The organism is Microbacterium sp. C-MGS6 (genome assembly GCF_058140415.1).
Window position 1 is genome coordinate 3,243,532 of record NZ_CM176934.1, and the last position, 56,347, is coordinate 3,299,878.

The window sequence follows — 56,347 nt, forward strand, 5'->3', positions numbered from 1 at the left end:
CAGCTGTGGATCCCCGTGACGGACTCGCTCGGGTGGAAGGGGCGCCGGCATCGCAAGGCCGCGATCCGGATGCTGCTCGGTCAGGTGAACGCCGCGGTCGGCGCGACGGAACGGCCCGGCTCGCGGTTCGGAGCCTGGGCGATGAGCCAGGCCGCCCCGATGCTCATGAAGAAAGCCGACGGGCGAGTGCTCGCGTGGACCTGGAAGGCGGAGCCGGACCTCGTCGTGGCGATGGCGACGGTGCAGGCGCTCACGCCCGACATCCGGATCGCCCGCGCGTCGATGCCGATGGAGTACGACGACACGACCTCCTTCCCGACCCGGCTCGGCGTGGGCGAGAAGCTCGTGGTCCCGACGCCGCCCTCCCCCTCGGCCCCGCCCTTCGCGACCTACACCTGGGACACCGGCACGCACCTGGTGACGTTGACGGCCGTCTGCAGCGACCGCGAACGCTTCGGCACGCTCATCGGTGCGCTCGACGACCTCGCCGGCAGCCTCCGCATCGCCGACGACCTCACCGGCGGCGAGTCGCCCGAGGTCCTCCGCCTCCCGCCCGCCTGACAGCGGATACCGATCGGCCACCGGATTATCTGACGTCCGAATATGATCGGAGCGAATCCGCGACCCAGGCGGGACCAAGATGTGGATGAGTGGACAGAGGGAACCGGTCGCAGGCACGATCGTCCCGCCAGTGCTGTACCTGCCGGTGACCGATCTTCCCGATGGCCAGGGGCAGAGATTCGCTGTGCACCCACTTACGGACGGCCGGATGGGACTACTGGCATACACGGCGCTCGATCGGCTGGCAGAGTGCTGCGGAGAACGGCAACAGTGGGTGATGCTCGCGACGCCGGATCTCGGCCGCGTGAAGCGTGTGCAACCGTTCGACGTGGTGGCGTTCGATGCCCCCGTCCCCGCCTCGCTGCGACCGGACGGTCGAATCGGATGACCGACATCTACATGGACCGCGACGGCATGGAACTCCGACTGAAGGAAGTCGTCGCCCGCGTCGATGAGTCCGACAGCGCACTCGGCGAGTTTCCGCCTGCTCCGGACGCTGGTATTGCGACGTCGATCATCGCCTTGATCGCGTCTGCCGGGGCGGAAGCGGCTGGAGTCGCCAATGATGCGACGCGCGCACTGTCAGCCATCACACACGACGTCCTCAATGACATGACCCTTTCCAACGAGGAGATGGCGGACGAGATCCGGGATATCGAAGAGGAGCTGGACCCGTCATGAGCATTGATCTGCACATCCCCGGCGACCCGCCATCCATTCGCACGCTGGGCGACTGGATGTCTCGCATGAAGTCGTCACTCGTCGAAGTCGATCTGGAACTCGCCTACGTCGCGAGCCAAAGCGAGAACTACCTCCGCGGGGAGGCAGGCAGCGCGTTTCAGCGCACCGCCACTTCGGTGAGGAACCGATCCAGTCCAGCGATGACGTACCTCGGCGACGCCGCTCCTGTCGTAAATGCATACGCGAACCGACTTGATCGCGGGCGCGAGGACTTTGACTCCTATCTGGAACAGGCGGCTCAACGCGGCCTCACGGTACACGGCAAAGTCGTATTGGAACCGACAACACATCTAAAGGTGTGTCCCGCCCCCGACGCCGACCCCGCGGCAACGGCGGAGTGGGATGCCTTTCTTTCGCGCGTCGCGACGTACAACGACCTGGCGGCCCGCGTGGGCACGTGGTGGGGCGAGCTCGAGACATGGCGAGCTGAGAACTTCGCTCCACTCATTGCCCGTCTGGAAGATCTTTCACCACTTGATGGACTTGTCGATGAGTTGACGTCCACCGACGCGAATAAGACGGTGGTCGATGCGGCGCTCGAGACGGCCGATGTACGCACCGAGCGCGACTTGGCGGACTGGCGCTCGCTCGCTCAACAGATGCAGGATGACGCCGACACTTTCACTGATCAGCTCCGTTCCGGTAACCCTGCAACGCAAGCGGCGGCAGAGGCGGCCAATCCTCGCGCGCTTCGCGAGGGTGCGGTAGAGCTACTGGAACATGTCGAGCAGGTGAGCCGCGTCGGCAAGATCATCCCGCTCGTCGGACCGGCGATCGACATCGTGACCATCGGCGCGGCGATCGCGGACGGGGACTCCGGATCCTCGCAAATCGCCGGGGCAGTCGGTGGAGCAGCTGGCGGCGCGGTGACCGGCGGAGCCATCGCGGCGGCCGGGGGGCCGGTTGGATGGGTGATCGGCGGCGCGGTCGTTGCATCCGTGGCGGTCGGGTCTGCAGCGACCTGGGCGTGGGAGGCATGGGTGCCGATCGACGCGCGCGAGTCGATCGACGCATGGCTTGAGGACGGCACCCGTTTCTGGCAGCCACCCCAGTTGGCAGGCTGATCGGATGCCGATGAACACTGTCGCGCGGTCCCCGCGCATCGTCGACGGCTCACGATCGGTCCACCCGAACGGCCGCTTCCCGTCTGCGGCGCTCGGGCTCGTCGGCATCCTTCCTCTGCTGCCCCTGCTGCTGGCGATCATGGATACCCGTCCAGGCTTCCGCCTCATCCTGATCGCACTCGCTCTCTACGCCGGGATGCTCGCGGTGGCACTCTGGTTCTGGGTGCGGTCCTTGCGCGAACGCCTGATCCGAATCGAGGCAAGCGGCCCGCTGCGATTCACGCCGTCCACGGGCGTCCGCATCTCCTCATGGCTCGTTCCCCTGACGGGTTTGCTTCCCGCAGCGGCGGCCTTCCTCGTTCAGGCCCTGGACCTTCCGACGATGGGCGGTCGGCTTCTCGAATGGGGCCCGTACGTGCTCGCCGTCGTCTCGCTCGTCGGCCTCGGCCGGGAAGTCCTCGCGCAGGGCCAGCCGCTGGGTCTCGTACTCGACGAGAGGGGCCTGCACGGAGTCCGCAGATCTGCCCGGGTCGATGCCTCCTGGGAGGAGATCGGCACCACCACGCCTGTCGGCCCACACGGGCCGAAGCTGGCGATCTCGATCGCCGGACGCGCCCCCGTGATCCTCGATGCGCATCACCTAGGGTCTGACCCGGCAGCCGTGGCCTCCGTCGTCTCCTTCTTCCGCGACGCCCCCGATCAGCGGCCTGCGCTGGTCGACGGCGTCGCGGCGATGCGCACCGTCGAGGACGCGCACCGATCCCGCCCGGCGGGATGAGAAACGCGCCTCCCGAAGGGCGGGGAGGCGCGTTTCTGATCCGGCACGGAGCGCCGGGCGCGAGGAGGCCGGGGCTCAGCGGGCGATGCGGAGGGTGCGGACCTCGAAGGGGCGGAGGTGGAGCCCGCCCCCGAGACGGGGCGTCTCGATCTCGTCCTCGATCAGGCTCACCTCGCGCACCTCGCGGTGGTCGAAGCCGACCGAGAGCTCGCCGACCGCACGACGCCCGAGCGCCTCGTACACCCGCACGATGACGTCGCCGGAGCCGTCGTCGGCGAGCTTCACGGCCGAGACGACGATCCCCTCACCCGACACCTCCACCAGCGGCTCGACCTCGCGCGTGCCGCGGATCACCGTGGGCACGCTGTTGAGGCGGATGCCCTCGACCGTGGCGATCGCGGCGTCGGCGCCGATCACGAAGCCGACCTCGATCTCGTGGAGCCCGTGATCCGTGTCCGGGTCGGGGAACCGCGGCGCCCGCAGCAGGGAGAGTCGCACGGTCGTGGTGACCCCGTCCTCGCCCACCTCGCGCGTCGTGTCGTACCCGTAGATCGAGTCGTTCACGAGGGCCGCGCCGAAGTCCTGCTCGCGCACCAGCACGAAGCGGTGCATCGACGTCTCGAACTTCGCCGCCTCCCAGCTCGTGTTCGTGTGGGTGACGCGCGCCTGGTAGCCGAACTGCGTCTCGGCTTCGGTGTGCGACGCCTGGATGTCGAGCGGGAAGGCGAGCTTGAGCAGCTTCTCGGTCTCGTGCCAGTCGACCTCGTTGCGGAGGTGCACGGTCCTCGAGCCCGGGGCGAGTGTGATCGTCTGCGTGATCGTCGACTCCGAGAACGGACGCACGACGACGATCTGCGCGACACCGTTCACGAGCGATGCCTCGATCGACGAGACCGCGGTGAGGTCGTCGACGCTGTTGCGGTAGTACCGGTCGATGTCCCACGCGTCCCACATGTTCGGGAAGTCCTGGTGCAGCTGGAACAGGTTCGCGGCCTTGCCCGGGGCGACGGCGTCGCGGCCGGTGGCCTTGTCGACGGCGGAGACGATCAGGCCCTCGCCCGAGACGAGCACGGACACGAGCTCGTTCTCCAGGCGCCAGCCCGGGTGGACCGCTGAGCCTGCCGAAGCGTCCTCGACGAGCGAGACCGCCCCTTCGACGGGCTCAGGGACCCACGAGGCGCCGAGCGCGCGTCCCCGACCGACCGAGGTCGGCTCGAACAGCAGCTCGCGGTCGCCCTCGCCGGCGAGCGACCGGCGCGCGGCATCGGCGATGTCGCGCGCATCCGACAGCACGTCCGACAGCACGGCGACGGCCTCGCGGTGCACCCACGCGATCGATGTTCCGGGCAGGATGTCGTGGAACTCGTGCAGCAGCACGGCCTGCCAGAGCCGGTCGAGCTCGGCCTGCGGGTACGCGGCGCCGGTGCGCACGGCGTCGGTCGCCGCCCACAGCTCGGCCTCCACCAGCGCGTGCTCTGCCCAGCGGTGCAGGGCCTTCGTGGCGTGCTGGCTGGTAAGCGTGCCGCGGTGCAGTTCGAGGTAGAGCTCGCCGACCCACACGGCGGGGTTCGGCAGCTCGGCCTTGGCGACGTCGAAGAACACGTCGGGGTGCTCCCACACGACCTGCGCGCTGCCCTCGAGGTCGCGCAGCCTCTCGGCCTTGCCCGTCATCTCGCGCGTCGTGCCGCCGCCGCCATCACCCCAGCCGACCGGGGCGATCGACCGCGAGCTGAGGCGGTTCTCCTTGAACTGACGAGAGGCCTTCGCGACCTCCATGCCGCTGAGCTGCGAGTTGTAGGTGTCCATCGACGGGAAGTGCGTGAACACCTGCGAGCCGTCGATGCCCTCCCAGAGGAAGGAGTGGTGCGGGAACACGTTCTGCTGATTCCAGGAGATCTTCTGCGTGAAGAACCACTCGAAACCGGCACGGCGCATGAGCTGCGGGAGGGCCGGCGAATAGCCGAAGCTGTCCGGCAGCCACACCCCCTTCGACCGGATGCCGAACTCGCGCTCGAAGAACCGCTGCCCGTGCGAGAACTGCCGCACGAGCGACTCGCCCGTCGGCATGACGGTGTCGGACTCGACCCACATGCCGCCGAGGGGCAGGAAACGTCCGGCGGCGACGGCGGCCTTGACCCGCTCCCACACCTCGGGGCGGTGCTCCTTGATCCAGGCGTACTGCTGCGCACTGGACATGCCGTACTGGAAGTCGGGCTGCTCCTCGATGAGCGTGGTCATGGACGAGGTCGTGCGGGCGACCTTGCGGATCGTCTCGCGCACCGGCCACAGCCAGGCCGAGTCGATATGCGCGTGGCCGACGGCCGAGATCCGGTGCGCACTCGCTTCGGCCGGAGCGGCGAGGACGTCGGCGAGCCGGGCCCGCGCGTCACCGGCGGTCTCCACGATGTGCTGCAGGTCGAGCACGTCGAGTGCGTCGTCCAGGGCCTGCAGGATGCGCATGCGGCGCGGCGACGTGGCGGGGAGCTCCGCCTGCAGCTCGAACAGCACCTCGAGGTCGAGGGACAGATCGAACACCTCGGGCTCGAACACCGCGAGGTCGAGGCGCCGCAGCCGGTACAGCGGTTCCTTCGAGGAGGTGAGGATGTCGCCCTCCTGCGTCGGCAGGAAGGGGTGGTAGTCGAGGAGGACGGGGTTGGACGCGCCCTCCAGGTAGATCTCGACGGCCTCGTCACCCGCGGCGCTCTCGGCGATCGGGACCCACTGGTTGCGCGGGTTGACGCTCTTGATCGGCGTGCCGTCGGGGCGGTAGGCGAGGGCCTCGCACTGGAACCCCGTCATGTTCACGTCGAAGCCCAGGTCGAGGAGCGCCTCGACGCGGCGGCCGGCCCATTCCGCGGGCACCCGACCGGTGAGCTTGAACCAGGTGGTGCCCCAGGCCGGACCCCACAGCTCGCCGACCGCGGCCGGGGCGAACGGGAGCGCCAGGCCCTCCGTCGGGGCGATGGGCTCTCCGGGGAGCTGGTGCGCCTCGACCGTGAGGGGAACCGCGGCCGAGTGGATGGCGGGGCGGATGCGCTCTTCGAGGACCCGCTTGACGCGGCCGACGGTGAGCGAGGTGTCGTCATGCATGTGGGGGTTCTCCGGGCTCGACGGTGAGGGAAGGGGTTCGATGCTCGCCGTTTACTAAAACGATCTAGCACGGGAGTCTACGGTACCGTTCCCGTGCTTACGAGAGGCTAAACCGATCAAGTAGGGTGATGCCTATGGCCCCGGGGAAACGCGTGACGATCGCGGACATCGCGCGCATGGCCGGCGTCTCCCCCGGCGCCGTCTCGTTCGCCCTCAACGGTCGTCCCGGTGTGAGCGAGGAGACGCGGCAGCGCATCCTCTCCATCATCGAAGAGCACCACTGGCAGCCGAGCTCCGCTGCCCGCGCCCTCGTCGGCGCCCGGGCCAACGCGGTCGGGTTCGCCCTCGCCCGCCCGGCACGCTCCCTCGGCTCCGAGGCCTTCTTCACCGACCTCATCGCCGGCATCGAGTCCCGGCTCTCCGAGAGCAAGGTCGGGCTGCAGCTCCGCCTCGTCGCCGACATCGACGAGGAGATGGAGGTGCATCGGCAGTGGCGGTCGTCGAATCAGGTCGACGGCATCATCCTCATCGACCCGCGCGACGACGACCCCCGCGGCGAGCGCATCATGGCCCTGGACGCCCGCGCCGTGATGATCGGCTCGAAGCCGTCCCCGGACGGCGCGGTGCCCAGCGTCTGGATCGGCGACGACGCCGTCGCGGAGACGCTCTTCTCCTACCTCGCCGCCCTCGGCCACACCCGTATCGCCTACGTCGCGGGCCCGGCGGAGCTGGAGCACACCCGTCTGCGCGCCGAGGTGCTGGAGCGGATGGCGGCGGACGGCGTCTCCGGCGAGGTCATCACGACCGACTTCTCCCCCGCCCGCGCCTCCGCGGTCACCCGCGCGCAGCTCTCCGGCCGGCAGCGCCCGACCGCGATCGTCTACGACAACGATGTGATGGCCGTCGCCGGCCTCCGGGTGGCGCAGGAGATGGGCCGGGCGGTTCCGCGCGACGTCTCACTCGCGTCGTTCGACGACTCCGTCATCGCGGGCCTCATCAACCCGTCGATCACCGCCATGACCCGCGACACGTTCGAGCTCGGCGAGCAGGCGGCCACGCTCCTGCTGCAGCAGATCGAGGCCGGCACCACGCTGCCGAGCGTCCAGGGCCCGACCCCCGTGCTCACCGCCCGCGAGAGCACCGCGCCACCGCCCCGCTGAGGCCCCGCCTCCCCGCCCATACCCCGGGCTATCGCCGCGCGCACCCCGGGGTCTCGACGACAACCCGGGGTCTCGGCGTCAGACGACGGTGTTGACGGAGGCGTAGCGGGTGACGTCGGACGCGGACGGGGCGGGGTGGATGAGACGGCGGATGCCGCGCGACTCCAGCGCCGCGGGGTCCTGCGCGGTGCGGGAGGTCACCAGGGCGGGGTCCTCGCCCGCGGCGCAGGCGTCGACCCAGGCCTGGAAGACCGCACCGCCGGGGCTCAGGGCCGCCCGGCTCACCGGCACCTCCTGCTCGTCGACGTCCACCACGATCGCCGTCGGGCGGGCCGGAGCCGCGGTGCGGGTGCGCAGCTCGGGGATGAGCTCCGCGAACCGGCGGCCGAGGGGCTTCGCCGCGCCCTCCTGATCGATGAGCCCCAGGGAGTACTCGAGCTCCGGGAAGTCGGCGAGCTCCCGACTCACGTCGTGCGAGCACCACCACGTCACGCCCCAGAGGTTCTCGGTGCGGAGGGCCGAACGCACGGTGGCCTCGAGGAAGCCGGGCATCTCGCTCTCGTCGAGGCAGTTCGAGGGGGCGCCGACCTCCTGTAGCCAGATCGGACGGTCGGGATCGGTCGCGAACGCGCGGGAGAGCTCGATGAGGTACTCCGCGTGGCGGTCGGCGGCGATCGAGCGACCTCCGTAGCGCTGCGCCGTGCCGTTGAAGATCCAGGAGTGGATGGTCGTCATCGCGCCGAGCCGGGAGGCATGCGCCGGCGTGAACCCGTGGTCGTCCATGTACCAGACCGCGTCGTACTCGCTGTGCACGTGCGGCAGCCCCGGGGCGCCCCGTTCCGCCGCGGCGAGCAGCGCCTCGATCCAGCCGCCCGCCTCGTCGGTCGTGACCGGCCACGGCGAGGGGTGGGTGTGCGCGGAGAACTGATTCGTCTCGTTGCCGAGCGTGAGCCCGAGGAAGTTCGGGGCGTCCCGCAGGGCACCGGCGAGCCGCTCCACGAGCTGCACCTGACCGTCGAGGGCCGTCGGATCGGTGAACATGTTCCGGTCGTGCCAGGTGTACAGCCACGAAGGGACGAAGTCGAAGCTCGACAGGTGCCCCTGGATGACGTCGACGCTCACGTCCATCCCGAACTCGGCGGCGATGTCGACCATGGTGCGCACGTCGTCGATCGCCTTCGAGCGGATGAGGGTGCGGTTGGGCTGCAGGACGGTCCAGAGCGGGAACACCCGCACATGGTCGAGGCCGAGCGCGGCGAGGGCCGCGAAGTCGCGACGCACGTCGTCCGGCGTGAAGTCGAGCCAGGAGTGCATCCAGTCCTTCGACGGCGTGTAGTTCGCCCCGAAACGGAGAGGAGCGTCGAGAGCGCCGCGCTGCGTCATGTGTGCACCTTTCGGACCGTGCCCTCCCACGAGGACATGTCGCACCACTATAACGCTTGAGCAACAGCGTCGATAGCGCCCACCTTGACACCGACCGGATCCGATGGTTTCATCTGCTAAAGCGCTGTAGTCCTTTCGTCGGACCACGCCGAATCGCCCGCCTCGAGGAAGAAGCACGATGAAAGTTCCCGCACGCATTGTCGCTCTGGCAACCTTCACGATCGGCGCCCTGGCGCTCGTGAGCTGCACCGGAGGCGGTGCCGCCTCGGACGGCGCCGGCCCCATCGACACCTCCGGCGAGCTCAGCGGAACCATCCAGTTCCAGACCTGGTCACTGAAGAACGAGAAGTTCACCCCCTACTTCGAAGACCTCATCGCGGCCTTCGAGGAGGAGCACCCGGACGTGACCGTGGAGTGGCTCGACCAGCCCGGCGACGGCTACCAGGAGAAGATCCTGAGCCAGGCGAACGCCGACACCCTCCCCGACGTGCTGAACCTGCCGCCGGACATCGCCTACCCGCTCGTCGCCGCCGGGAAGCTCGTCGACCTGGACACCGCGGATCCCGACCTGAAGTCGACCTACAACGCCGGCGCCTGGGACGCCTACAGCCAGTACCCCGGCGTCGAGGGCACATACGGCCTTCCCTGGTACCTCTCCAGCGACGCGTCCTGGTGGAACCTCGCCCAGCTCGCCCCGTACGGCGTCACCGAGGAGAACCTGCCGACGACGGTCGACGAGCTGCTCACGCTCGCGAAGGACGTCGCCACGGAGTCCGGCGGCAAGGTCCAGCTCCTCTCCTCGATCCCGGCGCTGGACACCTTCACCGCCGCCGGCATGGAGGTCATCAACGACGAGGGCGAGTTCGACTTCAACACCGACGAGGCGGCCGCGATCATCGAGCAGTACGCCGACGCCTACGCCGCGGGCGCGATGCCCGCCGAAGCACTCACCGGCGACTACGGCGGGAACGCGGAGGCCTACATCCAGGAGAAGGTCGCCTTCACCACCGGCGGCACCGGGTTCACGACCGATCTGCAGAAGGACGCCCCGGCGCTCCTGGAGAACACCGTCGCCACCCCGCGCCTCGGCGTCGCCCCGCTCTACGTCCAGGGCCTCAACGTCTCCGCCGACTCCGACAACAAGGAAGCGGCTCTCGCGTTCGCCGAGTTCGCCACGAACGAGGAGAACCAGGTCGCATTCTCCTCCCTCGCGGTCGGCACCGCCCCCGGCACGGCCGACGGCGGCGACCAGGTCGTCGAGAACATCGCCTCCTCGGTCACCGACGAGAAGCAGCTCGCGGCGATCGACACCGTGTTCGGCGCGATGAAGGACGCCAAGGCCCTGCCGTTCCAGTGGACCTCGGACATGGCCACCTACATGACCCAGCAGATCGCCCTGGCCGTGAACGGCGAGGCCGACGCCAAGGCGCAGCTCGACAAGATCGTCGAGTACGCCAACGCGAACCGCGTGGACCAGTGACCATGCGCGCGGACACCGGCACCCGGCAGCGGAGGTCGACGATGAGATCCCACAAGTGGTTCACCCCGTGGCTGCTCCTCGCCCCCGCCGTGATCTGGGTGCTGGTGTTCGCGCTCTGGCCGTTCCTCAACACCGTCGTCCTCAGCTTCACGGATGCTCGCCCCCTGCGGACCCCCGAGTTCGTCGGCGGCGCCAACTACGAGCGCATGTTCGGCGACGAGATGTTCTGGAACGCGCTGACCACCTGCCTCATCTACGTGGTCGTGTGCGTGCCGCTGCTCACGGTCCTCCCGCTGCTCCTCGCCCTCCTCGTGCAGAAGAAGCTCCCCGGCATCTCGTTCTTCCGCACCACGTTCTACTTCCCCGTGATCGCGTCGGTCGTCGTGGTCGCGCTCATCTGGACGTGGCTTTTCGACAGCCGGGGCATCATCAACCAGACCCTGGAGTTCCTCGGCCTCATCGACCAGCCGATGGCCTTCCTCGTCGACCGCTGGCTGCTGCTCGGCTGCGCGATCCTGCTGACCGTGTGGAAGGGCCTGGGCTACTACATGGTGGTGTACCTCGCCGCCCTGGGGAACGTGGGCAAGGAGCTGCACGAGGCCGCGATGCTCGACGGTGCGAGCTCGTTCCGCCGCTTCCTCTCCGTCACGATCCCGTCGGTGCGCGGGGCGATGCTCCTCATCGCCGTGCTCATCGCGGTGTCCGCCATGCGGGTGTTCGCCGAGCTGGACGTGCTGTCCAAGAGCACGGGCGGCCCCGGCGGCTACGACATGTCGCTCGTGATGCTCATCCGCCAGGTGGGCTCGGGCCTGAACGGCAACATCGGCTACGCGTCCGCGATCAGCGTGGCGCTGTTCCTCCTCACGCTCGTGCCGCTCGCGGCGATCGCGTTCATGAACCGCGAGAAGAAGGCGAAGGTCTCCGCATGACGACTCTGACGACGCCCCCGGTGGAGAGCACCCCGCCTGCGGAGGAGGCCCCGCGGCCTGGTCGCGAGCGCATCTTCCGCCGCCGCGGCTCCGGCGACTTCAGCAAGCCCACGCTCGGCGGACTCATCGGCAGGTACGCGCTGCTGCTGTTCGTCCTGTTCCTCGTCATCGGCCCCTTCGTCTGGCAGCTCTCCACGTCGTTCAAGGGCCCGCAGGAGAACATCTACTCGTTCCCGCCCGAGCTCATCCCCCGCGATCCGACGTTGCAGAACTACACGAGGGTCGCCGACATCGTCCCCGTCTACCTCTACGCCTGGCACTCGCTGCTCGTCTCGCTCGGCACCGTGCTCAGCAACGTGATCCTGGCCACGTTCGCCGGCTACTCCCTGGGCTGCATGCGCTTCCGCGGCAAGTGGGTCGTCATGGGCATCCTGCTGTCCACGCTGCTGTTCCCCGGCGAGGTCACCGTGACGAGCAACTTCCTCACCATCCGCGCTCTCGGGCTCGCCGACACCCTGTGGGGCGTGTTCCTGCCCGGAGCGATCAGCGCCATGAACGTGCTGCTCGTCGCCACCGCGTGCCGGATGATCCCGAAGGACGTGCTCGACGCGGCCACCGTCGACGGTGCGACCACGTGGCAGCGCATCCGGCACATCGTGTGGCCGAACATCCGCGGCATGGTCTCGGTCGTGGCGATCTTCGCCTTCATCGGCGCGTGGGACGACTACCTCTGGCCGCTCATCGTGCTCTCCGACCCGGCCAAGTACACCCTGACCGTCGGCATGGCCTACCTCAACAGCAGCTTCTCGGTCGATCCGCGACTCATCGCCGCCGGCACCATGATCGCGCTCGTGCCGATCGTCATCATGTTCTCGTTCACGCAGCGCTTCTTCTTCAAGGGCGTGCAGGAGGGTGCACTGAAGGGGTGAGCGCGCCGCTGCTCCGCCCGGCCTCCGGTCCCGCGGATCCCCCGTCGTCGCGCCCACACGCCGGGGTGCTCCCCGGCCCCGTCTACGCCTACACGTTCGACCCCTCCCGCGGGGCGCAGCGGATCGACGTCCCCGGCCTCGACGGCATCGCCCTCACCCCGGACACCGTGCTGCACTGGGCGTTCTACGCCGACGGCCCCGCCGCGACCCTCGCCCCCTGGGCCGCGCTCGCGGTCACCGTCGACGTGCGGACCGCCGACGGCAGCCGGCTGAGCGACATCGCCGCCGTCCGCGACCGCTACGACTTCCCCCTCACGGCCGAGGGGCAGTTCGCCGCGCGGTGGAGCATGCCTGAGCAGTGGAACGCCGACAGCGTCGCCCTCGCACCCCTCGGCACCGGGACGGGCATGGTCGAGCTCGTCTTCGGCACGGCCGAGCTGGCGACCACGCCGGATGTACCCACCGAGGTCACCGGTTTCGTGCAGGTCCTCGTCGAGGAGCGCCCGGCCCCCGGCGACCTCCCACCCGTCGAGCGGGTCGACACCCGGCGCGGCTCCCATTCCGGCCCCCGCTTCTCCCGCGGGAACACGGTCCCGGCGGTCGCCGTGCCGCACGGGTTCACCTTCGTCACGCCGGCGACCGACGCCGCGGACGCACGCTGGCCCTACCGTCCGTTCGTGCATGACGATCCGCAGGGACGGCGTCTCGAAGCCCTGCAGTTCTCGCACCAGCCCAGCCCGTGGATCGGCGATCGCGCGGTTCTTCAGCTCATGCCGTTCTTCGGCACAGCACGGTCGGCCAGGGAGGATCGACGCCGGTGGATCGTCGAGGGAAGCGAACGCGCCCGCCCGCACGAGTACACCGCCGACCTCGGCGACGGCGTGCATGTCGAGATGACCGCGACCTCGCACACCGCGGCCTTCCGCGTGCGGTGCGACGATCCGCGCGCCGCCGTGGGTTTCGTGATCGATCAGCTCACGAACGAGGGGCTGCTCACCTTCACCGACACCGGCTTCGAGGGGTGGATCCCCGAGGGTCCAGAGGACTGGGGGAACGCGCCACGCTGCTACTTCGCCGGGACCGTGCACAGCGCGTCGAACGCCGCGCACGGCGCCCTCGACGACGACGGGCGTGCCCGGGTCGCGGGCTTCGTCCGCGCCGTGGGCGCTGTCGAGGTGCGGGTCGGGGTCTCGTTCCTCTCCGTCGCGCAGGCTCGGCACAGCCTCGCCCTCGAGGCACCTCCCGCCGTCCCCTTCGACGAGCTCCGCGCCCGCGCGGCCGCCGCGTGGAACCGCCTGCTCGGGCGCGTGACGATCCCCCCGCTCCCCGAGGCCGAGCGCCCGTTCCGCGGCCTGGCCGACGAGGAGCAGCGCGCCCGGATCGCCGCCGCGCTCCACCGTATGCATCTGTATCCGAACACGGCGGCGGAGAACACGGGCACCGCGGAGGCACCGGCGTGGCGCTTCGCCGACGTGTTCGCCCCGCGGACCGCCTTCGGCGAGTCGGCCACGGGGGCGCCGGTCGCGGAAGGCGAACTCGTCGTCAACAACGGCTATTGGGACACGTACCGCACCGAGTGGCCCGCGCTCGCGCTCCTCGACCCCGCGCTGGCCGGACGCCTGCTGGACGGACAGCTCATGCAGTATCGCCGCGGCGGCTGGATGGCGCGGTGGAGCGCCCCCGGGTATGTGGACAGCATGGTCGGGACCTCCAGCGACCAGATCTTCGCCGACGCCGCGCGTTGGGAGGTGCCCTTCGACCGCGAGACGGCGTTCGAGAGCGGGTGGCGCGACGCGTGCGAGCCGGGCCCGGATCCGCGACGGGGTCGCAAGGGCATCGGCCGCGGTCGCTTCCTCGGCTTCATCCCGTCCGACGTGCCGGAGGGGATGAGCTGGAGCATCGAGAACGCCGTGAGCGATGCCGCCCTCGGCCGGTTCGCCGCCCAGCTCGCGGCGTCGACGGCGGCGGACGACGCCGCGCGCTGCCGGGCCTTCGCACGGTACTTCGCGAACCGCTCCCGCGCGGCGCGCGCCCTGTTCGATCCTGCCTCCGGATTCTTCCGCGGTCGCACGGCGGACGGGTCCTTCGCACCGGATTTCGATCCTCGCGTCTGGGGCGGCGACAACGTCGAGACGAACGCGTGGGGGATGTCCGTGGGCACGGTGCACGACGGGCCGGGCCTCGCCGCGCTTCACGGCGGCCCTGCGGGACTCGGTCGGCACCTCGACGCCCTCTTCGCCGAGCCCGAGACCGCCGACGAGCGCTTCGGCGGTGCGTACGGCACCGTCATCCACGAGCAGCGCGAAGCCCGCGCCCAGCGGTCGGGCATGTGCGCGCTGTCGAATCAGCCGGCGCACCACATCCCCTTCATGTACGCCTTCACGGACCGGCCGTGGCACAGCGCGGGCCTCGTGCACGGCCTCGCGCGCCGCCTCTTCGCCGGTGCCCACATCGGCCAGGGGTTCCCCGGCGACGAGGACAACGGAGAGATGAGCGCCTGGTGGCTCTGGGCCGCGCTCGGCCTCTATCCCCTGGAACTCGCGGCGGGGACTCTGCGGATCGGGTCCCCGCTGTCCGACGACATCCGGGTCGCACGCGGGGACGGCTCGTCGCTGCGCATCCGCTCGCGACGGAGCTCCCCCGCCGCGCACGTGCTGGAGGACGCCCGGCTGGACGGACGCCCTCTCCCCACCGCCGATCTGCCGATCGACGCGCTTCGGGGGGACGCGGTGCTCGACCTGGTGTTCGGCACGGACCCGGCGCGCGCGTTGGAGAGCGGGGAGGACGCGCTCGACGCGGAGCCGTGGCACCGCGATCTCACGGGCGGAGAGGGAGAGGCCGTCGCCTCCGCGGATGTCCTCGATGCGCCACGGCTGTTCGACGACGGCGATCCGCAGGGCGACGCGGGCGTCCGGCTGCCGGAAGGCTCGTGGGTGGGCTGGCGATTCCCCTCACCCCGCGGCCTCACCGACATCACCGTCACGAGCCTCGGGCCCACGGCGGCCAATGCGCTGCGCTGGGAGATGGAGGGTGCCGATGGAGCCTGGCATCCCCTCGCCACCAGACACCGCGAAGACCTGGCTCCCGACCGGACGACGCCGTTCACTCTGGAGATGCCGGTCGTGACCTCGGCCGTCCGCGTGCGGGCGACGGTCGAGGTCACGCTCCGTCAGATCGAGCTCTTCGACCTGAGCTGACTCACCGCGACGCTGCGCGGTACAGAGTCGCCTCCCCCTTCAGCGCCTGGGTGATGCCGGAGAGGTAGGCCGACTGATCCGTCGCGGTGAGGTTGTACGCGACGTAGACGCCGTACCCGTCCGCCACCGTGCGCTGGGCGAAGTCGGCGGCCGTCGTGGCGCTGGTGTTCGCGAGGTCGATCGCCGCGGCGCCGAGCCGGCCGCGGTCGTCCAGGCCCGGCACGGTGGGAGCGTCGTAGGTCGGGTAGTACGGGTTCCAGGCGTGATCGAGCACGCTGCCGGCGTCGAAGAGGCCGAAGTCCGTGGTCGTGTAGGACGGGCCGATCGCGTACAGCGTGATGAGCTTGTCCGGTCCCAGGCGATCGCGCAGCGCGGAGGCGAGCCAGCCGAAGGACTGCGGGTTCGGCTGCGGCGTGCCGTTCGCCCCGTAGTTGCTCCACTCGTCGTCGAAATCGATGCCGTCCAGGCCGTAGGTGGTGACGGTGTCGGCGAGCTGCGCGGCGAAGGCGTCGGCTTCCGCGTACGAGGTGAAGTTCGCGAAGCCGGCGCCCTGGTGGTTCCCGAGCACCGACAGGAGGACCTTGGTGCCCTGGGCCTGCAGCGGGCGGATCTGGTTCTGCGCGTCCTGCAGCGTCTCGGTGACCCGGTCGTTGAGATGGAGGACCGCCTGCGCCCCGTCGTAGTTGATGTTCGCGGCGAAGATCATGGCCAGATCGACGGCGGGGCGGCCCGACTCGGCGAGCGTGTAGTCCGCGACATTCGCTAAATCGTTCGAGTTGACCTCGACGTAGACGGCGAGCTGCGGGTCGGCGGCACCGGTATCGGCGATGGCCGCCGTCGAGGCGGCGAGGGCGGCGGCTCCGGCGGCAGCGATCGCCACTGCTGCCGCGACACCTCTTCTCAGGCGGGACGATCGTGCGGGTGAGGAACTCATGACGGTGTCTTCTCCTTCGGCGTCGTTGTCGAGATCGGGCCGCGACGTCGCGACTCGCGGCCGACTATATCGCTTAAGCACAGGTGTCGGAAGGGGATGCTGGCGGTGCGCACCGATTCCGACGATGCTGGACGCATGCGCGCCCTCCGACTCCTCTGGCGGTACCCCGTCATCACCCTGACGGTCATCGTCTTCGCCGTGGTCGGAGGGCTGCACGCCGCCGGGGAGGAGACCATCGGCCGGTGGATCGCGACGATCTTCGTGGCTGCGGTGGTGGTCTGGACGCTCGTCGGGATGGTGCGCGACGTGCTCCGCGGCCACGTCGGACTCGACATCCTCGCCGTCGTCGCCATGGTCGCGACGCTCGCGGTGGGCGAATACATCGCGGCGCTCATCATCGTCCTGATGCTCTCCGGCGGCGAGGCGCTGGAGGACTTCGCGGGCCGCCGGGCGAAGCGCGACCTCTCCGCACTGCTGGATCGCTCGCCCCGCAGCGCCCATGTGCTGACGCATCCCGAGGACGCGGACTCGGACGCGGCGAGGGAGGTGCCGGTCGACGATGTGGCCGTGGGCGACGTGCTTCTCGTGCGCCCGGCGGAGATCATCCCCGTGGACGGTGAACTGCTCACGGACAGCGCGTCGTTCGACGAATCGTCGCTCACGGGCGAAAGTCTGCCCGTGACGCGCGGTGCGGGCGACGAGGTGCTGTCGGGCGCGATCAACGGCAGCCGGGCCATCCGCCTCCGCGCCCTCCGCACCGGCGCCGACAGCCAGTACCAGCAGATCGTCGCCCTGGTCGCCCAGGCCGAGTCCTCCCACGCGCCCATCGTGCGCCTCGCCGACCGGTTCGCGATCCCGTTCACCGCCGTCGCGCTCGTGCTCGCGGGGACGGCGTGGGCACTCTCCGGCGACGCGACTCGGTTCGCCGAGGTGCTCGTGCTGGCGACGCCCTGCCCGCTGCTGATCGCCGCCCCGGTGGCCTTCCTCGGCGGGCTCTCCCGGGCGGCGAAGTCGGGCGTCATCATGAAGAGCGGCGCGGTCATCGAGCAGATCGCCCGGGTGCGCTCGGCCGCGTTCGACAAGACCGGGACGCTCACCCAGGGGAGGCCGGAGCTGGTCGACGTGCGACCGTCCCGCGGTTTCGATGCGGATGAGATCCTGCGACTCGCCGCCTCCGCCGAGCAGTACTCGTCGCACGTGCTCGCCGACGGCATCCGTCGCGCCGCCGCCGCACGGGGCCTGGCCCTGCACGCCGCGACGGAGGCGAGCGAGACCGCGACGAACGGGGTGTCCGCGACGATCGGCGGCCGTTCGGTCGTCGTCGGCAAGCCGGCCTACGTGGCCTCCCTCGCCCCCGACACCGTGCGGGTGGAGCTCGCACCGGGACAGGCCGCCGCGTACGTCGCCGTGGACGGTCGGTTCGCAGGGGCCCTCGTGCTCGCCGACGCCGCCCGCCCGGAGGCGCCCGCCGTGGTCTCCTGGATGCGGACGCACGAGGTCGACAGGCTCGCGATGTTGACTGGGGATGTGGCCACCACGGCGGAGTCGATCGGACGGCAGGTCGGGATCGACGAGATCCACGCCGAGCTGCTGCCTCCCGAGAAGGTGCGTCTGGCCGCCGAGATGCAGCCACGGCCCGTGCTGATGGTCGGCGACGGGGTCAACGACGCGCCGGTGCTGGCGGCGGCCGACATCGGCATCGCGATGGGCGCGAAGGGGGCGACGGCCGCCGGGGACGCCGCCGACGTCGTCATCCTCGTGGATTCGCTCGCCAAGGTCGTCGACGCCGTCGCGATCGGACGGCACACCCTCCGCGTGGCCCTCACCGCGATCTGGATCGGGATCGGTCTGAGCGTGGGGCTGATGGTCGTCGCGATGACCGGCGTCATCCCCGCGGTCGTCGGCGCACTGGTGCAGGAGCTCGTCGACCTCGCGACGATCCTCTACGCCCTGCGCGCGCTGAGCGGCCCGCCGAGCGACCTCCGCCCCTCCCCCTGAGGGCTGCTCCTGCACCGACCCCGGTACCGCTTCTCCCGTCCACAGGTCCCGTGTTCGCGGCCCTGCCCCTGCGGAATACCGTGACAGCCTGAGACCCCGGACTCAGACTGGAGGCATGACCGTGGACGACCCGCAGGTATGGACACTGATCGGCGTCTTCGCCGCCGTGATGCTCGGCGGCATGACACTCATGACGTCGCAGCTCAGCCGCGTGATCCGTGCGGAGGTGGACCGCATCGACGGCACGCTCTCCGCACGGATCGATCGCATCGACGGCACCCTCTCCGCACGGATCGACGGCCTCGACGCCCGGCTCGGACGCATCGAGACGAAGGTCGACGATCTCGACAGGGAGCTCACGAACCTCGCGACGCGGTTCTGGCGCTCGCAGTGACGAGCCGCGGCCTCAGATCGACACGTCGCCGACGAGGTTGACCTTGATGCCCATGCCGTCGAACATCGCGGCCTTCGCGATCAGCGCCTTGTCCGCGGTCTCGGCGTCGGGGGCGTAGACGAGCTGCGCGTGGTTCGCCTTGTGCCGTGCCATGAACTGATCGCGCGAGATGCCGTGCAGCACCACGTGGGCGATCGGCCACTCCGGGTTCGTGGCGTCCTTCCGGCGCTGCGTCTCCTCCGCCGGCAGCTCGACGACCGACGCCCGGAAGATGTCCGCCTGCAGGACCCCCTCGGCGATGAAAACCCGCGAGAGCACGACCTCGCCGGGCTTCGAGACGCCGTTGATCGTGGCGCCGCCCGCAGGGAAGAACACGTGCCCCTGGCGCCAGCCCTCCGCGTTCTGCCAGCCGCCGAGGTGGGAGGCCGGCACCGAGCCGGAGATCTCGTACACCCACACGAACTGCCCGTCGTGGTCCTCGCCCCAGCGGACGTCGTGGAGAGTGTTGTCGGGAACGAGCCCCATCGCGCGCCAGACGCGGTCGGTCACGAGCGCATCGACGGCGACGCCCTCGTCGGCCTCGTTGAAGTGCGGGAACGCGCGCCCCTCGTGCAGCACGCGGGAGCCGTCGCGCGAGGTCACCGGCGGGCGCTCGGTGGAGTTGAGGATGCCCTCCGCCAGGTCCGAGGCCGGAACGAGGTCCTTCAACCCCTGCTGGTACTGGATGCCGACCGCGTCGAGCCCGAAGTCGTCCGCGATGCGGAGCGCGGCGATGTACATCTTCAGCTGCCACTGCACCTGCTCACGGGTGAGCTCGGTCGCGGCGTCCTCGCCGTAGCGGAACGTCATCCCCCGCTCGATCAGCCAGTCGTACGCGGCGTCGGCCTCCTCGTCGGTCACGTTCAGCATCTCCGCGTAGAGCGCCGACTGCGACAGGCGCTCCTTGTAGATGCCGGTCTGGTTGAGGAGCTCGTCGTCGAAGATGGCGTTGTACATTCCCATGCAGCCCTCGTCGAAGACGCCGATGATGGCCTTCTCAGCGCGCAGTTCCGCGGCCAGGGCCTCGCCGAGCTGCTTCTCCGGGCTGTCGGGCAGCGCGGGGAGCGGACGCACGTGGGAGGCATCGTGGGTGATGGCGCCGGTCTCGGTCCACTCCCGGATGCCCTCGCGGAACCAGTCGTCGGTGAAGTCGACCGACCAGATCGTCGCGTACGGCTTGTCCATCTTCGTCAGGCCCGCGTTGAGGCCGAGGAGGCCGACGAGGCCGGGCCAGTCGCCCGCGAAGTTCGCCACCGTGAGGATCGGACCCTCGTGCGTGCGGAGGCCCGCGAGCACGTGGTGCGAGTACTGCCAGACGGCCTCGGCGACGATGAGCGGTGCGTCGACGGGGATGTTCTTGAAGACCTCGAGACCCATGCGCTGGCTGGAGATGAACCCGTGACCGGTCTCCGGGTCGACCTCGTTGGCGCGGATGACCGTCCAGCCGAGGTCATTCAGCACGCCGGTGACCCCGGCTTCGAGCTCGACCTGGGTGGGCCAGCCGGCCGTGTTGGCCGACTCACGGAGATCGCCGGACGCGATCAGGTAGGCGGTCTTCGGCGCCGTGGCAGGACGGGGCGCCGGGGTGGGTAGGGTGTAAGCGGTCATGAGTTCTCCGGGGTCGAGGTGGTCGGGGAGCCGTCGCGCTGGGCGGCGGCGAGTTCATGGACGACGTCCTTCGAGCCGTCGTACAGCCGCACGTAACGGTCGAAGAGGGCGTCGGCGAAGGGGCGCAGCGCCTCGTCCGGACGGACGGTGTCGGCGATGGGGTTCCAGTCGGCGATGGCGGGCGCGGCATCCTCGGCGGCCGTGGCCGTCGCCGCGAGGAAGGCGGCCCCGTAGCTCGCGCCGATCGTCGTCTGCGGCACCTCCTGCACGAGCCCGGTGATGTCGGAGACGATCTGCAGCCAGAGCCGCCCTTGCGTGCCCCCGCCGACCGCCACGATGCGGCGGATGTCGGCGCCGGCGGCGCGCATCGTCTCGACGTTGTGCCGCACGCCCAGCGCTGTGGCTTCGAGCGCGGCGCGGTAGAGGTCTCCTCGGGTGTGCCGGAGGGTGAGCCCGGCGATGACCCCGCGGGCATCCGGATCCTGGATCGGGGTGCGCTCGCCGGCGAAGTACGGCAGCATCAGCAGGCCGTTCGCGCCGGGCCCCGACTCCTCCGCCTCGGCCAGCAGCGCCGGGTAGTCGGTACCGGAGAGGTCCTTCAGCCACGCGGTGAGCGCTCCGGATGTGGACAGCCCGCCGGCGAGGTTGCGCGTGCCCGCGAAGGCGCCGGCCGTCGTCCACATCGAGGGCGTGCGGAGGGTCTGCTCCCCGGTCGCGACGAGGAACATCGTCGTACCGTACATCAGCATGAGGTCGCCGACCTCATGGGCGCCGACACTCACCGCCTCGGTCCAGGCGTCGATCGTGCCGGTGATGACCGGCGTTCCCTCGGGCAGGCCGGTCAGGGCCGCCGCAGCGACGGTCACGGTGCCCGCGATCTCCCCCGCCCAGCGCAGCGGCGGCTGCTCGACCGTCCCGGCGAACCGCTGCCACCAGGGCTCGTGCCACTGCCCGCCCTCGATGTCGTACAACGGCGAGACCTGGCTGGCGGACTGGTGGTCGAGGACGTAGGCACCGGTGAGCTTGCGAGCCAACCAGGAGGCGGGCATGTAGAGCCGCCGCGCGCGCTGCCAGGTCTCCGGTTCCTCCTCGGCGACCCAGGCGATCTTGGGCCCGCCGGCCTGCGACGTGAGGGTCGAGCCGCCCACGCGGGTGATCTCCTCGACGCCGAGCTCCGCCGTCATGCGCTCGATCTGCGCGGTGGAACGGGTGTCCACGCCGTAGAGGATCGCGGGGCGCACGGGCTCGTCGTCCTCGTCGGCGAGCAGGATGCACGGGCCCATGCCGCTCACTCCGACCCCCACGACGTCCGCGTCGGGGACCGCGGAGAGAAGGTCCGTGGCCAGCTCGACGAACTCGTCCCACCAGATCCGGCCGTCCATCTCGACCCATCCGGACTGCGGACGGGAGACGTCGTGCGCGCGGGTCGCAGTCGCGAGGATCGTGCCGGCGGGGTCCACGAGGACGCCCTTGCTGCTGGACGTGCCGATGTCCACCCCGAGGGTGCAGCGCATGGTCTCTCCTTCGATACCGACGGGCCGTGCTGACCTGGACCCAGGCTACGCGAAATCGATTTCAGGGCGCAAGGAGGTGACCGCTCCTGCACCGCGATGGCCAATCTCCGAAGATTCCACCATCCCCGCGCCTGACTGGGAAAACGCCGGTTCAGCACCGGAATACCGTGACATCCTGACCCCTCCGATCGAGACTGGAGGCATGCCCTTGGACGACCCGCAGGTATGGACGCTGATCGGCATCTTCGTGACGACGATGCTCGGCGGCATGACCCTCATGACGACGCAGTTCGGTCGCGTGCTCCGTGCGGAGATCGGCGGACTGCGGGGAGAGATGACCGGCGAGATCGGCAGGCTCCGCACCGACATGACCACCGAGATCGCCGGCCTCCGCACAGACATGACCACCGAGATCGCCGGCCTCCGCACCGACATGACCACCGAGATCGCCGGCCTCCGCACCGACATGACCACCGAGACCACACGACTACGCACCGAGATCGGCACCCTCCGCACCGACATGGCCACGGAGATCGCCGGCCTCCGCACCGAGATGACCACCGAGACCACACGACTACGCAGTGAGATCGGCACCCTCCGCACCGAAATGACCGGCGAGATCAACGGCCTCCGCACCGAAATGACCACCGAGATCGGCACCCTCCGCACCGAAATGACCGGCGAGATCAACGGCCTCCGCACCGAAATGACCACCGAGATCGGCACCCTCCGCACAGACATGACCACCGAGATCGGCACCCTCCGCACCGAAATGACCACCGAGATCGGCACCCTCCGCACAGACATGACCACCGAGATCGCCAGCCTCCGCATCGAGATGACGAACGAAACCGGTGGGCTGCACGCGGCGCTGGCAGCGCTGCACGGAGTGATGATGAGCGAGATCGGAGCGCTGCGCGCGGCGATGGGTGCGCTGCAGGAGGCGATGATCGGGCTGCGTGGCGAGATGATCGGGCTCCGCGGCGAGATGACCGCACGACTCGACGGCCTCGATCACCGCCTCGACCGATTGGAGGTGAAGGTCGACGATCTCGACAAGGAGATGACGAACCTCGCAGCGCGGTTCTGGCGCTCCCAGTAGCGACCTGCGGTCAGGCGCGTGCGGTCGCGCGCTGCACCTCGCCGGAGAGGACGACCGTCCGAGCCGGCTGCACGTCTCCCCTGATCCGTTCGAGCAGCATCCGCGCCGCCGTCACGCCCATGTGCCGCGCCGGCAACCGCACGACGGTCACAGCGGAGGGAGACAGCGTCGTGAAGGGCAGCGATCCGATCACCGCGACACCGAGTTCCGGAGGGGTGAGGCCGCGCTCCGTGAGGACCTGGATCGCGCCGACGCCGATGAGGTTGTTCCCGGCGACCACCGCGTCCGGCGGCTCCGGCAGCGCGAGGAGTTCCTCCATGGCCGCACGCCCGCCGTCGACGCGGAACGTCGCGAAGCGCTGCAGCGAGGACAGCTCGTGATGGGGATCCATCCCCGAGAGGGCTCCCCGCCAACCTTCCGCCCGCTCGGCCGCGGTGTCGATGTGCGCGGGCCCCCCGATGTACGCGATGCGGCGATACCCGGCGTCGAGCAGGCTCTGCGTCGCTGCGGCTCCCGCCTCCCGGTTGGCCATCACCACGCCGTCGATGTCGGCGGCCGTGCGACGGTCCACGGCGACCACGGGCCGCCCCGTCGCCCGCACCGGCGCGAGATCCGAGTGCTCATCCGCCGTCGCGATGATCACCCCCGACATGTTCTCGGCGATCGCGATCCGGAGGTACGTCGCCTCCTTCTCGACCTGGGCGTCGGAGTTGCAGAGTACGACGGAGTACCCCGCCTCGGACGCCGCGTCCTCCACCCCACGCGCCATCTCGGTGAAGTACGGGTTCTCGATGTCCGGGATCACCAGGGCTATGACCTCGGAGCTCTGGGTCCGCAGCGTGCGCGCCGTCCGGTTCGGCGTGAATCGGAGCTCCTCCGCCGCCGCCCGCACGGCCGCCGCCTTCTCCTCCGATACGCTCGTGCCGTTGAAGACGCGTGAGACCGTGGCCGGCGAGACGCCGGCCCGCCGCGCGACGTCGTAGATCGTGGCCATGGGCACCCACTGTAACCGGTTTCAGCCCTCAGACCTCCGCGAGGAATCGATCGAGAGTCACCCCGAGAGCATCCAGCCGGGCCCGACCCGCGTCCGAGAGCGGTCGGAACGGACGACGGCAGTCGCCCAGTGCTCCCGCGCCGCCCGCATTGCGTCCGGAGAGGTACTTCGCCGCGGGGAAGACGTCGATCGCCACGAGCTCGGTGATGACGTGGTTGATCCGGCTCTGCACCCGCTGCGCTCCGGCCAGGTCACCGGCATCGAGGAGGCGCCGCGCCGCCTGGAAGAGCTCGACCTGCAGCCCGACGGTCGTGCCGATGGTCCCGCGGGCGCCGGCGGCGAGCGCGGGCACGAACACCTCGTCGAAGCCGTTGATGTAGGCCTTGTCGGGGAAGGCCGTCTTCATGCGCTCCAGGGCGTACATGTTGTGCGCGGTCTGCTTGAGTCCGATCACCCGATCGTCGTCCAGGAGCTCGCCGGCTGTCTCGACCGTGAACTCCGTCCCGGTGAACTGCGGGATGTTGTAGACGATGAGGGGCAGATCCACGGCGTCCAGCACCGCACGGTAATGGTCGAGGACGGCCTCGATGCCGAACGAGTAGTAGATCGGCGGGATCATCGAGAGTGCGGATGCGCCGGCCTGCTGAGCCCGTCGCGCGAGCTCGATGGCCTCCCTCGTGGACAGCGCGCCGACGTGGGCGACGACGGGTATCCGCCCTTCCGCGGCGCTCACCGCGGTCTCCACCACCGCGGTCCGCTCGTCCGCCGACAGGAGGAGGCCCTCCCCCGACGACCCGCAGCAGTAGATCCCCTCGACCCCGCGCGCCACGTAGTCCCCGATGAGCGTCGAGAGCAGCCCGGTGTCGACCGCCCCCTCCGCGTCGTAGGGCGTGGCGATCGCCGCCATCAACACCCCGAGGTCCGCCGCGGTGGTCACCATGCCGTCCACCCCCCGTCCACGACGAGGTTCGCTCCGGTCATGTAGCGCGAGGCATCGGAGAGCAGGAAGACCGCGGCACCGTTGAAGTCGGTCGCCTCCGCCATCCGCCCGATCGGGATGCGCGCCGTGTAGTTCTGCCGGAACGTCGCGTCCTGCGTGTCTCGGCCGACGCCGGACGGAGTGAGGGTGTTGACCCGGATCCCCTGCCGCCCCCAGTACGTCGCGCAGTAGCGTGTGAGGTTGTAGAGCCCCGACTTCGCCGCCGAGTACGCCACCGGCTTCACGAACGGCACCCCGGTCTGTTCCTCCTTGTAGGCGTAGATGTCCTGCACCGGGGACACCATCCCGTAGATCGAGCCGACGTTGATGATCGAGCCCGGCTTCCCGACGGCGCGCATCCGGGCACCGGCCGCCTGCGTCACGAGGAAGGTGCCGACGAGGTTCACGTCGACCACCTCCCGGAACACGTCGAGGGGGAAGTCCTCGAACGGGCCGGAGACCTCGGGCGGCGCGCTCGGCTGGGTGTCCAGTCCCGCGTTGTTGATCACGCCGTCCGGCGCCGCACCCCACGCCTCGACGATCGCATCGAGGCCGGCCTCGACGCTGTCCTTCGAGACGATGTCCACGGAGACGCCGAGGAGGCGCGGGCCGTCGGCGATCTCGGGGAACGTCTCCTGCAGGCGCGCGGCGTCGACGGTGCGCGATGCCACGGCCACCCGGGCACCGCGCCCGTGCAGCTCGCGGACGAAGGCCGAGCCGATCTGGCCGAGGCCGCCGGTGACGAGGATGATGCGGTCGGTGAGGTCGAAGATGTCCGTCATGTCGTTCGTCTCCCTCAGCTCACTGCGTGCCGCGCGAGGTTCTCGCGGTCGTACTCCAGGCCGTTCCCCGGCGCTCCGGTCGGCACGAAGAACCCGTTCTGCGGCCGCTGCGGCACGATGACGCCGAGATCGCTGAGCGTGCCGCCGTCCGTCATCTCGCCGAACAGGGCGTTGGGCACCGCGCAGAGCACGTTGGCCGTGAGCTCCATCACGAAGTGCGGCGTCATGGGGGCGTTGTACGCCCGGCCCAGGGCGGCGATGTCCATGTAGGGCGTGATGCCGCCGACACGACCGACGTCGGCCTGGATGAAGTCGCACGCGTCGGCGAGGAGGTACTGGTTGAACTGCTGGAGCGTGTAGACGTTCTCGCCCAGGCCGATCGGGATCGGAGAGCGCGCCCGGAGGCGGGCGTGCGAGGCGACGTCGTCCACGCGCAGCGGCTCCTCGACCCAGTACAGGTTGAGGTCGCGGAACCGGGTGACCGCCCGGACCGCCTCTCCGTAGGTCCATCCCTGGTTGGCGTCGACCATGAGCGGGTACTCGCCGACGGCCTCGCGGATCTTGGTGAGCCGGTAGACGTCCTCCTCGAGGTCCGGCTTGCCGACCTTGACCTTCCCGGCGGCGTACCCGTCGGCCTTCCACTCCTTGACCTGCTCGACGACCTCCTCGGCGGACAGGTTGAGGTTGATGCCGCTGCCGTACAGCGCGACCCGGTCGCGCACCTGCCCGAGGAGCTTCGCGAGAGGCTGCTGGTAGTGCAGCCCCAGCAGATCCCACAGCGCCACGTCGATCGCGGCGAGCGCGAGCGTGGTGGTCCCGCCGGGGCCGTTGTCGCGGAGATGCTGCCAGGAGTGCTGCCAGACGGCTCGCGGATTGACCTCACGGCCGATGAGCGTGGGGATGAGCTCGCGCAGCGCCGCCATCATCATCTGGCCGCCGACGCCGGAGGTGTGGCTGAACCCGGTGCCGACCAGGCCGGTGTCGGTGGTGATGTCGGCGAGGATGATCTCGATGTGGGTCACCCGATGGATCTGGTCCCCCCACGGCCCCTTGGGGAGGGGGATGCGGGAGAGCTGGAGGTCGATCGATTCGATTTTCATGCGTGGTCCTTCCGGGACGACGAGGAGGGGTCGGAGGGGGCGTCAGCCCTTGACGGCGCCGGCGGCGAGTCCGGCGACGAGGCGCTTCTGCACGAGGAGGAAGCCGACGACGACGGGGAGCACCGAGAGCACGCCGCCCGCGGTGAGCAGATCCCACCGGATCTGGTACTCGCCGATGAACAGGTGCAGGCCGACCGGCAGGGTGCGGGTCGCCGTCTGCGAGGTGAACGTGAGGGCGTAGAGGAACTCGTTCCAGGTGAGGATGAACGCGTAGGTTCCCGCCGCCACCATCCCCGGCCGCAGCAGGGGCAGTAGCAGGATGCGGATGATCTGCCAGGACGAGGCCCCGTCGATCTGGCCGGCCTCCTCGATCTCGCGCGGGATCGAGTCCGCGAAGCCCTTGAGCAGCCAGGTGGCGAACGGCGTGGCGAACGCGGCGTGGACCAGTGCGAGGCCCAGCGTCGTGTCCATCAGCCCCATCCCGCGGAGCTGCCCCTGCAGCGAGATCACGAGCAGCACGGCGGGGAACATCTGTGCGAGCAGCAGCCCGATCATGACGGCCCCGCGGCCGCGGAAGTCGAACCGCGACATCGCGATCGCGGCGCCGGTGGAGACGACGAGGGTCACCGGGACCGCGATCGCGGCGACGGTGAGGCTGTTCCGCAGATAGGTCAGGAACGGCGTGGTCGACAGCAGCTCGGCGTAGGAGGCGGTCGTGAACTCCGAGGGGATGAGGTTCGCTCCGGCGCCGGCGAGTTGATCCCGGGGCGTGAGCGACGTCAGCAGCATGACGATGTACGGCCCGAGCACCATCGCGAGGACGCCGAGGAGGGCGATCGCGAAGCCGGTCCTTCCCGCGAAGCGGCCGAAGCGGACGGGGACGGTCGTCGTACTCATCGCGTGGTGTCCTTCCGGGTGAGGCGCACGTAGAGCGCGATGAAGACGGCGAGGAACAGGGCCTGGATGACGGCGTACGCCGCGCCGGCACCGAAGTCGCTGGCCTTGTAGGTCGTCAGATACGACTCGAGCGCCAGGGTCGTCGAGGACGTGCCCGGCCCGCCGCCGGTGAGGATGAAGATGAGGTCGACGTAGTTCGAGGTCCAGATCAGGCGCAGGAGCGTCGTGATGAGGATCGTCGGGAGGATGGCGGGCAGCACGACGTGACGGAACACGCCGACCGGCCCGCATCCGTCGATCTGCGCGGACTCCTTGAGCTCGCCGGACACGCTCTGCAGCGCCGCGAGGATCATGATCGCGAAGAGCGGGATGCCCTGCCAGACGTCGATCATCACGAGGGTCGGCAGCGCGGTGCTGTTCTGCGACAGGAACTCGATCGGGGCGTCAATGACCCCGGCGTTCAGCAGCCACTGATTGAGGACGCCGTTGTTCGGATCGAGGATCCACTTCCACATCAGCGCGACCAGGACGCTGGGCGTCGCCCACGGGATCATGATCAGCCCGCGGTACACGCCCCGCAGCGGGAAGCGGTTGTTCAGCATGAGCGCGAGCGACAGCCCGCCGATCAGCTGGAGGGAGACGGCGCCGAACGTCCAGATGGCCGTGCGGCCGAGCGTGGGCAGGAACTCCGCCGTGCCGATGACACTGGCGAAGTTCTGGAACCCGACGAACTCGAGCACGCCGGTGAAGACGCTCACGTCGTTGAACGAGAACCAGATCGAGCGGACGAGCGGATACCCGGCGAAGACCGCGACCAGCGCGATCGCCGGCGCGAGCAGGACGAGCGGGGCGACCGACCCGCGGCGAGCGCGCTGCCGGGGCCGGGTCACCGGCCGGCGCGGGGCCGGCCGGCCGGTGACGACCGCTTCCGTGAGAGTGGAGCTTGCCATGTCGGTCCTCAGCGCAGCACGTCGGACATCTTCGTCAGCACGTCCTGGCTGCTGATCTCACCCTGGAACGCCTGCTGGATGAGCGGGTTCCACTCCTTGGCGGCGAGCTCCGCCACCCCCTCCAGCGCCGGCCAGGTCTTGGCGGTGGGGATCGCGTCGACCGCGACCGCGAGCTGCGGGTCGGACGAGTACGCCTCGGTGTCGATCACCGACTCGAGCACGGGCAGCTGGCCCTGCGGCGAGGTGGAGATCTTCTCCATCTGCGCCTCCTCGCTCAGCCAGGAGATCCAGGTCCACGCGGCGTCCTTCTTGTCGGAGCCCTCGAGGATGACGTTGCCGCTCATGCTGCCGAGTGTCGCGCCCGGCTTCCCGTCCTCCGTGGGGATCGGGACGACGCCGAGCTTGTCGCCGAAGACGCCCTGCAGCTCCTTCAGGGAACCCGGGTGGTGGATCATCATGCCGGTGAGACCCTCGACGAAGTTCGTCTTGACGTCGGCGAAGGCGGCCGTGATCGATCCGGGGGGCGCGGCCTGCAGGTCGGTGACGATGCTGAGGTAGTCCTCGTTCACCGCGACGCCCTTCGCGTCGTCCAGGACGACCTCGCCGGAGTCGTCGACGACCGACGCGCCGCCGGCGTACATCCATGCGAGCCACTGGTCCTGTCCGCCCGCACCGCCGCGAACGTCGATGCCGTACCGGCCGTCGCCGGTGAGGGCCGCCGCCGCGTCGAGGAGGTCCTGCTGGGTGCGCGGCGCCTCGAGCCCGAGCTCCTCGAAGTAGTCCACGCGGTAGTAGAGGTAGAGCGTCGTGTACTGGTGCGGCAGCATGTAGACGGCGTCCTCGCCGGGCAGCTGCCCCGTCGCCCAGAGCGAGTCGACGACGTCGTCCGAGGCGTCCCAGCCATCGACGTACGGGGTGAGGTCGGCGATGGCGCCCTGCGGCGCGAACTGCCCGAGCCACCAGTCCTTGCTGCGGGCGGCATCCGGTCCGGTGCCGTTCATCGCAGAGGACACGAGCTGGTTCTGGTACTGGTCGAGGGGGATCGTCTCCAGCACGACCTCCACCTCGTCCTGCGCGTCGTTGAACTCGTCCGCGAGCTCCGTCCAGGTGGGGTCGGTCGCGTCGTCCTGCCAGAGCCAGTAGGTGATCTCGACGGGACCGTCGCCCTCGCCCGTCGGGGCGCCTCCGGCGCAGCCGGCGGTGAGGGCGACCACGCCGAGGACGGCCAATCCGGGGAGGAATCGGGTGGATCTCATGATGCGTACTCCTTCGTCGATCAGATGAGGGTTGTGCGAAATCGATTTCAAAACGGGTGCGGCAGAACGCGCCGGTGCGGGGAGGGGTCAGACCGGCAGCGCGGCCGTGGTGCCGAAGTCGATATCCGGGTAGCGGTTGCGGACGCCGTAGAAGTGGGCGTCGAGCTCGTGGACGGCTCGGCGAGTGTCGCCGGCCTCGATCGCGTCGATGATGCGACCGTGCATCGCGGCGATGGCCGGGTCCTCCTCCACGGGCTCCTCCCGTCGCGCGGCCGCGAAGACGACCCAGAAGGATTGCAGGAACTGGTCCACGAACGCATTGCGCATCGGCGCGAGCAGCCCGCGGTGGAACTGTTGGTCGAGCTCCGCGAAGCTCTCGTTGCGCAGGGCTCGCTCCACCATCTCCTCCGAGAGCAGACGCAGGCGGGTCAGGTCGCTCGGCTGCAGGCGCGGGATGACCAGGGGAAGCAGCGAAGTCTCCAGCGCGTGACGCACTTCCAGGAGCTCGCGGGTGGCGGCCTCCGGGTCGTCGACGAAGCCGATCCAGCGGGTGGCGAGATCGGCGGCACGGAACCCGCGCCACACGCGGCGCGCGCCCTGCCGAGAGGCCACGATGCCGAACGCTTCGAGCACGCTGAGGGCCTCGCGGATGCGCTGCCGTCCCACCTCCAGCACGGCGCCGAGTTCGGCCTCGGTGGGCAGCGGGTCGCCGATCTCCAGCCCGGAGCGCTGCAGGTGCTGAGCCAGACGTCGAGCGAGCGCGTCTGACAAGTCGGACCCGGTGATCTCGATCTTGTCTGACATGTCCCGTTCGCTCCTTCGCGACATCGGCAGAATTTCCGCTCCTGAGCCTAGACACTTTCCCTGGGTGTCGTCAAGTAGGCTCCTGACTGCGCTCACTTGTCGGACAAGTAAAAGCGAGCCCATGCAGAAATGCCGCGACCCGAAGGCCGCGGCATCCCGCCCGTGTAGGTCCCGGAGTCGTGTCAGCGGTGCGTGGCCACCACCTGTGCGACGGCGGCCCGCTCGTCGGCGGAGGGTTCGGAGATGGCCATGCGGCAATGAGTGTCCACGACGTCGAGCACGCGGTACGCCTCCTTCATGCGCCCCATGTCGCCGCCGATGAGCGCGACGACGTCGTCGACTGCTGCCTGTGCCGCCGCGATGGCCTCGGCATCTCCGGAGCGTCCGGCATCGGCGAGGGCGCGGAAGGGCTTCGGCGTCACGGAGGAGACGCCCGAGACGACACCCTGCGCCCCCGCCCCGACGGCCGCGATGAGGTCGCGGTCGGCGCCGGTGTAGAGCTCGAAGCCCGTCGGCACGGCCGCACGATAGGCCGCGATGTCGTCGAGCGACAGCTCGCTCACCTTCGCTCCCACCACGTTCGGAAGCGCGGCGATGCGCACGAGCAGCTCCGGCGAGACCGGGTTCCCGCTACGCGCGGGGTAGATGTAGACGTACAGGCGCCCGTCGCCCACCGCCGCCGAGACGGCACGGTAGTAGTCGAGGATCGCATCGTCCGTGGCACGCAGGTAATAGGGGGTGAGGGCCGCGAACTCCGTGGCCCCGAGCTCCTTCGCGATGCCGACCAGACGCACGGCCTCGAACGTGCTCGGCTGCCCGACGTGCACGATGACGCGCATCCGGCCGGCCAGCTCCTCCAGCGCGGCGGCCACGAGCGCCCGGAACTCGTCCGCGTCCACAGCGGGGAACTCGCCCGTGGTGCCGAGGATGAAGGCGCCCTCGTTCCCCGAGTCGGCCACGAATCGGAAGATCGCGCGCGACCCCTCGAGGTCGAGGGTCCCGTCGCGGTGGAACGCGGTCGGGACGGCGGTCAGGATGTCGTAGCGGGTCACTTCTCGGTCTCCTCGGGGGTCGTGCTCTGGCGGTTCTTGCGGTCGGCGCGTCCCCGGCGCGCACCGGCGTGGACGTTGCGGACGGTGGAGGTGAGCAGGTCGGGCTGCGCCGCGAGCTCGTCGTGCGCCTTCTCGATCTGCACGATGCTGTCGGTGTGGAGGATCGAGTCCTCCAACGAGGCCCGCTCGGCGCGGGGCGTGCGGGCGGCGCGGATCGCGGGCATCACGATCGACAGCACCGCGAGCGCGAGCAGCACGAGGGCGATCGGGCTGACGACCTCGAAGATCGGCCGCGTCGGCAGGATCGCCAGCGTGCGGGCGAGGTTCTCCTCGGCGAGCGGACCGAGCAGCAGGCCGAGCACCACGGGTCCTGCCGGGACCTGCATGCGCTTGAGCAGCACGCCGATCACCCCGAAGACGAGCATCGTGACGACCGTCGACAGGCTGTTCGAGGTGGCGTAGGTGCCGATGATGCAGAAGATGAGGATGCCGCTCCACAGATACGGCTGCGGCACGTCGAGCAGCTTGACCATGCCCTTCATCCGCACGAGGCTCAGCGCGAGCGACAGGAGGGTCGCGACGAGCATGATGCCGACGATCGAGACGACGAGGTCGGGGCGGTTGGTGAACAGCGTGGGCCCGGGGGTGATGCCCCAGATGATCATCGAGCCGATCATGACCGCCATCACGGAGTCGCCGGGGATGCCGAGCGCCATCGTGGTGGTGAGCGAGCCGCCGAGCGTGGCGCTGGAGGCGGTGTCGGACGCGGCGACGCCCTCGATCGACCCCTTTCCGAACATCTCCGGGTGCTTCGACGCCTTCCGCGCCCGCTCCCAGCCGATGAGCCCGGCGATGTCGCCGCCGGCCGCGGGGATGAGGCCGACGCCGAGGCCGACCGCCCCGCCGACCGCGGTGGCCCGTCCGCTCTGCTTCAGCTCGGCGCGGTTCGGCCACCACCGGCCGAGGCTCGAGATCGGTCGGACGTGCGACTTCCGGTGCGTGAGGAGCTGATCGAACAGCTCGGCGATGCCGAAGAGACCGATGATGACGGCGATGAAGTTCACGCCCTCGACGAGTTCCAGCACGCCGAACGTGAAGCGCTGGTCGGCGGTGGCCGCGTAGGTGCCGACGCTGCCGAGCATCAGCCCGAAGAGACCGGCCAGGATGCCCTTGAGCATCGACTTCGACGAGATGCCGATCATGATCGCGATGCCGAAGACGACGAGCGCGAACAGCTCGGGCGACTTGAAGTAGTCCCGGGCGAAGCTGGCGATCGGCACGGCGGCGACCGAGAAGAGCACGAGCGAGGCGAGGATGCCGACGGCCGACACGATCGCGGAGATCGTCAGCGCCAGACCGGCCCTGCCCTGCTTCGCCATGGGATAGCCGTCGAGGGTGGTGGCGATGGAGGCGGGTGTCCCCGGGGTGTTGATGAGGATGGACGGCACCCGGTCGCCGAAGTTCGCCGCGACGTAGATCGTCAGGAGCACCGCGAGGCCCTGCACGGGCTCCAGGGTCATGGTGAAGCCGGCGGCGAGTGCGACGGCCATGGTCGCGGTGATGCCGGGGAAGGCGCCGACCATGAAGCCGAGCACGAGGCCGACTGCCATGTACAGCAGGATCGAGATGTCGAGGAGCGAGTTCAGCCCCTCCAGGAGCGCGTTCACAGGGGGATCCTCAGGAGCATGCCGAAGACGACGTAGACGAATGCCGTGACGGCGGCGGAGTAGATGACGAGGCTCAGCCAGCGGCGGTGGCCGTAGAGGAGCATCAGTGCGGCCATGAGCAGGGCACAGGCGATCGGGAAGACCTCGATCCGGTAGCCGAAGAGGATGACCGAGCCGAGGGACCACAGCGCGATGAAGGCGCCGGCGATCGCGATCGTCGCGATCACCCGGAGGACGCCGCCCGGCTGGATGCGCTCGAGATCCTCACGCGTGGGTGCCGGTCGCGTGATCGCCACGGCGAGCAGGGCGATCGCGATCACGACGCCGGTCACGCCGATGACGAGCGGCCAGAAGCGGGCGTCGATCTGTCCGGGGGCGGCCTCGCGGCGCAGCGGGATCTGCGTGGCGAGGAAGAGGTAGCCGGCGGTGATCGCGAGGGCGACGGCGGCGAACGCGATCTCGAGGGGACGGGAGGCGGTCGCTCCCTCGTAGCCGCCCGGCGCGACCGGCTCGGCCGCGGTGTCGGGGCTGGTCATGGTGCTCCTTCGTCGGAGGACCCGGTGGGGTCGGCGCGTGCCGACCCCACCGGAGGTGTTCAGCCCAGGAGGTCCTGGAACAGGGCGAACTGGTCGTCGACGAACCCGGTCCACTCCTCGGAGTCGCGGTAGACCACGAGGTTGCCGGCGTCGGCCTGGAACTTCTGGTAGCTCTCGGACTCCACGGCCTCCTTGACGGCGGCTTCGAGGGCGTCGTGCACGTCGTCCGGCAGTCCGGCCGGTGCGTAGATGCCGCCCCAGCCGCCGAAGACGACCTCTTCGCCGATGGCCTCCTCGACCGTCTCGACATCCTCCGCGTCGGGGTGACGCTCGTCGTTCATGACCGCGAGGATGCGGACGGCCTCGCCCTGCGCGAGCGCCTCGCCGAGTCCGGAGACGGCGGCGACGGTCTCACCGGACGCGGCGGCCGCGACAGCCGTGGCGCCGCCGTCGTAGGGGACGGGGGTGAAGTCGGCGTCGGTCGCCTGGCCGAGGCCGAGGGTGGCGGCCTCCCAGATCGAGCCGGCACCGGAGTTCGCGACCGTGACCGCGCCGGACTTCGCCTGCGTCACGAGGTCGTCGAGGGTCTCGATGCCGCTGTTGGCACCCACCGTGATGACGCCGGGAGCGAGCATGATCTGGCCGAGCAGGTCGAAGTCGTCGGGCAGCACGTCGGCGCTCTGGGTCGTGTTGAGCATCGCGATCTCGACGGGCGCGAAGCCGATGACGTAGCCGTCGGGATCCTGCGAGCCGACGTACTCCATCGCGAGCGCTCCCGCGGCACCGGGCATGTTCTCCGGGATCACGCTGATACCGAGGATCTTCTCGAGCTCGGTGGCGAGCGCGCGGGACGACAGGTCGGAGCCGCCGCCGGGATTGGCCTGGATGATCAGCCGGATGTCGTCCTCGGGATAGGTCGAGGCGGCCCCCTCGCTCTCGTCGACCTTCGTGCAGGCCGACAGCACCAGAGCGGTGGCGGCGAGGGCGGCGAAGGCAGCGGCCGCCCGAGTGATGCGCATGCGGGGCATCTTTGCTCCTCTACGTGGGTCGACCGTGTTGTCGACACCGCGAGGCTACCAGTGTTGACTGTTAACAGTCAACACTGCAGAGCGTCACCGCACCCGGCTCACGACCAGGAGGTGCGGGCTGAGCTCCCGGATTCCGGGAACGGTGCTCCCGGCTCGCGCCAGCAGGAGAGCCGCCTGTGTGAGCGCCGTCTCCTCCGCAGGCATCTCCTCCAGCAGCAGCCCGCCGGGCCCTTCGACGCCATGGACCTCCACAACGTCGAGTCCGGCGGCGGCGGCCTCCTCGGCGAGCGAATCCGCCGTGTGGAAGTGCCCGGCAGGGAAGCGACCTCGCGAGGAGGGCGCCCCGTGCTCCAGCAGTGCGCCGTGTTCATCGTCGAGGTGGAGGTCGGTCACGCCCAGCGCGAGCTGACCGAATCCGACGAATCGCGAGAGGCCTGCCGCGAACACCCAGCCGCCGGATCGCACCACCCGTGCGGCCTCGCCGAGCGCCTGGAGGCGGTCCGCGCGATCCGCCAGGTGGTACAGCGGACCGAGGAGAAGAGCGGCATCGAAGCTGTCCGCGGTGAACGGCAACGAGCGCGCGTCCCCTACACGAGCATCCACGCCCCGCTGCGCCGCGCTGTGGACGTGCCCGCGCACCGGGTCGACGAGGATGACCTGATGGCCACGGTCCAGGAGCGACCGCGCATGGACGCCCGCCCCGCCTCCGACATCGATGACGCGACCCTCGGGGAGGTGCGCGGCGATCAGCTCCTGGATGCGCTGGTGCTCCAGAGGTCCTTGCGCCGAGCGGGTCGTCAACCGCGCCGATTCGTCGAACTGGTCCTCGTAGTAGTCACGGATCCGCTCATCGAGCTCACGCTGGTCCATGGTCGACCTCCGATCGGTAGGCCTCCATCATCCACGCCGACCCGATCCGACGACGAGCGCCAGGCGGACATGGCCGCCTGGCGCTCTGCCCCTCCGGGGTCTAGCCGGCGGTGGCGTTCTCGTACGCCCGCATCGCCGCCTCCTGCGCCTCCTTCAGCGCGTCCTCGGGAGACTTGTCCCCGAGCAGCGCTGCGGTGATCGCGTTGTTGAGTTCGTTCTGGATCTCCTGGCCCGCGGGCGAGGAACCGAAGGACTGTCCGTAGTCCACCACGTCGTAGTAGGTCGAGATGACCTGGTCGAAGCCGGCGTTGCCGCTGTCCGTCACGAAGGTCTCACGGATCGACTGATCGGCGGACGGCGATCCGGTGAAGAGCCCGGTGTTGATACCGCCGTCGGTCTTCAGCGTCTCGGCACGGGCCTCGCCCGCCGCGTTCCAGGCGTCGTCCGAGGTGAGGTTCACCATCCAGGCGCACGCCGCCGCGGGGTTCTCCGCCCCGGCCGGGATCACGAACGCGGTGCCGGACGCGACCGAGAACGGCTCCCCGTCGGCATTCCGGAACGGCACAGCCTCGAGGTCGATCTGGTCGGCGTAGGGGCTCAGCACGTTCGGATACCACTGCGCGTTCACCTGCGCGCCGACCTGCTGGGCGACGAACTGGTTCTGGTCGCCGAAGGCGTCGAACGAGTCGGTGAAGCTCTTGACGGCCGCGAAGCCGCCCTGCGCGTCGGTGATCTGCTTCAGCATCTCGATGCCGGCCACGTTGCTGGGGTCGTCCAGGGTGGGCGCGCCCTTCTCATCGTTGAGCTGGCCGCCCATGCCGAGGATCCACAGCCCGGCCTGGCCCGTCGCGACCGGGTCGAACCCGAGCCGCGTGGGCACACCCCCGGACTCCTGGTACATCTTCTCGATCGCGCCGAGCAGCACGTCGGGCTTGGAGGTGTCGATCTCGTCCGCCGTCACCCCCGCCTCGTCGAGCACGGCCTTGTTCAGCAGGATCGCCGGCGGCTGGTAGAACTGCGGCACCGCCCACACGGCATCGTCGTAGGTGACGTCGTCGACGACGAAGGGGTACCAGTGATCCCGCGGCGAGACGTCCTGGGCGGCGAAGCACTCGTCGAGCGGCATGATGAGGTCCTGCGCGGCATACGTGGTCACGTACCGGCGGTCCATCTGCACGACGTCGGGCACGTCGCCGCTCGCGATCCGCGTGGTGAACTTCTGCGCGTCGAAGGCCGTCGCGTCGAGGTCGACCTCGACGTCCTTCAACTGCTCGGCGGCGTAGTCCATGCGCGAGGTGCCGACGTCGTCGGCGTTCTCGAAGCCCCACGCTTTGAGCGTGCCGCTCGGCTCCGCGCCGAAGTCGGCGTCGGCCGCCTGGTCGTCTCCCCCTCCCCCGCCGCACCCGGCGAGGACGAGGACGGATGCCGCGGCGACCGCGGTGATTCCCAGCATGCGTGTGCGCATGACTGCTCCTTTCGATCTGTGGTTCGTCATCCCTTGCGCCCCTGGGTGGCGACGCCCTCGATGAAGGCACGCTGCCCGAAGGCGAAGAGGATGAGCATGGGGAGGGTCACCAGGAGGGAGGCGACCATGACGTACTGGTAATCACCGTGACCGCCCGCCGTGGGGCTGTACTTGGTCATCGCGTAGGCGATGCCGAGCGGCGCGGTGAACTCGTCCACCGACCCGGCGTTGAGGTAGATGAGGGCGGCCTGCAGGTTGTTCCAGCTCGCCTGGAACTCGAACAGGAACACGATGACGAACGACGGTATCGACAGCGGCATCGCGATCCGCCAGAAGAGGCCCCAGGCGCTGGCCCCGTCGAGCCGCGCCGCCTCGAACAGCTCCCGAGGAAGGCCGAGGAAGAACTGCCGCTGCAGGAAGATGTAGAAGGCCGAGCCGAACAGGTTCATGCCCCACAGCGGCACCCAGGTGCCGAGGAGTCCGGTCTCCTTCCAGATGAGGTAGATCGGGATCATCGTCACCGCGCCGGGGAGCATCATCGTCGCGAGCACGAGGCCGAACAGCAGCCCGCGCCCCGGGAAGCGGAAGTAGGCGAAGCCGAACGCCACGATCGAGCTGGAGATCGCCACGGCACCGGCGGCGAGCAGCGCGATGGCGATGCTGTTGCCCATCCAGTTCAGCAGCGGGAGCTGATTCCACACCTCGACGTAGTTCTCCGGCACGAACGTCTTCGGGATGAGGGCGTTGTCGAACACCTCCCCCCGCGGCTTGAAGCTGGCAGCGATGAGCCACGCGAAGGGGTACAGGAACAGCAGCGCGAACAGCACGAGGATGATGTTCAGCACGATCCGGGCGACGAGGCTCTTCGGCTGTCGCAGGCGCCGTCGCCAGCGCGACCGGGCCGGGGCGGGAGCCGCGACGGCCTCCGGGAGGTCGTCCCCGGTGGCCTCGACGGGGACCTGACGCAGGGTCTGGGACATCAGCGGTCTCCCTCGTAGTAGACGAAGCGGTTGCCGACCTTCACCTGGATGAGCGTGATGATCATGATGATGACGAAGAGCAGCCACGCCATCGCCGCCGCGAAGCCGAAGTTGAACTGCCGGAAGGCCTGTTGGAACAGGTAGATCGCGTAGAAGAGCGACGCCTCAGGAGACGAGTTGCTCTGATCCCGCCAGAACAGCAGATACGCCTGATCGAAGATCTGGAAGGCGGCGATCGAGAGCACGATGACGTTGAAGAACATGGCCCCCGAGATCATCGGCAGGGTGATCGAGAAGAACTTCCTGATCGGTCCCGCCCCGTCGAGCGAGGCCACCTCGTACAGCTCGACCGGCACGTTCTTGAGGGCCGCCAGGAAGATCACCATGGTTCCCGCGACGGTCCACAGCGTCATGATCACGATGCTCGGCTTGACCCACGCGGGGTCGACGAGCCACTGGGGCCCCTGGATGCCGAACAGTCGGAGGAACTGGTTGATCGCTCCGGAGTTGCCGTTCAGGAGGAGGAAGAACACGGCGGCCGTGGCGACGGCCGGGGTCATCTTCGGCAGGTAGTAGAGCACGCGGAAGAATCCCGCACCTCGCCCGACCCGGTTGAGCAGCAGCGCGAGGACGAGCGCGAACACGATCTCCAGCGGCACCGCCATCACCACGTAGAACAGCGTGTTGGCGAGCGAGACGCCCACCCGCGGGTCCTCGAAGAGGTTGGCGTAGTTGTCGATGCCGACCGGGCGCGCGCTGTTCGTGGCGAGGTTGTAGCTGCTGAACGAGATGTACAGGCTGTAGACCATCGCGCCGGCCGTGAAGATGAGGAATCCGATGAGCCATGGCGAGATGAAGAGATAGCCGGCGAGGGCTTCTCGGCGGTTGTACCGGTCCCGCTGGCGGGTCTTGAGCGGCATCCACCTGCCTCCTTTCCGAGGACGCGCAGACACGGCGCTCTGGTCCTGGCGCGATGGTAGATCCGGAGAAGCGGTTCTCCGCGGGGCTTGCGCAGAACCGTTTCCTGTGGTTCACCTGAATGCCGCCGGACGGCCTGGCGCCCCAGGTGCGGTTCCTCCCTAGGATGAGGGGAATAAACACGGAGGAGGGCCGGGGGAATGTTCGACGAGCGACGGCGACAGGCAGCGCTCGAGGAACTGGGGATCCTTGACACGCCACCCGATGAGCGGGTGGATCGAGTGGCACGACTGGCGAAGGAGATGTTCGGCGTGCCGATGGTCAGCGTCTCGCTGATCGATCGCGACCGGCAGTGGCGCAAATCGCAGATCGGCCTGGGGGGGAACGAGGCACCGCGACAGGATTCGTTCTGCGACTACACCGTGTCGCAGGACCGGACGGTGGTGGTGGAGGATGCGAGCACGACCGACCTCTTCGCCGAGAATCCGTTCGTGACCGGCGACCCGCACCTGCGCTTCTACGCGGCCCATCCGCTGCACGCGCCGGGAGGGGAGCCGGTCGGGACGCTGTGCGTGCTCGACACGGAACCGCATACTTTCACGGATGCCCAGCAGGACCTCCTGCGCGACCTCGCGTTCTGGGTCCAGACGGAGCTGGCGCAGGACGCCGACGTCGACCACGCCGCCGTGGTGCAGCGGGCGCTGCGCCCCCGGGCGCACCCGGAGATCGCCGGGTACACGATCGCCGCCGGTGCCGCCCCGCGGGGAACGCTCGCCGGGGACTACTACGACTTCTCGCGCCACGGCGAGGCCCTGCGGGTGACCCTGGCCGATGCCATGGGCAAGGGCACGGGCCCGGCGCTGGTCGCGGCCACCGTGCGGGCCTCGCTGCGCACGGCGCCGGAGCGCTCGCTGACCGACGCCGTGATCGAAGTGGACCGCCTGCTCGAGGACGACCTCGCGGACACGTCGATGTTCGTCACGGCCGTCGTCGCCGAACTGCAGCCGGAGACGGGAGAGCTCGAAGTCATCGACGCCGGCCACAGCCTCGCGTTCGTCGTCCGCGCAGACGGGTCGTGGACGCCCCTGCGCTCCACGAACCTGCCCTTGGGCATGGGGATGGGCCTCGCCGACCCCCGGGTCCCGGTGACGACGCGGCTCGAGGTGGGGGACGCCTTCATCTGCTGCAGCGACGGTCTCCTCGACGTCCTCGACGCCGACGACCCGTTCGGCCACGTGGAGCGGGTGCTCACCGCGATGGGACCGGACGGCGCCGTGCGCGAAGCCCTGCGACTCGCGAACGATGAGCGCGCCACCGACGACATCACCGTCGTGGTCGTGCGGAGGGACGCGTGACCGCCCGGTTCGCGACCATCCGCGTCCTCGCGCTGCTGTCGGTCCTGCTCGGCGTGAACTACGTCGCCTGGCGCTGGCTGGAGTCGGTGAACTGGTCGGCCTGGTGGATCGCGGTGCCGCTCGTGATCGCAGAGACCTACAGCCTCATCGACACGTTCCTGTTCTGCCTGACGATGTGGCGCGCGAAGGAGCGTCCGGCGCCGGTGTCGCCTCCGCAGGGCACCGTCGACGTGTTCATCACGACCTACGACGAGCCGATCGAGCTCGTCATGACCACCGCGAAGGCGGCGAAGCGGATCGCCTACCCGCACTCGACCTGGATCCTCGACGACGGCTCCCGGCCCGAGCTCGAAGCCGAAGCCCGGGCCGCCGGCGTCGGCTATCTCACGCGTTCCGAAGACTGGACGGGCAAGCCCCGGCATGCCAAGGCGGGCAATCTCAACAGCGCCCTCTTCCAGACCGACGGCGAGTTCCTCCTCATCCTCGACGCCGACCAGGTGCCGGACCCGCTGATCCTGCACCGCACGCTCGGCTACTTCGCCGATGATCCCGAGGTCGCCCTCGTGCAGACGCCGCAATGGTTCGTGAACGTCGACGAGGCCGACCCGCTCGGCAGCCAGGCGCCCCTCTTCTACGGGCCGATCCAGCAGGGGAAGGACGGCTGGAACGCGGCCTTCTTCTGCGGCTCGAACGCCGTGCTCCGCCGCGAAGCACTGATGCAGCTCGGCATCGTCGGCTACGTGCGGAACGTGACCGACTCCGCCGCGCGGGCCCTCAAGACGTCCGAGGCCCTCATCGCCCGCGAGGCCGAGGCGGCGACCGACCCGGCGCTCGCCACCGAGCTCGGCGCGCTCCGCATCGCGATCGCACGCGGACGCAAGGAGCTCGCCGCGGGCGAGTCGGTCGCCGAGGTGGCCGCCCGCGTGGGGGAAGCCGTCGACAGCGCCTCCCGCATCCTCGTCGCCCACGACCTCGAGGGCATCCGTGCCGACCTCGCAGTGATCGAGTCCCTGCCGGTGCAGCAGGACGCGGAGCTCGGGCAGGTGATCGTGGACGAGGCCGGACTCGACGCGCTCGCCGCGTCCGACCTCTCCCCCCTCACCGCCGTCGAGGCCGTCCGCGGACTGCTCGATGCGCTCCGCCTCGACCGTGCGGATGAGGCGCAGCCGATCCTCCCCCTCGCCACGATCTCGGTGACCGAGGACATGGCCACGGCGATGCAGCTCCACGCCCTCGGCTGGAAGAGCGTCTACCACCACGAGATCCTGGCGCACGGGCTCGCCCCGGAAGACCTCCGGACGATGCTCACGCAGCGGCTGCGGTGGGCCCAGGGGACGCTGCAGGTCATGCTGCGCGACAACCCCCTGGCCAAGCGAGGACTCTCGGTGGGGCAGCGCCTCATGTACTTCGCGACGATGTGGAGCTACCTCTCGGGCTTCGCCGCGATCGTCTACCTCGCCGCCCCGGTGATCTATCTCGTGTTCGGCGTGCTCCCCGTCACCGCCTGGTCGGTCGACTTCTTCGCGCGCTTCCTGCCGTACTTCCTCGTCAATCAGGCGCTGTTCCTCGTGGTCGCGAAGGGGGTGAAGACCTGGCGAGGTCAGCAGTACTCGCTTGCGCTGTTCCCCGTGTGGATCCGCGCGTGCTGGACGGCCTTCGCCAACGTGGTGCTCGGCCGACCGCTCTCCTTCGCCGTGACCAGGAAGGACGGCCGCGATCCTCGGGGCATCCCGTGGCGCGAGATCTGGCCGCAGCTCACCGCCATGGTCGTCCTCGTGATCGCCCTCATCATCGGGGTCGCCCGGGTCATCGTCGGCACCGGCGACGGCACCGGCACCCTCGTCAACACCGCCTGGGTCCTGTACGACCTGGTCGTCCTCAGCGTCATCATCCAGGCGGCACGCTACCGCGGTCCGGCCGCGAAGGTCCTCGAGAAGGAGTCGAATGAACGTCAGCACTGACACCAGGGACGGCTATGCCGTCGTCACGATCACGGGCCGCCTGACCGCCTCGGGAGCGCCGTTGCTGCGCAACGCGGTGAGCGACCTCGTCGCCGCGGGGCAGCCGCGCATCGCGATCGATCTGAGCGGCACCGAGTTCGTCGACTCCTCCGGTCTCGGCGCCCTCGTCGGCGGCCTCAAGAGCGCCCGCGTGGCCGGCGGCGATCTGCGCATCGCCGCCGTTCCCGAGGCCGTGCGCACCGTCCTCCACCTCACCAACCTGGATCGCGTGCTCCGCGACTACCCGACGCCGGAATCGGCGTTCGATGGACGCTGACATCCGGGCCTTCCACATCGACGGGCCCGCCGGGCTCGCCCTCGTCGACCGCGCCCTCGACGAGCTCGACCGGCTGTGGCCGCTGGCTCCGGAGGTACCTGCCCAGGATCAGGTGCTGTTCACCCTGGCGCTGAGCGAGGTCACGACCAACGTCGCCCAGCACAATGAGCACGCGGACGTCGTGCTGAGCATCGACGTCCGCGTGACGGCGGAGGAGCTGCGCGCCTACATCCGCGACACCGCCCCGCCGGCACCGATCGACTGGGACGCCGTGTCGATGCCGGGCGAGGAGGCGGAGAGCGGACGCGGGCTCGCGCTGTCGCAGGCCGCGCTCGACGAGTTCACCCACACGGTCACCGATCTCGGCAACACCTGGGTCCTCGTCCGGCGCGTGGATCCCGCGCGCGAGGCGGGCGACTGACCGGTCAGGCGAGCCAGGCCGGCGCGCGCCCGCGGAGGGCCGCGGCGTCGATGGAGTAGCGCCCGGCGCCGGTGAGCGCGAGCGCGAGAGCCGCGGCGCCGAGCACGGCGACGAACTCGTAGCCGCCGGCCGTCACCCACAGGCCGGCGGGCAGGTGCACGAGCACGAGTGCCACCAGCATGTCGACGGCGAGGAGGATGCCGACCGGGCGCGTCAGCAGGCCGAGGATCAGCAGGATCCCGCCGATGAGCTCGAGGAAGGCGACGACGGGTGCGGCGATCTCGGCGAGCGGGACCCCCATGCCGGCGAAGCTGCCGATGGTGCCGGGGATCGTGAACTCGAAGATCTTCTGAGCGCCGTGGGCGGCGAAGATCGCGCCGACGACGATGCGCAGGACGAGGAGTCCGAGCGACGAGGCGGAGGTGGCGGAGGCTGTGGTGTTCGTCATGAGGAGGTTCTTCCTTCGTGGCAGGACACCCGCGCGGGCGCGGACCAGGGCTCTTGCCCTGGCCCCCACGGTAGGAACCGTTCTTTTCCGTCCGCTGAACGCCTCGGCGCCGGCGGACGCAGGCTCAGCGGGAGCCGACCTCGTGGAGCATCCGCTCCCGGGCGCCGTCGAGGTGAGCCGAGAGGACCGCGGCGGCGTCCTCCGGGGCTCCCGTGCGCATGACGTCGAGCAGCGTCACGTGATCGTCCGACGACTCGTGCAGGTCCTCGTCGTGGTTGATCGTGACCTCGAGGAGGGCCGTGAAGGTCGGGAGGTACTGGTTCCAGGCACCCTCCAGCCGGGGGTGATCGGCGAGGGCGTAGATCTGGGAGTGGAAGTCGAGGTCGGCCGTGACGAAGGCCGCATGGTCGCCGGCGTCCGCGGCCTCGGCCATGCGCTGGACGGCGTCGGCCATCGGCTGCCACCGCTCGTCGTCGTCGACCCGCATCGCGCGCGAGAGGGCGAGCTGCTCCAGCGCGCCCCGGAGGCTGTAGAGCTGGTCGACGTCGTCGCTCGTGAGGCCCACGATGTAGACGCCGCGGGGACGCTGCACCTCGACGAGCTTCTCGAAGCTGAGCTGGGTCAGGGCGTCGCGCACGGGGCCGCGGCTGACGGCGAACTCCTCGGCGAGGGCCTCCTCGGTGAGCCGGGCCCCCGGGGCGAGCTCCCCTCGCACGATGCGCTGGCGCAGCACGCGTGCGACCTGCGCTCCGAGCGACTCCCCGCGCGTGACGGTCTGCGTCATGGTGACCTCCTGTTAACAGTTGACAGGATACACACCGGGGTACGCGGTCAGGCTCCGGAGCGCGGACTCCAGAGCACGAGTTCCGTCGAGCGCCGGATGCGGCGGCCGGTCGGCATCGGCACGACCCCCGCGGAGCCGGCGGCGAACACCCGCACGCCGGGGCGGTTCTCCCGCTCGGCACGGAGGGCGCCCTCCAGCGCGAGCACGCGGTCGCGCAGCATCCGGTTCTCGTCCTCCAGGTCGAGGAGACGTGCGATCGCCGGGAGACTGACCCCTTCGGAGGAGAGCTGGGCCACCTCGCGCAGCTGCTCGATGTTGCGGTGCGAGTAACGACGGGATCCGCCGGGCGTCCGACCCGGCACCACGAGGCCGATCCGGTCGTACTGACGGAGGGTCTGGGGGTGCAGGCCGGAGAGCTTGGCGGCTGCGGCGATCGCGAAGACCGGAGTGTCCGCGTCCATCACGCCTTCCTTCCTGGTTTCACGTCAGGCCGTCGCGCCTGGTCAGGCAGCTCCTTCCCGGAACCGCCTGACCCGGCGCGAAAGCCTGTTCTCGTCAACGGCGGGCTTTCGCCATGAGCTCGGCCCGCGGGTTCTCCTGAGGCTCCAGCTCCTGGAACCTCTCGAGGGCCTCGCGCGCGGCGTCGTCGAGGTGCGTCGGAACCGCGACCTGGAGCTCGGCGAGCAGGTCACCGGTCCCCTTCGCGGTCGCGACACCCCGACCCTTGACGCGGAGCACGCGGCCCGACGGGGTCCCGGGGGCCACACGCAGCTTCACCACGTCGCCGCCGAGCGTCGGGACCTCGATGGTCGCGCCCAGCGTCGCCTCGGTGAAGGTCACGGGGACCACCACGCGGAGGTTGAGGCCGTCCCGCGTGAAGACCGGGTGCGGGCGCACCGTGATCTGCACCACGATGTCCCCGTTCTCCCCGCCATCGGGCGAGGGGCGACCACGGCCGCGCAGCCGGATCTTCTGCCCATCGGCGACACCCGCGGGGATCTTCACCTTGAACGGCTTGCCGTCCTCGCCCTGCAGGGTGATCGTCTCGCCCTGCACAGCGGTGCTGAAGTCCAGCGTGGTGCGGGCCGTGACGTCGGCGCCGCGCTGCGGACCGCCGAAGCCACGGAAGCCGCCGCTCGGCTGCCCGAATCGGCCACCGCCGAACGAGCTGCCCTGGCCCTGGTTGAACATCGCGAAGATGTCCTCGAAGTCGGCGGTCTGGCCGCGCCCCTGCTGTCCGAACCGGCTGAAGACGTCTTCGAACCCGCCGGCGCCCGAGCCGCTCGCCGTGAAGCGAGCGCCCGAACCCATGGCGCGGATCTCGTCGTACTCCTTGCGCTGCTCGGCGTCGGAGAGCACCGAGTATGCCTCGCTGATCTCCTTGAACTTGGCCTCGGCCTTCGCATCGCCCTGATTGGAATCGGGGTGATACTTGCGCGCGAGCTTGCGGTACGTCTTCTTCAGGTCAGCGTCGCTGACGTCCTTCGAGACCCCGAGGGTCTTGTAGAAGTCCTTGTCGAACCAATCCTGGCTGGCCATCGATCACCTACTCCGCAGGGACGGCGACGACGACCTTCGCAGGACGCAGCTCGACCTCGCCGAGGCGGTACCCCACCTCGACGACCTCGAGCACCGTGGTCTTCGAGGTGCCGGGGGTCGGCTGCTGGAAGATCGCCTCGTGACGCTGGGGGTCGAACTCCTCGCCCTTCTCGCCGTAAGCGACCACGCCGAGGCGCTCCACGACCGCGCGCACCTTCTCGGCGATCACGGCGAAGGGGCTGCCCTCGACCAGATCGCCGTGCTGCTCGGCGCGGGCCAGGTCGTCGAGGACGGGGATGAGGCCCTTGGCGGCCTCGCCCTTCGCGCGCTCGATCTCGATCTGGCGCTGCTCCTCGGTGCGGCGGCGGTAGTTCGCGTACTCGGCCTGCAGGCGCTTGAGGTCGGTCAGCAGGGCGTTCTCGGCGTCGGCGATCGCGGCGTCGCCGGCGGCGGCATCCGCGGTCTGGGCGGCGCCGAGGATGTCCTCGACCGTCAGCCCCTCCTCGGTCTCGGCAGCCGCGTCGACCGGAGTCTCGTCGGAGCCCTCGGCGGCCTTCGCCTCGCGGGAGTCCTGGTTCTGCGGCACGGGGCCGGATGCCTGAGCATCCGACCCCTCCGGAACCTCGTTCTCGTCGAAGTTCTTGTCCGTCATGATTACTTCTTCTCGTCCTCGTCGTCGACGACCTCGGCGTCGATGACGTCCTCCTCGGAGGAGGGGGCGTCACCGGTCGGGGCCTCGCCCTCGGCCGAAGCGCCGGCGGCGTCCGCCTGCGAGGAGGCGTAGATCGCCTCGCCGAGCTTCGACTGGGACTGGTTGAGCTTCTCGAACGCGGTCTTCACGGCCTCGTCGTCGTCGCCGGCCAGAGCCGTCTTGAGCGCGTCGACGTCGGCCTTGACCTCGGTCTTCACGTCCTCGGGGAGCTTGTCCTCGTTCTCGGAGATGAGCTTCTCGATCGAGTAGGCGAGGGTCTCCGCCTGGTTGCGGGTCTCCGCGGCCTCACGACGCGCCTTGTCCTCGGCGGCGTGCTCCTCGGCCTCGCGCACCATGCGCTCGATGTCCTCCTTCGACAGCGACGAGCCGCCGGAGATGACGATCGACTTCTCGGTACCGGTGCCCTTGTCCTTCGCGGACACGTGCACGATGCCGTTGGCGTCGATGTCGAAGGTGACCTCGATCTGCGGGATGCCGCGGGGAGCCGGGGCGATGCCCGTCAGCTCGAACGTGCCGAGCGGCTTGTTGTCGCGGGTGAAGTCGCGCTCACCCTGGAAGACCTGGATCGCGACGGACGGCTGGTTGTCGTCGGCCGTGGTGAAGGTCTCGCTCCGCTTGGTCGGGATGGCCGTGTTGCGCTCGATGAGCTTGGTCATCATGCCGCCCTTGGTCTCGATGCCGAGGGAGAGCGGGGTGACGTCGATGAGCAGGACGTCCTTGCGCTCGCCCTTGAGGACACCGGCCTGCAGCGCGGCGCCGACGGCGACGACCTCGTCCGGGTTCACACCCTTGTTGGCTTCCTTGCCGGTCTCGCGCTTGACGAGCTCGGCGACGGCGGGCATACGGGTCGAACCACCCACGAGGACGATGTGGTCGATGTCGGACACCTTGATGCCGGCCTCGCGGATGACGTCCTCGAAGGGCTTCTTGGTGCGGTCGAGCAGGTCCTTCGTGAGGTCCTCGAACTTCGCGCGGGTCACGGTCTCGGAGAGCGAGACGGGGCCCGAGTCGGTCAGCGACAGGTACGGGAGGTTGATGCTCGTGGACGTGGAGCTGGAGAGCTCCTTCTTCGCCTGCTCCGCAGCCTCCTTGAGGCGCTGCAGCGCGATCTTGTCACCCGAGACGTCGACGCCCGTGGTCTCCTTGAACTGCTTGATCAGATAGTCGACGAGGCGCTGGTCCCAGTCGTCACCACCGAGGCGGTTGTCACCGGCAGTGGCGCGCACCTGGATCGTGGAGAAGTCGTCGTCCTTGCCCACCTCGAGGAGGGAGACGTCGAACGTTCCACCACCGAGGTCGAAGACGAGGATGAGCTCGTCCTCCTTGCCCTTGTCGAGGCCGTAGGCGAGGGCCGCAGCGGTCGGCTCGTTGATGATGCGGAGCACGTTGAGGCCCGCGATCTCACCGGCCTCCTTGGTGGCCTGACGCTCGGCGTCGTTGAAGTACGCGGGGACCGTGATGACCGCGTCGGTCACGGTGTCGCCGAGGTAGGACTCGGCATCGCGCTTCAGCTTCTGGAGGATGCGCGCGGAGATCTCCTGCGGCGTCCACTTCTTGCCGTCGACGTCGAAGCTCCAGTCGGTGCCCATGTGGCGCTTGACCGAGGCGATCGTCCGGTCGACGTTGGTGACGGCCTGGCGCTTCGCGGTCTCGCCGACGAGCACCTCCCCGTCCTTGGTGAAGGCGACGACCGAAGGGGTCGTGCGGAAGCCCTCGGCGTTGGCGATGACCTTGGGCTCGCCACCCTCGAGGACGCTGACGACGGAGTTGGTGGTTCCGAGGTCGATACCGACAGCACGTGCCATGTGTTCTCTCCTTTGTTGGGAAGTCTGTAGTGGTCCGAAAACCTGCGGCGATCAGGGAAACCTGAGTCGCGATGGCTCAAGTGTACGCCGGGGTCGAAAAGCTGTCAAATGAACTTGATATGAACAGGCTCAAGTTTTCCCGCCGGGCGGTCAGAACGGCGCGTCCGTCGATCCTTCGGCGAAGGTGACGGTGTTCGACGGCGGCGGGCGGTCGATGTATACCCTCCCCGTCGGACTCGTCCAGGCATAGAGGCCGTCGCCACGCGACTCGACATGCCAGGCGGACTGATGTTTCAAGACATGATGTCGACGGCACAGATGGCCGAGATTCGAGGCGGACGTCTCCCCGCCCAGCGCGGCGTCCCGGTGGTGATCGATGTCGCACTCCGCGGGCGGATATCCGCAACCGGGGAAGCGGCATCGCTGATCTCGGGCCCGCAGGTGGCGTCGCAGTTCCGCGCTCGGGCGATACCGGTCGACGGCGAGGACGGTGCCCGTCACGGGGTGCGTGAGGATGCGATCCCATCCGGAGGCAGCCCCTGCCAGCCTCCGTGCCGTGGCGGGGTCGATCGGGGTGCGCCCGTCGAGTTCCGCCGGCGCCCGGCCACGGCCGAGGAGGGTCATGACAGGGACCGTGATCGCGACCGTGGGGACGATGGCGGCCAGGGTGCCGTCATGATCATCATGGCCGGCCGGCGCACCGGTGAGGAGGTCGAGCGCGAGGTCGGCCCGGGACTGGGCGATGGTTCGCAGGTCCGTCGGGTCGTCGCCGGCCTGCGTGGTCGTGGCCATGGTGGTCAACCGGTCGAACACGCCGTGCATCAGCGCCGCCGGCCCCAGAAGTCCGAGCTCAGCCATCCCGTCAGGGGCATCCCGTACCCACACGCGCCGCCGCTCACGGGCATCCTCGTGACGGTCCGCGAGGGTATGCGGCTGAAACTCCTCCGCGGCCCGGCGCGCCATGCGCGCGACCCGGTTCGGCGCCTCGCTCTCGGCGAAGGCGATCATCCGCGCGGAGAAGGCGTCGCGATCCGCCTCGTCTTCGAGGTGCGCACCTGCCTCCGCGATGACGCGGGCTTGCTGGGCGGTGACCTGCCCCGCGCCCCATGCACCCCACAGCCGCGGAAAGCGCTCGACGATCCAGACCGCATCGGCCATCCGCCGCTGCACCGTCCTGTCGCTCGCCCGCAGCGCGGCAGCGAACTCGGCCGCGACCGTGCGCACGCTCAGATCCGCGCCGTCCGGATGGGCGGCCTCCGCCGCGACCTCCACGGCCAGGCGCGACCCCAGCGCCAGGATCCCGTCCCGCGCGGCCTGCAGTCCATTGATCGACCGCTCGACACCGACGAGCATCTCGGTGAGCGCTCGGAGCGCCTCCACCTGCTCGATCGTCGCGTCCGCCAGTCCTGTCATACCCCGAGTGAAGCAGGGACCACCGACATTGAAACCCCAGTTCAGGTGGAGTAAACGATATGCCGGGATGCAGTGCGCGCCACGGCGATCACGCCGAGCCCGGTCCGCCTCGGTGGCCGCGAGCCGACATGCTTGACTCTCACACGGTGTCAGACGGGAGAACTGAGACATGTTGTCCATCGGAGCGTTCGCGCAGATCGGCCAGGTGACCCACCGGATGCTCCGGCACTGGGACACGGCCGGGCTGCTCGTCCCCGCCCACGTGGACGAGTTCACCGGCTACCGGTCGTACGATCCGGCGCAGCTCGAGCGCCTGCACCGGATCGTCGCCCTGCGTCAGCTCGGCTTCGGTCTCGACGACATCTCGGCGATCCTCGCCCAGGGCGTCGACGCCGACCGGATCGCGGCGCTTCTGCGCGTCCGGCGCGCCGAGGTGGAGCAGGAGCACCGGCTCGCGGCCGCGCGACTCGTCGATGTGGAACGGCGCCTCCACCTCATCGAGAAGGAGAAGCATATGTCGCAGATCGAGATCGTCCAGAAGCCCCTCCCCGCCGTGCGTCTGGCCGCCGTCCGCTCCGTCGTCGCCGAGCAGCCCGCGGTCGCGGAGGTCGTGGGACCGGCCTTCGACGCCGTGGCAGAGGTCATCGGAGACGAATGCGGCTCTCTCACCACCCCGATCGCCCTGTACCGGACGCAGCCGGACGGGATGGAGGTCATCGCCGGGTACTCGTATACCGGTCCGGCCGCCGACGGGATCGAGATCGTCGAGCTCCCCGCTGAGGAGGACGCGGTCTGCGGGGTGCACCTCGGCTCGATGGAGCGGATCGCCGAGAGCTGGCACGCGATCCACACCGAGGTCGTCGCGCGCGGCCTCATCCATGCCGGGCCCTGTCGGGAGCTGTACGTCCGCGCCGTGGGAGACGACCAGTCGGACTGGGTCACGGAACTCCAGCAGCCCGTCGCGCGCCGCTGACGAGGCGCACGACCTGCGGGCAGGATGGGGGCATGATCCGTGCCGTGCTCTTCGACCTTGACGGGGTCGTCCGTCACTTCCTCCACGACCCCGACCTGGAGGCGCGGCACGGACTTCCGGCCGGGATGATCGCCCACATCGCGTTCGCGTCACCGTTGATCGACGCGGTCACCACGGGGAACCTCACTCGCGAGGAGTGGATGGTCCGAGTCGGCGAGGCCGCGGGATCCGCAGCCGCCGCGCGGGAATGGGGACGCACACCGTTCGCCGCCGACCCGGACGTGCTCGCGCTCGTCGACGAGCTGCGCTCCCACGGGATGATGTGCGCCATCCTCACGAACGGCACGGACACCATCGCCGAGGAGCTTCACGACAGCGGCATCGCCGCGCACTTCGATCGCGTGTTCAACTCCGCGGACATCGGATACGCCAAGCCGGATGTCCGGGCGTTCGGACACGTGGTCGCCGACCTCGCCATCGCGCCGGAGGAGGTCTTCTTCCTCGACGATTCGCCGGGGAAGCTCAGCGGCGCACGGACGCTCGGCATGACCACGCACCACTACACGGGAGTCTCCGCGTTGCGCACCGCTCTCGACGCCGCCGGCGTTCCCGGCGCGACGGCATCGACGCCGATCCCTTAGGGCGCCACATCCTTCGGGCGTCGCGCCGTTCGGGATCGGGGTCACTTGCCCCCGGGCGGGCCGACCAGCAGGAGGATCACGTACAGCGCGACGATTCCCACGACGAGCAGCACCGCGAGCACCCAGGGGCGACGCAGGAACCAGCGCATCAGGCGGTCGTACCAGCGGTGGTCACGCGGGTCGTCGGTGGCGTCGAGTCGCCAGTCGCCTCGGAGACGGTCGGTGCGGTGCAGCCAGACCTCCATGGGGATGGTCGCGTACGGGACGACGGCGCTGAGGACCGCGAGCACCCCGACCCCCGGGTGCCACCGCTGGTTGAGCGCGACGAGGACGGCGGTCGCGGCATAGGCGAGGAACACGAACCCGTGGATGCCGCCGCCGACCGTCACCACGACTCCGGGGGCTCCGACGGCGCGGGCGATGATCGCGGCGATGAGGATGGTCCAGGTGATCGCCTCCGCGATCGCGAGGACACGGTACAGGCGGCCAGGGGTGCGGAACACGGAACTCCTCGGGTGGGGTACCCCTCCAGCGTATCCCGCTTCGAATCGCCCACTGTGCCCCATCCGCCGCCGGAATGGAGCAAGGTGAGCAACTCGAAGGGGAATAGGGGGACGGTGGTCGGCGTTGCCGAAGGCATGGTGACGGTGGATGCGGATGCGCTGTCCTCTGTGCTCGGCACGGTGGACCTGCGCGTGGGGATCGCCCGTCGGGTGCAGCTGGGCCGCGGGGGACTGCTGCCGCTGGCTCCCGGCCGGATCACCCTCGTCTACATCGCCGACGGCGCCGTGCATGGGCATCCGCCTCTCGGCACCGGCTGCCGTCTCGACGTGGACCGCTCGTCGCAGCAGCTCACACTCGAGGAGCCCGGCCGCCGAGACCGCCTCGTCACCGGCGATGCCTTCCTGCTGCTCCGCGGCGACACCTTCGCACTGGAGGCCGCCGTCGAGACTGCACTCCTCGTCGTCGACATCGAGCTCGCGGACACCGCGTCTCCCCTCCCGGCACTCCTGCCGCCCTTCCTCACGGTGACAGGGTTCGACGCGCTGGAGCCGGCCGCCGCCGCCCTCGCCGAGAACATGGGGATCGTCGACGCGGCCGCGTGCCCCGTGCGCCAGGGCGACCCGCTGATCTGCCGGATGATGGCGACCACCGTGCTGCTCTCGGTGATCCGAGCCTGGGCGGCCAACGGCTGTGCGCCCGCCGGATGGCCCTCGCTGTCGAAGGACCCCTTCCTCGACCGCGTCGTGGACGCCATCCACGAGCAGCCGGGCCGGGACTGGACCGTCGAACGCCTGGCCGCTGTCGGCGCCATGTCACGGTCGGCCTTCGCGGAGCGGTTCCGTCTCGCCGTCGGCCGCTCCCCCGCCGACTACGTCACCGAGGTGCGCATCGACGCCGCGAAGCGGATGCTCCAGGCCGGGCATTCCGTGTCGAGCGTCTCGCGCGAGCTCGGCTACGCCTCGGACGAGGGTTTCAGCCGCGCGTTCCGTCGCCGCACGGGCATGACCCCGTCCTCCTGGCGCGGCTCGCACTCCCTCGTGCCTGCCTGATCTGCCTGATCCCACGACCTCGCCCCAGCCTCGGGGCGGGCACGACTTCGGAGACCCGGGGCGACACGCCGACTCCGAAGCCCGAGGCGACGGCGTGTCGGCGGCCGGCTCCGAAGTTGTGCCCGGGCAACCAGGGGTCAGGAGCAGGGGTCAGGAGCGGGAGCTGCGGCGGTTGGAGAGGCCGAACAGCACGGCGCCGGCGAGGAGCGAGACCGCGCCGATCGTGTAGACGAGCTCGACGCTCAGGGTGTCGACGAGGAGCCCACCGACGCCGGCCGCGAGCGTGATCGCGCCCTGGAATCCGACGACCACGAGGCTCCCCCCGGCCTCCAGGCGGTCCGGCATGCGGTGACCCACCCAGGTGTTCACGACGATCAGCCACGACGAGAAGAAGAAGCCCCAGAGGAGCACGACGGCGCCGATGCCGATGATCGATCCGGAGAAGAGCACCATCGACAGCACGGCGGCCGAGATCACCAGCGGCGCGAACACCGCGAAGAAGGCGAAGGAGCGGTCGATCACGAGGCCGATGGAGAGGTTACCGAGAAGGCCTCCGACACCGAACAGCGCCAGCAGCACGACGATCGTCGAGGCGTCCACGTCCGGGATGCGCTCCAGCGCGAGGCGGACGTAGGTGTAGGCGAGGAAGTGGCCGAGCACGACGAGGACGTGTCCGACCATGCCGAGGCCGATGCCGGGCCGCCGTACCGTGTCGACGAGCAGACGGAGGCTCGACGCGCGCTCGGCCGGAACGGTCGGCAGCGCCCACCGCAACGCGACGGCGAGCACCACCATCAGCACTCCCGCGATCGCGAACACGGCACGCCAGTCGACGACCTCGCTCAGCATGACCCCGAGCGGCACTCCGGCGACCGTGGCGAGGGAGACCCCGGCTGAGGTGAACATCACCCCGCGACCGAGATGCTCGGGCCCCGCGAGCCGCGCGGCGACCGTGATCGACATCGTCCAATAGGCGCTGATCGCCGCCCCCAGCAGGAACCGCGCCAGCAGCACGACGACGAGGTTCGGCGCGATCGCGACGATGAGGTTCGACACGGCCGCGGCGAGCGCCATCCACACCAGCAGCGATCGGCGGTCCAGCCGGGGGAACACGAGGCCGACGGTCGGAGCGACGAAGAGTCCGACGAGAGCCGTGACGGTGACGGTCTGCCCGGCCTGCCCGGGGGTCACCCCGAGGCCGTCCGCCATCTCGGTGAGCACCCCGTTGGGGAGGAACTCGGCGGTCACCAGCAGGAACCCCATCACCATGAGGGCGATGAGCCCTCCGTAGCGGATGCGATCGGCGCGGGTCGTCGGCAGGGTCGGGACGGGGGCGGTCGTGGTCATGCTTCCAGACTCGCAACGGGAACGGGGCCGCGCCCGACCGGTCGTCCGCCGCATCCGACCGATCGTCCGGCCCTGGACAACCTCCGATCGGACCCCCTAGGCTCGACGACGCACCGGGAAGCGCCCGGGAAGCCCGAGCGAAGGAGGCGATGAGATGAACGCTGTCGTCGTCGCGCCTATCGCCGACCACCTTCCCTTCGAGGCCACCCGCTCCTGATCGCCGCGTGGCCTCCCTTCCCGGAGCCACACCGTGACCGAATCCCCCGCTTCCTCGGAAGCCGCGTCCTTCGACGCCACCTCCTTCGATTCCCTCGAGACCGCCCTCTCCTTCGCCGAGGTCGAGCCCGGCGCCAACCAGCGCTGGACGACCTGGCCGTCATCTACCCCCACCGAACGCGGGCCGGAACCGCGCCCCGCGTGGGTCGTGACCTCCGCCGGCGCCCTGGACACCGAGCTCGGCATCCTGAAGACCGGCAAGGAGGCCGACGTGTTCCTGCTGGAGCGCGCCGTGCCCGACGACCCGACGCAGCGCACCCTCCTCGCCGCCAAGCGCTACCGCGGCATCGAGAACCGGAGCTTCCAGCGCTCCGCGGTCTACACCGAGGGACGCAGCACGCGGAACACCCGCGACACGCGCGCCCTCGCCAAGAAGACCGCCCACGGGCGGGAGGTCGCCGCAGCCCAGTGGTCGCTCGCGGAGTTCGAGGCCCTGTGCCGGATGTGGGAGCGCGGCGCCCCGGTCCCCTATCCCGTGCAGGTCAGCGGCACCGAGGTGCTCATGGAGTTCCTCGGCGACGACCGGGGCATCGCGGCACCCCGGCTCGCCCAGGTGCGCGGGTCGAACGCCGAGATGCAGGAGTACTTCACGCAGGTGGTCGAGCTCATGCGGGTCTTCGCCGCCGCGGGCTTCGCGCACGGCGACCTCTCCGCCTACAACCTCCTCGTGCACGAGGGGCGTGTGCGGGTGATCGACCTGCCGCAGATCGTCGACGTGATCGCGAATCCGCAGGGCCTCGACCTCCTGCACCGCGACTGCGTCAACGTGTGCGACTGGTTCGCACGGCGACGGGTGGAGTGCGACGCCGAGGCCCTGTTCGCGGACCTCCTCGGGACGCTGTTCTGACCCCGGGTGTCAGGAGGCGAGTCGGGCGGCGAGAAGGGTCACCAGCTCGTACACGACGTGGCTCGCGGCGATCCCGGTCATCTGGGCGTGATCGTACGCGGGCGACACCTCCACGACGTCGGCGCCGACGATGTCGCGGTCGCGCAGCGCCCGGAGGATGCGCAGCAGCTCGCGACTCGTGAGCCCTCCCGCCTCGGGGGTCCCTGTGCCGGGCGCGTGCGCGGGGTCGAGCACGTCGATGTCGATCGAGACGTACAGCGGCTTGTCCCCGATGCGGGTGAGGATGCGGTCGATCGCGGCCTCCACCCCGTGCTCCTCGATGTACTCGCTGGAGACGATGGAGAAGCCGAGGCGCTCGTCGTCCTCGAGGTCCTGCTTCGAGTACAGGGGTCCGCGGGTGCCGACGTGGCAGCTCGCGGTGAGGTCGATCAGCCCCTCCTCGCTCGCGCGGCGGAAGGGGGTGCCGTGCGTGATGGGGGCCCCGAAGTAGGTGTCCCACGTGTCGAGGTGGGCGTCGAAGTGGAGGACCGCGACGGGTCCGTGCTTCGCGGCCACCGCCCGCAGCAGGGGAAGGGCCACGGTGTGGTCGCCGCCGATCGTGACGAGGCGCTGCACCTGCTCGCCGAGCGCCAGCGCCGCGCGCTCGACCTCGGTCACCGCCTCGGTGAGGTCGAACGGGTTCACCGGGATGTCCCCCGCATCCACCACCTGGGCGAGCTGGAACGGCGACACGTCCTGCGCGGGGTTGTAGGGCCGCAGCAGCCGGGACGACTCCCG

The 56,347-nt window shown here is 69.7% G+C and carries 52 protein-coding genes (2 of these 52 running past the window's edge); 21 read left to right on the forward strand and 31 right to left on the reverse strand.

All coding sequences use genetic code 11. From position 1 onward, the window contains the following. The 5 genes from AC3B5L_RS16045 to AC3B5L_RS16065 form a co-directional block, all read left to right on the forward strand. On the forward strand, nucleotides 1–561 hold the 3' portion of the coding sequence (locus AC3B5L_RS16045; protein ID WP_490095978.1) for a hypothetical protein. Its footprint begins 27 nt before the window's first position; the window shows 561 of its 588 coding nt (coding positions 28–588); its start codon lies beyond the left edge, outside the window; it ends in the stop codon at nucleotides 559–561. 130 nt (nucleotides 562–691) lie between these two features. Beyond that, nucleotides 692–949: an SAV_915 family protein gene (locus AC3B5L_RS16050; RefSeq protein ID WP_490095979.1), complete on the forward strand. Its 258-nt coding sequence runs from the start codon at nucleotides 692–694 to the stop codon at nucleotides 947–949. Continuing rightward, entirely contained in the window at nucleotides 946–1,242 is a 297-nt protein-coding gene (locus AC3B5L_RS16055; RefSeq protein ID WP_363446267.1) for a hypothetical protein, read from the forward strand. Before AC3B5L_RS16050 ends, AC3B5L_RS16055 begins: the two co-directional genes overlap by 4 nt. Next, on the forward strand, nucleotides 1,239–2,366 hold the full coding sequence (locus AC3B5L_RS16060; RefSeq protein ID WP_363446265.1) for a hypothetical protein: 1,128 nt from the start codon (nucleotides 1,239–1,241) through the stop codon (nucleotides 2,364–2,366). Before AC3B5L_RS16055 ends, AC3B5L_RS16060 begins: the two co-directional genes overlap by 4 nt. 4 nt (nucleotides 2,367–2,370) lie before the next feature. Then, a complete protein-coding gene (locus tag AC3B5L_RS16065) occupies nucleotides 2,371–3,144 on the forward strand; it encodes a hypothetical protein (protein ID WP_363446263.1) in 774 nt (257 codons plus the stop codon). A 75-nt stretch (nucleotides 3,145–3,219) separates the two neighbouring features. Here AC3B5L_RS16065 and AC3B5L_RS16070 read toward each other — a convergent pair whose 3' ends face one another. Further along, on the reverse strand, nucleotides 3,220–6,234 hold the full coding sequence (locus AC3B5L_RS16070; RefSeq protein ID WP_490095980.1) for an alpha-mannosidase: 3,015 nt from the start codon (nucleotides 6,232–6,234) through the stop codon (nucleotides 3,220–3,222). 134 nt (nucleotides 6,235–6,368) lie between these two features. On the opposite strand from AC3B5L_RS16070, the gene AC3B5L_RS16075 reads away from it, so the two are divergent. Beyond that, nucleotides 6,369–7,394, forward strand: a complete 1,026-nt coding sequence (locus AC3B5L_RS16075; RefSeq protein ID WP_187662622.1) for a LacI family DNA-binding transcriptional regulator — start codon at nucleotides 6,369–6,371, stop codon at nucleotides 7,392–7,394. A 78-nt stretch (nucleotides 7,395–7,472) separates the two neighbouring features. Here AC3B5L_RS16075 and AC3B5L_RS16080 read toward each other — a convergent pair whose 3' ends face one another. After that, nucleotides 7,473–8,777: a glycoside hydrolase 5 family protein gene (locus tag AC3B5L_RS16080; RefSeq protein WP_280564518.1), complete on the reverse strand. Its 1,305-nt coding sequence runs from the start codon at nucleotides 8,775–8,777 to the stop codon at nucleotides 7,473–7,475. 178 nt (nucleotides 8,778–8,955) lie between these two features. Here AC3B5L_RS16080 and AC3B5L_RS16085 point away from each other — a divergent pair, with 178 nt between their 5' ends. Genes AC3B5L_RS16085 through AC3B5L_RS16100 form a run of 4 tightly spaced genes read left to right on the forward strand, consistent with a single transcriptional unit; the run spans nucleotide 8,956 to nucleotide 15,312 of the window. Next, nucleotides 8,956–10,257, forward strand: a complete 1,302-nt coding sequence (locus AC3B5L_RS16085) for an ABC transporter substrate-binding protein (RefSeq protein WP_280564516.1) — start codon at nucleotides 8,956–8,958, stop codon at nucleotides 10,255–10,257. Nucleotides 10,258–10,298: 41 nt separating this feature from the next. Next, the gene (locus tag AC3B5L_RS16090; protein WP_060922295.1) at nucleotides 10,299–11,186 is read left to right on the forward strand and encodes a carbohydrate ABC transporter permease; all 888 of its coding nucleotides are present in this window, start codon (nucleotides 10,299–10,301) and stop codon (nucleotides 11,184–11,186) included. Continuing rightward, the gene (locus tag AC3B5L_RS16095) at nucleotides 11,183–12,115 is read left to right on the forward strand and encodes a carbohydrate ABC transporter permease (RefSeq protein WP_490095981.1); all 933 of its coding nucleotides are present in this window, start codon (nucleotides 11,183–11,185) and stop codon (nucleotides 12,113–12,115) included. Before AC3B5L_RS16090 ends, AC3B5L_RS16095 begins: the two co-directional genes overlap by 4 nt. Next, entirely contained in the window at nucleotides 12,112–15,312 is a 3,201-nt protein-coding gene (locus tag AC3B5L_RS16100; protein ID WP_490095982.1) for a GH92 family glycosyl hydrolase, read from the forward strand. The genes AC3B5L_RS16095 and AC3B5L_RS16100 overlap by 4 nt, the downstream gene beginning before the upstream one ends. Before the next feature lies 1 nt (nucleotide 15,313). Here the strand turns inward: AC3B5L_RS16100 and AC3B5L_RS16105 are convergent, their stop codons facing one another. Then, the gene (locus AC3B5L_RS16105) at nucleotides 15,314–16,192 is read right to left on the reverse strand and encodes an endo-beta-N-acetylglucosaminidase H (RefSeq protein ID WP_490095983.1); all 879 of its coding nucleotides are present in this window, start codon (nucleotides 16,190–16,192) and stop codon (nucleotides 15,314–15,316) included. A 189-nt stretch (nucleotides 16,193–16,381) separates the two neighbouring features. Here AC3B5L_RS16105 and AC3B5L_RS16110 point away from each other — a divergent pair, with 189 nt between their 5' ends. After that, nucleotides 16,382–18,244: a heavy metal translocating P-type ATPase gene (locus AC3B5L_RS16110; protein ID WP_490095984.1), complete on the forward strand. Its 1,863-nt coding sequence runs from the start codon at nucleotides 16,382–16,384 to the stop codon at nucleotides 18,242–18,244. A gap of 115 nt (nucleotides 18,245–18,359) precedes the next feature. Continuing rightward, on the forward strand, nucleotides 18,360–18,638 hold the full coding sequence (locus AC3B5L_RS16115) for a hypothetical protein (protein ID WP_060922290.1): 279 nt from the start codon (nucleotides 18,360–18,362) through the stop codon (nucleotides 18,636–18,638). A 12-nt stretch (nucleotides 18,639–18,650) separates the two neighbouring features. On the opposite strand, the gene AC3B5L_RS16120 is transcribed toward AC3B5L_RS16115, so the two are convergent. Together AC3B5L_RS16120 and AC3B5L_RS16125 are read right to left on the reverse strand one after the other, a co-directional pair. Then, entirely contained in the window at nucleotides 18,651–20,285 is a 1,635-nt protein-coding gene (locus tag AC3B5L_RS16120; protein WP_187662628.1) for a fucose isomerase, read from the reverse strand. After that, nucleotides 20,282–21,799: an FGGY-family carbohydrate kinase gene (locus tag AC3B5L_RS16125; RefSeq protein ID WP_370429134.1), complete on the reverse strand. Its 1,518-nt coding sequence runs from the start codon at nucleotides 21,797–21,799 to the stop codon at nucleotides 20,282–20,284. The genes AC3B5L_RS16120 and AC3B5L_RS16125 overlap by 4 nt, the downstream gene beginning before the upstream one ends. A 202-nt stretch (nucleotides 21,800–22,001) precedes the next feature. Between AC3B5L_RS16125 and AC3B5L_RS16130 the strand changes: the two genes are divergently transcribed. Next, the gene (locus AC3B5L_RS16130) at nucleotides 22,002–22,901 is read left to right on the forward strand and encodes a hypothetical protein (protein WP_490095985.1); all 900 of its coding nucleotides are present in this window, start codon (nucleotides 22,002–22,004) and stop codon (nucleotides 22,899–22,901) included. A 10-nt stretch (nucleotides 22,902–22,911) separates the two neighbouring features. On the opposite strand, the gene AC3B5L_RS16135 is transcribed toward AC3B5L_RS16130, so the two are convergent. The 16 genes from AC3B5L_RS16135 to AC3B5L_RS16210 all read right to left on the reverse strand — a co-directional run bounded on the left by AC3B5L_RS16135 (nucleotide 22,912) and on the right by AC3B5L_RS16210 (nucleotide 39,181). Further along, nucleotides 22,912–23,895: a LacI family DNA-binding transcriptional regulator gene (locus AC3B5L_RS16135; RefSeq protein WP_490095986.1), complete on the reverse strand. Its 984-nt coding sequence runs from the start codon at nucleotides 23,893–23,895 to the stop codon at nucleotides 22,912–22,914. Nucleotides 23,896–23,923: 28 nt separating this feature from the next. Beyond that, complete coding sequence (locus tag AC3B5L_RS16140) at nucleotides 23,924–24,835, reverse strand: dihydrodipicolinate synthase family protein (protein ID WP_268776956.1); 912 nt, start codon at nucleotides 24,833–24,835, stop codon at nucleotides 23,924–23,926. Continuing rightward, the gene (locus AC3B5L_RS16145; protein ID WP_268776955.1) at nucleotides 24,829–25,656 is read right to left on the reverse strand and encodes an SDR family oxidoreductase; all 828 of its coding nucleotides are present in this window, start codon (nucleotides 25,654–25,656) and stop codon (nucleotides 24,829–24,831) included. The genes AC3B5L_RS16140 and AC3B5L_RS16145 overlap by 7 nt, the downstream gene beginning before the upstream one ends. 14 nt (nucleotides 25,657–25,670) lie before the next feature. Next, entirely contained in the window at nucleotides 25,671–26,756 is a 1,086-nt protein-coding gene (locus AC3B5L_RS16150; RefSeq protein ID WP_268776954.1) for a mandelate racemase/muconate lactonizing enzyme family protein, read from the reverse strand. Between the two features lie 42 nt (nucleotides 26,757–26,798). Continuing rightward, nucleotides 26,799–27,653 (reverse strand): carbohydrate ABC transporter permease, encoded by an 855-nt coding sequence (locus AC3B5L_RS16155; protein WP_187662635.1) that lies wholly within the window; start codon nucleotides 27,651–27,653, stop codon nucleotides 26,799–26,801. Beyond that, nucleotides 27,650–28,603 (reverse strand): carbohydrate ABC transporter permease, encoded by a 954-nt coding sequence (locus AC3B5L_RS16160; protein ID WP_187662636.1) that lies wholly within the window; start codon nucleotides 28,601–28,603, stop codon nucleotides 27,650–27,652. Before AC3B5L_RS16160 ends, AC3B5L_RS16155 begins: the two co-directional genes overlap by 4 nt. An 8-nt stretch (nucleotides 28,604–28,611) precedes the next feature. Continuing rightward, nucleotides 28,612–29,859, reverse strand: coding sequence for an ABC transporter substrate-binding protein (locus AC3B5L_RS16165; protein WP_268776953.1), 1,248 nt, complete (start codon nucleotides 29,857–29,859; stop codon nucleotides 28,612–28,614). An 87-nt stretch (nucleotides 29,860–29,946) separates the two neighbouring features. Beyond that, entirely contained in the window at nucleotides 29,947–30,663 is a 717-nt protein-coding gene (locus AC3B5L_RS16170) for a FadR/GntR family transcriptional regulator (protein WP_187662638.1), read from the reverse strand. A 182-nt stretch (nucleotides 30,664–30,845) separates the two neighbouring features. Further along, on the reverse strand, nucleotides 30,846–31,715 hold the full coding sequence (locus tag AC3B5L_RS16175) for a dihydrodipicolinate synthase family protein (protein WP_268776952.1): 870 nt from the start codon (nucleotides 31,713–31,715) through the stop codon (nucleotides 30,846–30,848). Continuing rightward, nucleotides 31,712–33,382 carry a tripartite tricarboxylate transporter permease gene (locus tag AC3B5L_RS16180; protein WP_187662640.1) on the reverse strand — a complete coding sequence of 557 codons (1,671 nt, stop codon included), beginning with the start codon at nucleotides 33,380–33,382 and terminating at the stop codon, nucleotides 31,712–31,714. Before AC3B5L_RS16180 ends, AC3B5L_RS16175 begins: the two co-directional genes overlap by 4 nt. After that, nucleotides 33,379–33,918 (reverse strand): tripartite tricarboxylate transporter TctB family protein, encoded by a 540-nt coding sequence (locus AC3B5L_RS16185; protein ID WP_259953788.1) that lies wholly within the window; start codon nucleotides 33,916–33,918, stop codon nucleotides 33,379–33,381. Before AC3B5L_RS16185 ends, AC3B5L_RS16180 begins: the two co-directional genes overlap by 4 nt. A 59-nt stretch (nucleotides 33,919–33,977) precedes the next feature. After that, nucleotides 33,978–34,937, reverse strand: a complete 960-nt coding sequence (locus AC3B5L_RS16190) for a tripartite tricarboxylate transporter substrate binding protein (protein ID WP_259955108.1) — start codon at nucleotides 34,935–34,937, stop codon at nucleotides 33,978–33,980. Nucleotides 34,938–35,030: 93 nt separating this feature from the next. Then, complete coding sequence (locus AC3B5L_RS16195; RefSeq protein ID WP_259955107.1) at nucleotides 35,031–35,816, reverse strand: class I SAM-dependent methyltransferase; 786 nt, start codon at nucleotides 35,814–35,816, stop codon at nucleotides 35,031–35,033. A gap of 100 nt (nucleotides 35,817–35,916) precedes the next feature. Further along, nucleotides 35,917–37,281, reverse strand: coding sequence for an extracellular solute-binding protein (locus AC3B5L_RS16200; RefSeq protein WP_144881801.1), 1,365 nt, complete (start codon nucleotides 37,279–37,281; stop codon nucleotides 35,917–35,919). Between the two features lie 26 nt (nucleotides 37,282–37,307). Then, nucleotides 37,308–38,261 carry a carbohydrate ABC transporter permease gene (locus AC3B5L_RS16205; protein ID WP_187662644.1) on the reverse strand — a complete coding sequence of 318 codons (954 nt, stop codon included), beginning with the start codon at nucleotides 38,259–38,261 and terminating at the stop codon, nucleotides 37,308–37,310. Next, nucleotides 38,261–39,181: a carbohydrate ABC transporter permease gene (locus AC3B5L_RS16210; protein ID WP_187662645.1), complete on the reverse strand. Its 921-nt coding sequence runs from the start codon at nucleotides 39,179–39,181 to the stop codon at nucleotides 38,261–38,263. Before AC3B5L_RS16210 ends, AC3B5L_RS16205 begins: the two co-directional genes overlap by 1 nt. A 198-nt stretch (nucleotides 39,182–39,379) precedes the next feature. On the opposite strand from AC3B5L_RS16210, the gene AC3B5L_RS16215 reads away from it, so the two are divergent. From AC3B5L_RS16215 to AC3B5L_RS16230, 4 genes are read left to right on the forward strand one after another with little or no spacing between them, the layout of a single operon-like run. Continuing rightward, nucleotides 39,380–40,534, forward strand: coding sequence for a PP2C family protein-serine/threonine phosphatase (locus AC3B5L_RS16215; protein ID WP_259955103.1), 1,155 nt, complete (start codon nucleotides 39,380–39,382; stop codon nucleotides 40,532–40,534). Then, nucleotides 40,531–42,495 (forward strand): glycosyltransferase family 2 protein, encoded by a 1,965-nt coding sequence (locus tag AC3B5L_RS16220; protein WP_259955102.1) that lies wholly within the window; start codon nucleotides 40,531–40,533, stop codon nucleotides 42,493–42,495. The genes AC3B5L_RS16215 and AC3B5L_RS16220 overlap by 4 nt, the downstream gene beginning before the upstream one ends. Further along, nucleotides 42,479–42,811 carry an STAS domain-containing protein gene (locus AC3B5L_RS16225; protein ID WP_187662648.1) on the forward strand — a complete coding sequence of 111 codons (333 nt, stop codon included), beginning with the start codon at nucleotides 42,479–42,481 and terminating at the stop codon, nucleotides 42,809–42,811. Before AC3B5L_RS16220 ends, AC3B5L_RS16225 begins: the two co-directional genes overlap by 17 nt. Then, the gene (locus tag AC3B5L_RS16230; protein WP_187662649.1) at nucleotides 42,801–43,232 is read left to right on the forward strand and encodes an ATP-binding protein; all 432 of its coding nucleotides are present in this window, start codon (nucleotides 42,801–42,803) and stop codon (nucleotides 43,230–43,232) included. The genes AC3B5L_RS16225 and AC3B5L_RS16230 overlap by 11 nt, the downstream gene beginning before the upstream one ends. A gap of 4 nt (nucleotides 43,233–43,236) precedes the next feature. Here the strand turns inward: AC3B5L_RS16230 and AC3B5L_RS16235 are convergent, their stop codons facing one another. From AC3B5L_RS16235 to AC3B5L_RS16265, 7 genes are all read right to left on the reverse strand, one after another. Beyond that, a complete protein-coding gene (locus AC3B5L_RS16235; protein WP_187662650.1) occupies nucleotides 43,237–43,680 on the reverse strand; it encodes a DoxX family protein in 444 nt (147 codons plus the stop codon). 124 nt (nucleotides 43,681–43,804) lie between these two features. Next, entirely contained in the window at nucleotides 43,805–44,464 is a 660-nt protein-coding gene (locus AC3B5L_RS16240) for a GntR family transcriptional regulator (RefSeq protein ID WP_187662651.1), read from the reverse strand. A 47-nt stretch (nucleotides 44,465–44,511) separates the two neighbouring features. After that, nucleotides 44,512–44,925: a heat shock protein transcriptional repressor HspR gene (locus AC3B5L_RS16245; protein WP_187662652.1), complete on the reverse strand. Its 414-nt coding sequence runs from the start codon at nucleotides 44,923–44,925 to the stop codon at nucleotides 44,512–44,514. 94 nt (nucleotides 44,926–45,019) lie between these two features. Beyond that, complete coding sequence (locus tag AC3B5L_RS16250) at nucleotides 45,020–46,003, reverse strand: DnaJ C-terminal domain-containing protein (protein ID WP_187662653.1); 984 nt, start codon at nucleotides 46,001–46,003, stop codon at nucleotides 45,020–45,022. A gap of 7 nt (nucleotides 46,004–46,010) precedes the next feature. Next, on the reverse strand, nucleotides 46,011–46,655 hold the full coding sequence (locus AC3B5L_RS16255) for a nucleotide exchange factor GrpE (RefSeq protein ID WP_071329295.1): 645 nt from the start codon (nucleotides 46,653–46,655) through the stop codon (nucleotides 46,011–46,013). Between the two features lie 2 nt (nucleotides 46,656–46,657). Next, entirely contained in the window at nucleotides 46,658–48,520 is a 1,863-nt protein-coding gene (dnaK, locus tag AC3B5L_RS16260; RefSeq protein ID WP_187662654.1) for a molecular chaperone DnaK, read from the reverse strand. Between the two features lie 150 nt (nucleotides 48,521–48,670). After that, nucleotides 48,671–49,933 (reverse strand): HNH endonuclease signature motif containing protein, encoded by a 1,263-nt coding sequence (locus AC3B5L_RS16265; protein ID WP_259955097.1) that lies wholly within the window; start codon nucleotides 49,931–49,933, stop codon nucleotides 48,671–48,673. A gap of 169 nt (nucleotides 49,934–50,102) precedes the next feature. Between AC3B5L_RS16265 and AC3B5L_RS16270 the strand changes: the two genes are divergently transcribed. Together AC3B5L_RS16270 and AC3B5L_RS16275 are read left to right on the forward strand one after the other, a co-directional pair. Beyond that, complete coding sequence (locus AC3B5L_RS16270) at nucleotides 50,103–50,906, forward strand: MerR family transcriptional regulator (RefSeq protein ID WP_259955096.1); 804 nt, start codon at nucleotides 50,103–50,105, stop codon at nucleotides 50,904–50,906. A gap of 32 nt (nucleotides 50,907–50,938) precedes the next feature. Next, nucleotides 50,939–51,547, forward strand: coding sequence for an HAD-IA family hydrolase (locus tag AC3B5L_RS16275; RefSeq protein ID WP_259955094.1), 609 nt, complete (start codon nucleotides 50,939–50,941; stop codon nucleotides 51,545–51,547). Between the two features lie 41 nt (nucleotides 51,548–51,588). Here AC3B5L_RS16275 and AC3B5L_RS16280 read toward each other — a convergent pair whose 3' ends face one another. After that, nucleotides 51,589–52,050, reverse strand: a complete 462-nt coding sequence (locus AC3B5L_RS16280) for a DUF3817 domain-containing protein (RefSeq protein WP_259955092.1) — start codon at nucleotides 52,048–52,050, stop codon at nucleotides 51,589–51,591. Nucleotides 52,051–52,164: 114 nt separating this feature from the next. On the opposite strand from AC3B5L_RS16280, the gene AC3B5L_RS16285 reads away from it, so the two are divergent. Continuing rightward, nucleotides 52,165–53,100, forward strand: coding sequence for a helix-turn-helix domain-containing protein (locus AC3B5L_RS16285; protein WP_259955090.1), 936 nt, complete (start codon nucleotides 52,165–52,167; stop codon nucleotides 53,098–53,100). 150 nt (nucleotides 53,101–53,250) lie between these two features. Here AC3B5L_RS16285 and AC3B5L_RS16290 read toward each other — a convergent pair whose 3' ends face one another. Further along, nucleotides 53,251–54,447: an MFS transporter gene (locus tag AC3B5L_RS16290; protein WP_187662658.1), complete on the reverse strand. Its 1,197-nt coding sequence runs from the start codon at nucleotides 54,445–54,447 to the stop codon at nucleotides 53,251–53,253. A 250-nt stretch (nucleotides 54,448–54,697) separates the two neighbouring features. Here AC3B5L_RS16290 and AC3B5L_RS16295 point away from each other — a divergent pair, with 250 nt between their 5' ends. Next, nucleotides 54,698–55,570, forward strand: a complete 873-nt coding sequence (locus AC3B5L_RS16295) for a serine protein kinase RIO (RefSeq protein WP_259955088.1) — start codon at nucleotides 54,698–54,700, stop codon at nucleotides 55,568–55,570. A gap of 9 nt (nucleotides 55,571–55,579) precedes the next feature. On the opposite strand, the gene speB is transcribed toward AC3B5L_RS16295, so the two are convergent. After that, nucleotides 55,580–56,347 carry the 3' portion of an agmatinase gene (speB, locus tag AC3B5L_RS16300; protein WP_259955087.1) on the reverse strand. Its footprint extends 180 nt past the window's final position, so the window shows 768 of its 948 coding nt (coding positions 181–948); its start codon lies beyond the right edge, outside the window; the stop codon is at nucleotides 55,580–55,582.

Coding starts and splice junctions, on each gene's coding strand:
- AC3B5L_RS16150 (WP_268776954.1), bottom strand. CDS start 26,756: ATGAAAATCGAATCGATCGACCTCCAGCTCTCCCGCATCCCCCTCCCC.
- AC3B5L_RS16215 (WP_259955103.1), top strand. CDS start 39,380: ATGTTCGACGAGCGACGGCGACAGGCAGCGCTCGAGGAACTGGGGATC.
- AC3B5L_RS16185 (WP_259953788.1), bottom strand. CDS start 33,918: ATGACCAGCCCCGACACCGCGGCCGAGCCGGTCGCGCCGGGCGGCTAC.
- AC3B5L_RS16225 (WP_187662648.1), top strand. CDS start 42,479: ATGAACGTCAGCACTGACACCAGGGACGGCTATGCCGTCGTCACGATC.
- AC3B5L_RS16080 (WP_280564518.1), bottom strand. CDS start 8,777: ATGACGCAGCGCGGCGCTCTCGACGCTCCTCTCCGTTTCGGGGCGAAC.
- AC3B5L_RS16140 (WP_268776956.1), bottom strand. CDS start 24,835: ATGGTGACCACCGCGGCGGACCTCGGGGTGTTGATGGCGGCGATCGCC.
- AC3B5L_RS16120 (WP_187662628.1), bottom strand. CDS start 20,285: ATGACCGCTTACACCCTACCCACCCCGGCGCCCCGTCCTGCCACGGCG.
- AC3B5L_RS16095 (WP_490095981.1), top strand. CDS start 11,183: ATGACGACTCTGACGACGCCCCCGGTGGAGAGCACCCCGCCTGCGGAG.
- AC3B5L_RS16240 (WP_187662651.1), bottom strand. CDS start 44,464: ATGACGCAGACCGTCACGCGCGGGGAGTCGCTCGGAGCGCAGGTCGCA.
- AC3B5L_RS16085 (WP_280564516.1), top strand. CDS start 8,956: ATGAAAGTTCCCGCACGCATTGTCGCTCTGGCAACCTTCACGATCGGC.
- AC3B5L_RS16265 (WP_259955097.1), bottom strand. CDS start 49,933: ATGACAGGACTGGCGGACGCGACGATCGAGCAGGTGGAGGCGCTCCGA.
- AC3B5L_RS16170 (WP_187662638.1), bottom strand. CDS start 30,663: ATGTCAGACAAGATCGAGATCACCGGGTCCGACTTGTCAGACGCGCTC.
- AC3B5L_RS16245 (WP_187662652.1), bottom strand. CDS start 44,925: ATGGACGCGGACACTCCGGTCTTCGCGATCGCCGCAGCCGCCAAGCTC.
- AC3B5L_RS16290 (WP_187662658.1), bottom strand. CDS start 54,447: ATGACCACGACCGCCCCCGTCCCGACCCTGCCGACGACCCGCGCCGAT.
- AC3B5L_RS16195 (WP_259955107.1), bottom strand. CDS start 35,816: ATGGACCAGCGTGAGCTCGATGAGCGGATCCGTGACTACTACGAGGAC.
- AC3B5L_RS16255 (WP_071329295.1), bottom strand. CDS start 46,655: ATGACGGACAAGAACTTCGACGAGAACGAGGTTCCGGAGGGGTCGGAT.
- AC3B5L_RS16270 (WP_259955096.1), top strand. CDS start 50,103: ATGTTGTCCATCGGAGCGTTCGCGCAGATCGGCCAGGTGACCCACCGG.
- AC3B5L_RS16250 (WP_187662653.1), bottom strand. CDS start 46,003: ATGGCCAGCCAGGATTGGTTCGACAAGGACTTCTACAAGACCCTCGGG.
- AC3B5L_RS16135 (WP_490095986.1), bottom strand. CDS start 23,895: ATGGCCACGATCTACGACGTCGCGCGGCGGGCCGGCGTCTCGCCGGCC.
- AC3B5L_RS16160 (WP_187662636.1), bottom strand. CDS start 28,603: ATGGCAAGCTCCACTCTCACGGAAGCGGTCGTCACCGGCCGGCCGGCC.
- AC3B5L_RS16115 (WP_060922290.1), top strand. CDS start 18,360: ATGACCGTGGACGACCCGCAGGTATGGACACTGATCGGCGTCTTCGCC.
- AC3B5L_RS16235 (WP_187662650.1), bottom strand. CDS start 43,680: ATGACGAACACCACAGCCTCCGCCACCTCCGCCTCGTCGCTCGGACTC.
- AC3B5L_RS16125 (WP_370429134.1), bottom strand. CDS start 21,799: ATGCGCTGCACCCTCGGGGTGGACATCGGCACGTCCAGCAGCAAGGGC.
- AC3B5L_RS16275 (WP_259955094.1), top strand. CDS start 50,939: ATGATCCGTGCCGTGCTCTTCGACCTTGACGGGGTCGTCCGTCACTTC.
- AC3B5L_RS16110 (WP_490095984.1), top strand. CDS start 16,382: ATGCGCGCCCTCCGACTCCTCTGGCGGTACCCCGTCATCACCCTGACG.
- AC3B5L_RS16190 (WP_259955108.1), bottom strand. CDS start 34,937: ATGCGCATCACTCGGGCGGCCGCTGCCTTCGCCGCCCTCGCCGCCACC.
- AC3B5L_RS16145 (WP_268776955.1), bottom strand. CDS start 25,656: ATGACGGACATCTTCGACCTCACCGACCGCATCATCCTCGTCACCGGC.
- AC3B5L_RS16055 (WP_363446267.1), top strand. CDS start 946: ATGACCGACATCTACATGGACCGCGACGGCATGGAACTCCGACTGAAG.
- AC3B5L_RS16070 (WP_490095980.1), bottom strand. CDS start 6,234: ATGCATGACGACACCTCGCTCACCGTCGGCCGCGTCAAGCGGGTCCTC.
- AC3B5L_RS16090 (WP_060922295.1), top strand. CDS start 10,299: ATGAGATCCCACAAGTGGTTCACCCCGTGGCTGCTCCTCGCCCCCGCC.
- AC3B5L_RS16210 (WP_187662645.1), bottom strand. CDS start 39,181: ATGCCGCTCAAGACCCGCCAGCGGGACCGGTACAACCGCCGAGAAGCC.
- AC3B5L_RS16155 (WP_187662635.1), bottom strand. CDS start 27,653: ATGAGTACGACGACCGTCCCCGTCCGCTTCGGCCGCTTCGCGGGAAGG.
- AC3B5L_RS16075 (WP_187662622.1), top strand. CDS start 6,369: ATGGCCCCGGGGAAACGCGTGACGATCGCGGACATCGCGCGCATGGCC.
- AC3B5L_RS16065 (WP_363446263.1), top strand. CDS start 2,371: ATGCCGATGAACACTGTCGCGCGGTCCCCGCGCATCGTCGACGGCTCA.
- AC3B5L_RS16060 (WP_363446265.1), top strand. CDS start 1,239: ATGAGCATTGATCTGCACATCCCCGGCGACCCGCCATCCATTCGCACG.
- dnaK (WP_187662654.1), bottom strand. CDS start 48,520: ATGGCACGTGCTGTCGGTATCGACCTCGGAACCACCAACTCCGTCGTC.
- AC3B5L_RS16205 (WP_187662644.1), bottom strand. CDS start 38,261: ATGTCCCAGACCCTGCGTCAGGTCCCCGTCGAGGCCACCGGGGACGAC.
- AC3B5L_RS16200 (WP_144881801.1), bottom strand. CDS start 37,281: ATGCGCACACGCATGCTGGGAATCACCGCGGTCGCCGCGGCATCCGTC.
- AC3B5L_RS16130 (WP_490095985.1), top strand. CDS start 22,002: ATGCCCTTGGACGACCCGCAGGTATGGACGCTGATCGGCATCTTCGTG.
- AC3B5L_RS16165 (WP_268776953.1), bottom strand. CDS start 29,859: ATGAGATCCACCCGATTCCTCCCCGGATTGGCCGTCCTCGGCGTGGTC.
- AC3B5L_RS16230 (WP_187662649.1), top strand. CDS start 42,801: ATGGACGCTGACATCCGGGCCTTCCACATCGACGGGCCCGCCGGGCTC.